General features: G+C 71.6%; 48 protein-coding genes (2 of these 48 running past the window's edge). 26 read left to right on the top strand and 22 right to left on the bottom strand.

What is annotated here, in order from left to right; translation table 11 throughout:
• A protein-coding gene (locus FH608_RS30700) for an SDR family oxidoreductase (RefSeq protein ID WP_139634121.1) crosses the window boundary here: on the top strand, positions 1–423 show its final stretch. The gene continues 441 nt to the left of window position 1, outside the view; only the last 423 of its 864 coding nucleotides appear in the window; the start codon falls outside the window, past its left edge; its stop codon occupies positions 421–423.
• A 24-nt stretch (positions 424–447) separates the two neighbouring features.
• Here FH608_RS30700 and FH608_RS30705 read toward each other — a convergent pair whose 3' ends face one another.
• The 5 genes from FH608_RS30705 to FH608_RS30725 form a co-directional block, all read right to left on the bottom strand.
• A complete protein-coding gene (locus FH608_RS30705; protein ID WP_139634122.1) occupies positions 448–861 on the bottom strand; it encodes an RNA-binding S4 domain-containing protein in 414 nt (137 codons plus the stop codon).
• Between the two features lie 69 nt (positions 862–930).
• A complete protein-coding gene (gene gdhA / locus FH608_RS30710; protein ID WP_193318711.1) occupies positions 931–2289 on the bottom strand; it encodes an NADP-specific glutamate dehydrogenase in 1359 nt (452 codons plus the stop codon).
• Positions 2290–2316: 27 nt separating this feature from the next.
• Positions 2317–3435, bottom strand: coding sequence for a LacI family DNA-binding transcriptional regulator (locus tag FH608_RS30715; RefSeq protein WP_139634123.1), 1119 nt, complete (start codon positions 3433–3435; stop codon positions 2317–2319).
• Positions 3436–3478: 43 nt separating this feature from the next.
• Entirely contained in the window at positions 3479–4351 is an 873-nt protein-coding gene (locus tag FH608_RS30720; protein WP_139634124.1) for a PfkB family carbohydrate kinase, read from the bottom strand.
• Between the two features lie 35 nt (positions 4352–4386).
• The gene (locus FH608_RS30725) at positions 4387–5388 is read right to left on the bottom strand and encodes an SIS domain-containing protein (protein WP_139634125.1); all 1002 of its coding nucleotides are present in this window, start codon (positions 5386–5388) and stop codon (positions 4387–4389) included.
• Positions 5389–5677: 289 nt separating this feature from the next.
• On the opposite strand from FH608_RS30725, the gene FH608_RS30730 reads away from it, so the two are divergent.
• The 9 genes from FH608_RS30730 (at position 5678) to FH608_RS30770 (ending at position 14437) form a co-directional block, all read left to right on the top strand.
• The gene (locus FH608_RS30730) at positions 5678–7003 is read left to right on the top strand and encodes an ABC transporter substrate-binding protein (RefSeq protein ID WP_139634126.1); all 1326 of its coding nucleotides are present in this window, start codon (positions 5678–5680) and stop codon (positions 7001–7003) included.
• A 17-nt stretch (positions 7004–7020) separates the two neighbouring features.
• Positions 7021–7908 carry a carbohydrate ABC transporter permease gene (locus FH608_RS30735; protein ID WP_139634127.1) on the top strand — a complete coding sequence of 296 codons (888 nt, stop codon included), beginning with the start codon at positions 7021–7023 and terminating at the stop codon, positions 7906–7908.
• Positions 7902–8738: a carbohydrate ABC transporter permease gene (locus tag FH608_RS30740; protein WP_139634128.1), complete on the top strand. Its 837-nt coding sequence runs from the start codon at positions 7902–7904 to the stop codon at positions 8736–8738. Before FH608_RS30735 ends, FH608_RS30740 begins: the two co-directional genes overlap by 7 nt.
• A gap of 16 nt (positions 8739–8754) precedes the next feature.
• Entirely contained in the window at positions 8755–9591 is an 837-nt protein-coding gene (locus FH608_RS30745; RefSeq protein WP_139634129.1) for a TIM barrel protein, read from the top strand.
• A 115-nt stretch (positions 9592–9706) separates the two neighbouring features.
• Positions 9707–10453, top strand: coding sequence for a S1C family serine protease (locus tag FH608_RS30750; protein ID WP_226900044.1), 747 nt, complete (start codon positions 9707–9709; stop codon positions 10451–10453).
• Positions 10454–10469: 16 nt separating this feature from the next.
• Positions 10470–11459: an AAA family ATPase gene (locus FH608_RS30755; protein ID WP_139634131.1), complete on the top strand. Its 990-nt coding sequence runs from the start codon at positions 10470–10472 to the stop codon at positions 11457–11459.
• A 6-nt stretch (positions 11460–11465) separates the two neighbouring features.
• Positions 11466–12350, top strand: a complete 885-nt coding sequence (locus tag FH608_RS30760; RefSeq protein WP_139634132.1) for a DUF58 domain-containing protein — start codon at positions 11466–11468, stop codon at positions 12348–12350.
• Between the two features lie 44 nt (positions 12351–12394).
• Positions 12395–13381 carry a VWA domain-containing protein gene (locus tag FH608_RS30765; protein ID WP_226900045.1) on the top strand — a complete coding sequence of 329 codons (987 nt, stop codon included), beginning with the start codon at positions 12395–12397 and terminating at the stop codon, positions 13379–13381.
• Entirely contained in the window at positions 13382–14437 is a 1056-nt protein-coding gene (locus tag FH608_RS30770; RefSeq protein ID WP_139634134.1) for a VWA domain-containing protein, read from the top strand. It begins immediately after the preceding gene.
• Positions 14438–14756: 319 nt separating this feature from the next.
• On the opposite strand, the gene FH608_RS30775 is transcribed toward FH608_RS30770, so the two are convergent.
• On the bottom strand, positions 14757–16235 hold the full coding sequence (locus FH608_RS30775; protein ID WP_139634135.1) for an aromatic amino acid ammonia-lyase: 1479 nt from the start codon (positions 16233–16235) through the stop codon (positions 14757–14759).
• Between the two features lie 62 nt (positions 16236–16297).
• Here FH608_RS30775 and FH608_RS30780 point away from each other — a divergent pair, with 62 nt between their 5' ends.
• Both FH608_RS30780 and FH608_RS30785 read left to right on the top strand, forming a co-directional pair.
• Entirely contained in the window at positions 16298–17851 is a 1554-nt protein-coding gene (locus FH608_RS30780) for an NAD(P)-binding domain-containing protein (RefSeq protein WP_139634136.1), read from the top strand.
• Positions 17841–19292: a class I adenylate-forming enzyme family protein gene (locus FH608_RS30785; RefSeq protein ID WP_139634137.1), complete on the top strand. Its 1452-nt coding sequence runs from the start codon at positions 17841–17843 to the stop codon at positions 19290–19292. The genes FH608_RS30780 and FH608_RS30785 overlap by 11 nt, the downstream gene beginning before the upstream one ends.
• 37 nt (positions 19293–19329) lie before the next feature.
• Here FH608_RS30785 and FH608_RS30790 read toward each other — a convergent pair whose 3' ends face one another.
• From FH608_RS30790 to FH608_RS30815, 6 genes are read right to left on the bottom strand one after another with little or no spacing between them, the layout of a single operon-like run.
• Positions 19330–20133 (bottom strand): HpcH/HpaI aldolase family protein, encoded by an 804-nt coding sequence (locus FH608_RS30790; protein ID WP_139634138.1) that lies wholly within the window; start codon positions 20131–20133, stop codon positions 19330–19332.
• Positions 20118–20903 (bottom strand): 2-oxo-hept-4-ene-1,7-dioate hydratase, encoded by a 786-nt coding sequence (gene hpaH / locus FH608_RS30795; RefSeq protein WP_139634139.1) that lies wholly within the window; start codon positions 20901–20903, stop codon positions 20118–20120. The genes FH608_RS30790 and hpaH overlap by 16 nt, the downstream gene beginning before the upstream one ends.
• Positions 20904–20918: 15 nt before the next feature.
• Entirely contained in the window at positions 20919–22079 is a 1161-nt protein-coding gene (gene hpaD / locus FH608_RS30800; protein WP_139634140.1) for a 3,4-dihydroxyphenylacetate 2,3-dioxygenase, read from the bottom strand.
• A 57-nt stretch (positions 22080–22136) separates the two neighbouring features.
• Positions 22137–23645 carry a 5-carboxymethyl-2-hydroxymuconate semialdehyde dehydrogenase gene (gene hpaE, locus FH608_RS30805; protein WP_139634141.1) on the bottom strand — a complete coding sequence of 503 codons (1509 nt, stop codon included), beginning with the start codon at positions 23643–23645 and terminating at the stop codon, positions 22137–22139.
• A gap of 55 nt (positions 23646–23700) precedes the next feature.
• Entirely contained in the window at positions 23701–25170 is a 1470-nt protein-coding gene (locus FH608_RS30810) for a fumarylacetoacetate hydrolase family protein (protein ID WP_139634142.1), read from the bottom strand.
• Positions 25167–26879, bottom strand: a complete 1713-nt coding sequence (locus FH608_RS30815) for an FAD-dependent monooxygenase (RefSeq protein WP_139634143.1) — start codon at positions 26877–26879, stop codon at positions 25167–25169. Before FH608_RS30815 ends, FH608_RS30810 begins: the two co-directional genes overlap by 4 nt.
• Positions 26880–27155: 276 nt before the next feature.
• Here FH608_RS30815 and FH608_RS30820 point away from each other — a divergent pair, with 276 nt between their 5' ends.
• From FH608_RS30820 to FH608_RS30845, 6 genes are all read left to right on the top strand, one after another.
• The gene (locus tag FH608_RS30820) at positions 27156–28112 is read left to right on the top strand and encodes a LysR family transcriptional regulator (RefSeq protein ID WP_139634144.1); all 957 of its coding nucleotides are present in this window, start codon (positions 27156–27158) and stop codon (positions 28110–28112) included.
• A 287-nt stretch (positions 28113–28399) separates the two neighbouring features.
• Positions 28400–29470: a histidinol-phosphate transaminase gene (hisC, locus tag FH608_RS30825; RefSeq protein WP_139634145.1), complete on the top strand. Its 1071-nt coding sequence runs from the start codon at positions 28400–28402 to the stop codon at positions 29468–29470.
• 101 nt (positions 29471–29571) lie between these two features.
• On the top strand, positions 29572–30828 hold the full coding sequence (locus FH608_RS30830) for an MFS transporter (RefSeq protein ID WP_193318712.1): 1257 nt from the start codon (positions 29572–29574) through the stop codon (positions 30826–30828).
• Between the two features lie 66 nt (positions 30829–30894).
• Complete coding sequence (locus FH608_RS30835) at positions 30895–32505, top strand: thiamine pyrophosphate-binding protein (RefSeq protein ID WP_139634147.1); 1611 nt, start codon at positions 30895–30897, stop codon at positions 32503–32505.
• Positions 32506–32563: 58 nt separating this feature from the next.
• Positions 32564–34006 carry an aldehyde dehydrogenase family protein gene (locus tag FH608_RS30840; RefSeq protein ID WP_193318713.1) on the top strand — a complete coding sequence of 481 codons (1443 nt, stop codon included), beginning with the start codon at positions 32564–32566 and terminating at the stop codon, positions 34004–34006.
• A gap of 111 nt (positions 34007–34117) precedes the next feature.
• Positions 34118–35542, top strand: coding sequence for a cytochrome b (locus FH608_RS30845; RefSeq protein WP_193318714.1), 1425 nt, complete (start codon positions 34118–34120; stop codon positions 35540–35542).
• Positions 35543–35672: 130 nt separating this feature from the next.
• Here FH608_RS30845 and FH608_RS30850 read toward each other — a convergent pair whose 3' ends face one another.
• Positions 35673–35891, bottom strand: a complete 219-nt coding sequence (locus FH608_RS30850) for a hypothetical protein (protein WP_139634150.1) — start codon at positions 35889–35891, stop codon at positions 35673–35675.
• A 389-nt stretch (positions 35892–36280) separates the two neighbouring features.
• Here FH608_RS30850 and FH608_RS30855 point away from each other — a divergent pair, with 389 nt between their 5' ends.
• From FH608_RS30855 to FH608_RS30875, 5 genes are all read left to right on the top strand, one after another.
• Positions 36281–37603 carry a cellulose binding domain-containing protein gene (locus FH608_RS30855; protein ID WP_139634151.1) on the top strand — a complete coding sequence of 441 codons (1323 nt, stop codon included), beginning with the start codon at positions 36281–36283 and terminating at the stop codon, positions 37601–37603.
• A gap of 555 nt (positions 37604–38158) precedes the next feature.
• Entirely contained in the window at positions 38159–39211 is a 1053-nt protein-coding gene (locus tag FH608_RS30860) for a ketoacyl-ACP synthase III family protein (protein ID WP_226900046.1), read from the top strand.
• A complete protein-coding gene (locus FH608_RS30865; RefSeq protein WP_139634152.1) occupies positions 39208–39486 on the top strand; it encodes a phosphopantetheine-binding protein in 279 nt (92 codons plus the stop codon). The genes FH608_RS30860 and FH608_RS30865 overlap by 4 nt, the downstream gene beginning before the upstream one ends.
• A 10-nt stretch (positions 39487–39496) precedes the next feature.
• Complete coding sequence (locus FH608_RS30870; protein ID WP_139634153.1) at positions 39497–40537, top strand: ketoacyl-ACP synthase III family protein; 1041 nt, start codon at positions 39497–39499, stop codon at positions 40535–40537.
• Positions 40538–40593: 56 nt separating this feature from the next.
• A complete protein-coding gene (locus FH608_RS30875; protein WP_226900047.1) occupies positions 40594–44490 on the top strand; it encodes a type I polyketide synthase in 3897 nt (1298 codons plus the stop codon).
• 52 nt (positions 44491–44542) lie between these two features.
• Here FH608_RS30875 and FH608_RS30880 read toward each other — a convergent pair whose 3' ends face one another.
• Positions 44543–45190: a hypothetical protein gene (locus tag FH608_RS30880; protein WP_139634155.1), complete on the bottom strand. Its 648-nt coding sequence runs from the start codon at positions 45188–45190 to the stop codon at positions 44543–44545.
• A 241-nt stretch (positions 45191–45431) separates the two neighbouring features.
• Here FH608_RS30880 and FH608_RS30885 point away from each other — a divergent pair, with 241 nt between their 5' ends.
• Together FH608_RS30885 and FH608_RS30890 are read left to right on the top strand one after the other, a co-directional pair.
• Positions 45432–46010 carry a hypothetical protein gene (locus tag FH608_RS30885; RefSeq protein ID WP_139634156.1) on the top strand — a complete coding sequence of 193 codons (579 nt, stop codon included), beginning with the start codon at positions 45432–45434 and terminating at the stop codon, positions 46008–46010.
• 93 nt (positions 46011–46103) lie between these two features.
• A complete protein-coding gene (locus tag FH608_RS30890; protein ID WP_139634157.1) occupies positions 46104–46553 on the top strand; it encodes a group II truncated hemoglobin in 450 nt (149 codons plus the stop codon).
• 91 nt (positions 46554–46644) lie between these two features.
• Here the strand turns inward: FH608_RS30890 and prfH are convergent, their stop codons facing one another.
• From prfH to FH608_RS30905, 3 genes are all read right to left on the bottom strand, one after another.
• Positions 46645–47307 carry a peptide chain release factor H gene (gene prfH, locus FH608_RS30895; protein WP_139634158.1) on the bottom strand — a complete coding sequence of 221 codons (663 nt, stop codon included), beginning with the start codon at positions 47305–47307 and terminating at the stop codon, positions 46645–46647.
• Complete coding sequence (locus FH608_RS30900; protein ID WP_139634159.1) at positions 47304–48464, bottom strand: RNA ligase RtcB family protein; 1161 nt, start codon at positions 48462–48464, stop codon at positions 47304–47306. The genes prfH and FH608_RS30900 overlap by 4 nt, the downstream gene beginning before the upstream one ends.
• A 186-nt stretch (positions 48465–48650) precedes the next feature.
• Positions 48651–49049: a MerR family transcriptional regulator gene (locus tag FH608_RS30905; RefSeq protein WP_139634160.1), complete on the bottom strand. Its 399-nt coding sequence runs from the start codon at positions 49047–49049 to the stop codon at positions 48651–48653.
• A 48-nt stretch (positions 49050–49097) separates the two neighbouring features.
• On the opposite strand from FH608_RS30905, the gene FH608_RS30910 reads away from it, so the two are divergent.
• A complete protein-coding gene (locus FH608_RS30910; protein WP_139634161.1) occupies positions 49098–50147 on the top strand; it encodes an aldo/keto reductase in 1050 nt (349 codons plus the stop codon).
• Between the two features lie 15 nt (positions 50148–50162).
• Here the strand turns inward: FH608_RS30910 and FH608_RS30915 are convergent, their stop codons facing one another.
• From FH608_RS30915 to FH608_RS30935, 5 genes are all read right to left on the bottom strand, one after another.
• Positions 50163–51860, bottom strand: coding sequence for a (2,3-dihydroxybenzoyl)adenylate synthase (locus tag FH608_RS30915; protein WP_139634162.1), 1698 nt, complete (start codon positions 51858–51860; stop codon positions 50163–50165).
• Complete coding sequence (locus FH608_RS30920) at positions 51841–53991, bottom strand: acetate--CoA ligase family protein (RefSeq protein ID WP_226900048.1); 2151 nt, start codon at positions 53989–53991, stop codon at positions 51841–51843. Before FH608_RS30920 ends, FH608_RS30915 begins: the two co-directional genes overlap by 20 nt.
• Positions 53988–55544, bottom strand: a complete 1557-nt coding sequence (locus FH608_RS53045) for an FAD-dependent monooxygenase (protein ID WP_139634164.1) — start codon at positions 55542–55544, stop codon at positions 53988–53990. The genes FH608_RS30920 and FH608_RS53045 overlap by 4 nt, the downstream gene beginning before the upstream one ends.
• A 126-nt stretch (positions 55545–55670) precedes the next feature.
• Positions 55671–57011, bottom strand: coding sequence for an MFS transporter (locus tag FH608_RS30930; RefSeq protein ID WP_139634165.1), 1341 nt, complete (start codon positions 57009–57011; stop codon positions 55671–55673).
• Between the two features lie 184 nt (positions 57012–57195).
• Positions 57196–57671, bottom strand: the 3' portion of a protein-coding gene (locus FH608_RS30935) for a PaaX family transcriptional regulator (RefSeq protein ID WP_264372927.1). The gene runs 331 nt beyond the window's last position; the window shows 476 of its 807 coding nt (coding positions 332–807); its start codon lies off the right edge, out of view; its stop codon occupies positions 57196–57198.

Consider the following 57671-nt stretch of genomic DNA (forward strand, 5'->3'; position numbering starts at 1 on the left):
ACCTTCGACGTCAACATCCACAGCTACTTCCGCATCACCAAGGCGGCGCTGCCGCACCTGGGCGACGGATCGGCGATCATCAACACCTCGTCCGTCAACGGGCTGCGCGGCAACAAGACGCTCATCGACTACGCCACCACCAAGGGCGCGATCAACGCCTTCACCTACTCGATGGCGCAGAGCCTCGTGGACCGGGGCATCAGGATCAACGCGGTGGCGCCGGGGCCCGTCTGGACCCCGCTCATCCCGGCGACCATGCCGGAGGAGAAGGTGGACCAGTTCGGCAAGCAGGCCCCGATGCAGCGGGCCGCCGACCCCGACGAGATCGCTCCGTCGTACGTGTTCTTCGCGGCCGGCCGGCTCTCGTCGTACTACACGGGGGAGGTCCTGGCCCCCATCGGCGGCGAGACCCTGCCCGGCTGAGCCCCCGTCGACCCGGTGCGGGGGTCAGCCGCGTGGCTCCCTGGGCTCGCGGGTGCGGCCCTCCGCGCGTCCGAGCAGCCGGTCGATGTCGCGCCGCTGGCGTTTGGTGGGACGGCCCGCGCCACGGGCGCGGACGGCCACCGTCACGGTCTCCTCCCGGGGAGGCGGCGGAGGGCTCTTGTCGACGTAGCACTCGGCCGCCACGGCGGCCCCGACGCGCTTGGTGATGATTCGGGAGGCGACCACGATGCGTTCGCGCCCCTCGTGCCGCAGCCGGATCTCGTCGCCCACCCGGACGGCGTGCGCGGGCTTGACGCGCACGCCGTTGACCCGGACGTGGCCGCCCCGGCAGGCGTCGGACGCGATCGAACGGGTCCTGGTCAGGCGCACCGACCAGATCCAGCTGTCCACCCGCGCACTGGTCTGCTCATCTGCCACCCCGACACTGTACTGAGCGTGGATCGCGCACGAGCGGGGCCGCCGTGGGGCCCATGATGTCGCGTGCCGCTAGATCAGGCCGAGCGCCAGCATGGCGTCGGCGACCCGGCGGAACCCGTCGATGTTGGCGCCGGCCACGTAGTTGCCCGGCATGCCGTACTCGTCCGCGGTCTGGAGGCAGCGGACGTGGATGTCCTGCATGATCTCCTGCAGCCGGCGCTCGGAGAACTCGAACGTCCACGAGTCGCGGCTGGCGTTCTGCTGCATCTCCAGCGCGCTGGTCGCCACGCCGCCCGCGTTGGCCGCCTTGCCGGGGCCGAACGCGACGCCCGCCTCCAGGAACACCTTGATGCCGTCGGGGGTGGTCGGCATGTTGGCGCCCTCGCCGACCGCGATGCAGCCGCTGTTCACCATGAAGGCGGCATCGCGGCCGGTGATCTCGTTCTGCGTGGCGGACGGCATGGCCACCTCGCAGGGCACCTCCCAGACGTTGCGGCCAGGCACGAAGGTGGCGTCCTGGCCGCGGCGCTCGGCGTAGGCGTCCAGCCTGCCGCGCTCGACCTGCTTGATCTGCTTGAGCAGCGCCAGGTCGATGCCCTTCTCGTCGAGCACGTAGCCGGATGAGTCGGAGCACGCCACGACGACGCCGCCGAGCTGCTCGATCTTCTCGATGGTGTAGATCGCCACGTTGCCCGAGCCGGAGACCACGACCCGCTTGCCGTCGAACGACGTGCCGCGCGCCTTCAGCATCTCCTCCACGAAGAAGCTGCAGCCGTAGCCGGTGGCCTCGGTGCGCACCTGGGCGCCGCCGTACACCAGCCCCTTGCCGGTGATCACGCCGGATTCGTAGCGGTTCGTGATGCGCTTGTACTGGCCGAACAGGTAGCCGACCTCCCGCCCGCCGACGCCGATGTCGCCGGCCGGCACGTCGGTGTACTCGCCGATGTGCCGGTAGAGCTCCGTCATGAAGCTCTGGCAGAAGCTCATGACCTCGCGGTCGGAGCGCCCCTTCGGGTCGAAGTCCGAGCCGCCCTTGCCGCCGCCGATCGGCAGGCCGGTCAGCCCGTTCTTGAAGATCTGCTCGAAGCCCAGGAACTTGACGATCCCCAGGTAGACCGACGGGTGGAAGCGCAGGCCGCCCTTGTACGGGCCCAGCGCGCTGTTGAACTCCACCCTGAAGCCGCGGTTGATCTGCACCTGCCCCTGGTCGTCCAGCCACGGCACCCGGAAGATGATCTGCCGCTCGGGCTCGCAGATGCGCTCTATGATCTTCGATTCGGCGTATTCGGGGTGCTTCGCGAGAACCGGGCCGATGCTGTCGAGCACCTCGCGCACCGCCTGGTGGAACTCGATCTCTCCGGGGTTGCGGCGGAGGACGTTGTCGTAGATCGACGACAGTTTCTCGTGCACCACGAACTCCAAGCTCATTGATTGGTTGGGGCGGACGTCCTCACTTTACGGTTTGCTCTGTTGTGAGTAGAACGTGCCCTTTCCTGGCGGCGCGACCGACGCGCGAGTGATGAGGCGGGAGCTCAAGGTGTGAACCTCGTGACGTGGCTCGCCCCCGTCGAGCACGTCGAGCAGGACCTCCGCGGCCTTCGCGCCGAGCTGCCGCACCGGCTGCTCGATCATCGTCAGCGGCGGCTCCATCACGGCGGCCCACGCGCTGTCGTCGAAGCCGATCAGCGAGATGTCGCGGGGACAGGACAGCCCGGCGGCCCGAACGGCCCGCAGGGCGCCGGTCACGGCGTCGGTCTCGGTGCAGAACAGAGCGGTGACCCGGTCGGGCAGCGCCAGCATGCGGGCCACCTCCTGGGTCGCCCACTCCTCGGTCTTGGGCCCGGTCATGACCAGCTCGGGGTCCAGCGGGATCCGGGCGTCGTCGAGCGCGTCGAGGTAGCCGCGCAGGCGCTCGCCGTCCGTCCACACGTTGCGCGCGGTCTCCAGCAGGGCGCGCCTGGTCACCGGCGTGGACACGGAGGACGGCCCCCACACGAACCCGATCCGCCGGTGCCCGGCCGAGATCATCACCTCGACCGCCTCGCGCGCCGCGCCGCGGTTGTCGATGACGACCGTGTCGAGGTCGAGCGGCGTGACCGCGCGGTCCACGAGCACGATCGGGATGCCCCGCCCCATCGCCGCCCTGATGTGCTTCACCTCGTCGCGGCCGACGGCCGCGGAGGCGATGATGACGCCGTCCACGCGCTTGTCGATGAGCACGTCGGTGGCCGCGACCTCCTCGTCGAGCCGCTCGTACGTGCTCAGCACGATCGTGTCGAACCCCCGGGCGCGGGAGGCGTCGGAGATGCCCCGCATGACCCCCGCGAAGAACGGGTTGCCGATGTCGGCGAGGATCACGCCGAGGGTGTGGCTGACGCCGGTGGACATGCTGCGGGCCAGGGCGTTGGTGCGGTAGCCGAGCTTCTCGGCCGCGGCCAGCACGCGTTCGCGCAGCTCGGGGCTGACGTAGCCGTATCCGCCGAGCGTGCGGGCGGCGGTGGCGCGGCCGACCCCCGCCTCGGCGGCCACCTCGGAGATCGTCGGCCGGCCTCCCTGGCTCCGGTCGGCTGGCATCGAACGGGTTCCTCGTTTCTGCGGGGACGCGGGCACGCCCATGCTAGCCGTGCACCGCGGGCCTGCCGTGGCCGAAGGCGCCCTCGACGAAGCACTGGTCGTACGCGGTCCTGGCCCCGGCCCGCAGCGCGCGCCCGATCAGGTCGCGGCCCGGCGCGGCCCCCTTGCTCCACCCGCCGCGCAGCAGCGAGACCGCGAACCCCGCCAGGAAGGCGTCGCCGCACCCCATCGTGTCGACGATCTTCTCCGGGTCCTCGACGAGCCTGGCCGGCACGGTGACGGTCTCGCGGCCGTCGAAGGCCATCGCGCCGTCCACGCCCCTGGTGGCGAGCGCGAGCCCGGCGCCGCGCCGTACGGCCTCGCCCAGCAGCTCCCGCGTGCCCGGCGCGTCCAGATGGGAGCAGGACAGCAGCACCAGGTCGGCGTGCGGGCAGACGCGGTCGAGGTAGGCGGGGTCGCGGTAGTCGTCCTCGCTGGACAGGTCGAAGCTGACCAGCGAGGCGAGCGGCGCGAGCCTGGGCAGCTCGTCCTCGCTGCCGGAGTAGACGCTGGAGTGCACCAGGTCGAACGACGAGACGTAGGCGAGCAGGCCGCCGTCCAGCGCGAGCGGCTCGCGTACGGTGACACCGCCGCCGTTCCAGCCCAGGAAGACCCGGTCGCCGTCGTCCACGCGCAGCCTGGAGACGCCGCTCTCGCCCGCGCGGACCACGCAGCGCTCGACGCCGACGCCCTGGGCGGCGATCGACGCGCGCAGGAAACCGCCGAGGTCGTCGTCGCCGAAGACCCCGAGGTAGGCGGATTCGGCGCCGAGCCGGCCGGCGAAGACGGCGACGTTGACGCTGTTGCCGCCCGGATAGTCGATGCCCCGATCGACGAACCGGTCGACGATGTTGTCGCCGAAGCCGAGGACCCTCATGTTTCTCCTGTGCCTGGTGGGCGGGCGGTTGCGGCCTAGTAGTCCATGACCCGGTAGTAGCGGCGCAGGTCGAGAGAGTGGTCGCGGACCCGCTCCAGGTGCTTGCTGACCCGGCCCAGCACGGTGTCGAGGACCAGCGGCGCGAGCAGCCCGCGGAACTCGGGGCTGACGCCGTCGAGCGCGTGGTCACGGGTGTCGAAGACGGTGACGTCCTTGGAGATGCGCCTGGCGAACGACTCGGCGCGGTCGGTGAGCGGGCGCGTCTCGTCCTCGCCCTGGAAGATGATCACGCTGGTGTCCTCGTCCAGCAGTTCCAGCGAGCCGTGGAAGAACTCGGCGCTGTGCACGCGCGTGGTGCGCAGCCACTGCATCTCCTCGAGGATGCACATCGAGTAGAGGTACGTGAATCCCCACAGGTTCCCGCCGCCGATGAGGAAGTGGTAGTCCGTGTCCTTGTGCGCGTCGGCGAAGGCGGCGGCCACCGGCTCCGCCTGCCTGGCCACCTCCAGCAGGACGCCGGGCAGCCCCGCGAGCTCGCCGGCGAGCCGCTCGTAGCCCTCGAACTCGCCGCGCCGCGCGAGCAGCCGCCCCACGAACAGCAGCATCTGCGGGTCGAACGGCCACGCCTTCGGCTCGGAGACGAGCGCGGCGTCCACGGCCTTGGCGATCGGCGAGTCGGGGTAGCCGGTGAAGCCGACGGTGAAGGCGCCCTTGCCCTTGACGTACTCGATCGCGCGCAGGCTGTCCTCGGTCGTGCCGGAGACCGAGGTGAAGACCGCCACCGCGCGCCCGCCGAGCCGCGCGTCGCCTGAGACGACCAGTTCGGCCGCGATGGCGGCGCGCACGTCGAGCGTCGAGGCGCGCCCGGCCCAGTGCTCGTAGGGCCACATCTGGGCGTACGTGCCGCCGGCGCCGACCAGCAGGAGGGTGTCGAACCCCTCTTCCACGAGCCGGTCGACGAGCTCTTCGATCTGGGGGCGCAGGGCGACCGTGCTGGCCAGCTGCGCGAGGAATTCCGGCTCGTTGAATCCGAGCATCTTCGCGTCCTTTCGGGGAATGCTTGCGCGCCGGCGCCGCTCAGCCTGGCGATGGGATGCTGATACCGGTATCACGCGGAGGTCACGCTGGCACAGAAGGCGCCCCTGCGTCAACACTCCCTCCCAGCATGCACAGTCCTTCGCTCAGGAGCGCCGGAAAGAAAATCTTGGTCGACGGTCTGGTACCGGTATCAGTTCATCTGTACAGTCAGCCAACACCCCCACCAGCGGATCCGAGGTGCGCTCCGAGCACCGGCAGGTCCCCTCTCCTCCGAGAGAAAGGAAGCCCATGCGCTCTCGCGCACTGACGTCGTTCGCGGCACTCCTCGGGACGCTCACCTTGGCAAGCTGTTCCGGCGGTGGCGGCGGACCGGCCGCCGACGCCCCCAAGGCCGACCTGACGGCCACCACGGAGTTCTCCGGCACGCTGAGCATCCTCACGAAGTTCGCGGGGGAGCCGCTGCAGCCGTACTTCGAGGACATCGCCGCCGCGTACCAGAAGCAGCACCCGGGCGTGCAGGTCGAGCTCATCCAGGAGACCGACCAGAGCATCAAGGACAAGACGAAGACGCTCACCGCCTCCAACGCGCTGCCCGACATCTTCTTCACCTGGAGCGGCAACTGGGCGGAGAACTTCGTGCGCGGCGGGCGCGCCGCCGACCTCAGCGCGGTGATCGGCCCCGACACCGAGTGGGGCAGGACGTTCAGCCCCGGCTCGCTGTCGGCCTTCTCGTACGACGGCAAGTACTACGGCATCCCGCTGTACGGCAACGGCAAGTTCATGGGCTACAACAAGGCCGCGTTCGCCAAGGCCGGGGTCAAGGTGCCCACGACGTTCGAGGAGATGCTGGGAAGCTGCGCCGCGCTGCGCGAGGCGGGCTACGAGCCCGTCGCCTTCGGCAACAAGGACGGCTGGCCCGCCCTGCACTACCTGCAGCAGCTCTTCGCCTACAACGTGCCGGCCGAGACGCTGCAGGCCGACTTCAGCCCGAGGACGGCCAAGCTCGACCACCCCGGCTACGTGGCCGCGCTGACCCAGTTCAAGAAGCTGGTCGACACCTGCACCGACACCGGCAAGGGCACCAACGGCGTGCTCTACAGCTCGGCGCAGCAGGCCCTGCACGACGGCAAGGCGGCGATGTACTACCAGGAGGTCCTGGAGTTCGACAACGCCACCGACGACGACGGCCTGAAGCCGGACGACTTCGGCATCTTCCCGCTGCCGGTCCCGCAGGGCGCCGCCGGTGACACCGAGACGATCGAGGGCGCGCCCGAGGGCTACCTGGTCAACGCCAGGTCACCGCGGGCCGCGCTCGCTGTGGACTTCATGAAGTTCGTCACCTCCATGGACAACGCCGAGACTTTGTCGGCGCCGCCGTACGGGCAGCCCAGCACGGTCGTCGGCGCCGTCACGGCCGAGACGTCGAGCAAGGCCGTCTACGAGGGCATGGAGCTGGTCAACAAGGCGCCGCGCCTGGCCGGCTGGCTCGACACCGTGACCGTGCCCGAGGTGGCCGACGCCTGGCTGGCCGGCGGCGAGGCGCTGATCAGCGGCGGCTCGACGCCCGAGCAGGTGCTGGCGAGCGTCCGCGAGGCGTCGGAGTCGGCCAAGTAGGCCGGGGAGCGACGTCAGTGCGTGCCATACGTCAGCGGGCGCTCGGCCTGGCGTGGGTGGCTCCCGCCCTCGCGCTGGTCGTGGTGTTCGTCTACCTGCCGCTCGTGCAGAACTTCGAGTTCAGCACGCTCGAGTGGGACATCTACAGCGGCAGCCAGGAGTACGTCGGGCTCGACAACTACCGCAAGCTGATCGACGACCCGGTCTTCTGGTCGTCGATGGGCAACAACGTCCTGTACGCGGTGGTCTCGATCGCCTTCCAGGTGTTCGGCGCGCTGCTGCTGGCCGCGCTGATCGAGGGCGTACGGAGCGAGCGGTGGCAGCGCGGCCTGCGGGCGATCTACTTCATCCCGTCGGCGATCTCGATGACCGTCGCCGGCCTGCTCTTCTACTTCATCTACGAGCCGAACCTGGGCCCGCTCAACCACCTGCTCAAGGCAGTCGGCCTGGACAGCCTGGCCCAGGCGTGGCTGGGCCAGGAGAGCACCGCCATGCCGGCGATCATCGCGATGAGCCAGTGGCAGGGCTTCGGCTACTCGACGCTGCTCTTCGCGGTCGCGATCCAGCGCATCCCCAAGGAGATCTACGGCGCCGCCGCCATCGACGGCACCGGCCCGGTCCGCCGCTTCGTCCACGTGACGGTGCCGCTGGTCCGCGAGATGACGGGGCTGATGATGATGGTCACCGTCTCGGGCGCGTTCCAGGTGTTCAACGAGGTCATGGTGATGACCAGCGGCGGCCCCGACAACTCGAGCCAGGTGCTGGGCACGTGGCTCTACCGCAACGGTTTCGTACGCAACGACTTCGGCTACGCGGCCGCCATCGCAACGGTGATCTTCGTGATCACGATGGGCATCGCCGTGGCGCAGCTGTGGGTCACCCGCAGGGGAAGGGTGGAATGGTGAGTCGCCCCGGCTTTCTCGGCGTGATCGCCCGCGTGTTCCTCTGGGCGTTCCTGCTCTGCCTCGCGGTGGTCGTGCTCTATCCCCTGCTGTGGATGGTGCTCAACGGGTTCAAGACCAACACCGAGCTGTTCGGCGACCCGTTCGCGATGCCGTCGAGCTGGAGCTTCGAGAGCTACCGGAAGGCGTGGAACCGGGGGGTGAGCGGCTACCTGACGACCAGCGTGCTCGTCACGCTGACCTCCACGCTCGCCACCGTGTTCGTCAGCGCCTGGGCGGCCTACGGGCTCACCCGCGTGAACATCCCGCTCAACAGGGTCGTCACCATGGGCATCCTGGGCGGGCTCATGCTGGCGCCCACCGTGGCGCTCGTGCCGCTGGTGAAGATGTTCCAGGCCATGGGGCTGTACAACAGCTTCTGGGCGCTGCTGATCCTCTACACCGCCTTCCGCGTCCCGTTCACGACGTTCCTCATCCGGGCGTACATGATCGACCTGCCCCGCGAGGTGGACGAGGCCGCCGAGATGGACGGGTGCGGCAGGTGGACCGCGTTCTGGCGGATCATCCTGCCCATGTGCAAGCCGATCATCACCTCGACCGTGCTGCTGCATATCCTGTTCGCCTGGAACGAGTACCTGTTCGCGATGGTGTTCACCAGCGGCGAGGGGGTGCAGACGCTGCCGGTCGGCCTGACGAGCCTGATGAGCAGGCACGGCACGGACTTCCCCGTCGTCTTCGCCGGGATGGTGATCGCGGCGCTGCCCGTGGTGCTGCTGTTCTTCCTCGGCCAGCGCTACATCGTCAGGGGTCTCGCGGACGGCGTGGGCAAATGAACGGAAGGACATCCCGATGGCGCTCTCCCTCCGGCAGGTCACCGGCTCGAACTTCTCCTACCAGCACCAGCCGTTCGAGCGTTTCCTCGACGACGCCGCCGACCTCGGGCGCGAGCACCTGGAGCTGTGGGGCATCGCGCCGCAGCTCCACATCCCCCACCTGAGCGACGCCGGGGCGCGGGCCGTCCGCCGGGCCGTGGAGTCGCGCGGGCTCACCGTCCGCTGCCTCACCCCCGAGCAGGTGGCCTACCCCGTCAACCTGGCCTCGCCGGACACCCGGCTGCGGGCGGAGAGCGTGGCGATGTTCCGCCGCGCCGCCGAACTGGCCGCCGAACTCGGCGCCGCGTTCCTGCTCCTCACCCCCGGGCGCGGCTTCGAGAGCGAGCCGGTGGCCGGTGCCTGGCGCCGGTCGGCCGACGCGATCGGCGAGATCTGCGCGTACGCCGGGACGCTCGGCGTGTCCTGCGTGCTCGAATCGCTGCAGCGGGTGGAGTCGAACCTGGTCAACGACGCGCGCACGCTTGCCCGGATGATCGACGAGGTGGGCGCGCCGAACCTGGGCGCCGTGCTCGACACGGTGGCCATGGCGGCGGCCGGCGAGAGCGTGGACGACTACTTCGACGCGCTCGGCGACAGGGTCCGGCACGTGCACCTCATCGACGGCTCGCCCACCGGGCACCTGGCGTGGGGCGACGGGGAGCTGCCGCTGGGGGAGTACCTGGCGGCGCTGGACCGCAGGGGGTACCGGGGCGCGATGACGTTCGAGCTGTTCGGCGCCGGGGACTACGCCTTCGCCCCGCGCCCGGTGGTGGAGCGCTGCCTGGCCGCCGTGCGCGCGGCCCTGCCCGCCTGACCGGTTCTCATGGATTTCTCAGGCGGGCTTTGTAGCGCTTTGGGCTCATTTTTATAAATATGGGGACATGGAGCGCGTGCCGCAGGAGGCCGATGCGGCCGAGGCTCGGGGAGCTGTGGCCGGAAGGACTCGGCGGTTCGTCGCCGGAGGCGGCGTGCTCGTCGTCGTGGCGCTGCTGGCGTACTGGCTGGGAAGCAGCGGCGGGAGCGGCGAGGAGGCCGCCCCCCGGCCGAGCGCGACACCGACTCCCAGCGCGACGCTCACGGCGGCCGAGGTCTTCGAGCGGGTCGGGCCGTCGGTGGCGGTCATCCAGGCCGGAAGGTCGCTCGGCACCGGCGTGATCGCGGCCGAGGACGGGACGATCCTGACGGCCCACCACGTCATCGAGGACGCCAAGGACGTCACCGTGACGTTCGCGGACGGCACCAGGACGAAGGCCGTGGTCGCGGCGTCGAATCCCAAGCGCGACGTCGCGGCCCTCAGGCCCGCGAAACTGCCGGAGATCGTCGTCCCGGCGACGATCGGCGGCGGCGTGGCCGTGGGGGCGCCCGTCGTGGCCATCGGCAACCCGCTCGGCCTGACGTACAGCGTCTCCACCGGCGTCGTGTCCGGCCTGAACCGGTCCGCCGACGAGGGCGATCGCGACCTGAGCGGGCTCATCCAGTTCGACGCCTCCGTCAACCCGGGCAGCTCCGGCGGTCCCCTCCTGGACGCCCGCGGCCTGGTCATCGGGATCGTCGTCTCGATCGCCGACCCGGGAGGCGACGAGGCGTTCGCCGGCATCGCTTTCGCGGTGCCGATCGGCGAGGCACTGGGCGGCGGCGACGGCGACGGCCCGCCGGGCGAAGGGCTCCGGATATGACGAGAGGGAACACCACATGACCTCGACCACGTCCCCCGAGCCGGCTCATCCGCTCGAACAGGTGCTGTTCGAGGTCAAACGCACGATCGTCGGGCAGGACGTCCTGCTGGAGCGCATGGCCGTCGCGCTGATCGCCGACGGGCACCTCCTGGTGGAGGGCGTGCCGGGCCTGGCCAAGACGCTCGCGGTGCGGTCGCTGGCCGCCGCGATCGCCGGGAGCTTCCAGCGCGTCCAGTTCACCCCCGACCTGGTGCCCGCCGACCTCGTGGGCACGCGGGTCTACCACCAGCACTCCGGGGAGTTCCGTACGGAGCTCGGCCCGGTGTTCGCGAACCTGCTCCTCGCCGACGAGATCAACCGCGCCCCCGCCAAGGTGCAGAGCGCGCTGCTGGAGGTGATGCAGGAGCACCAGGTGACGATCGGCCGCGAGACGTTCCGGGTGCCCGAGCCGTTCCTCGTCATGGCGACGGAGAACCCGATCGAGTCGGAGGGCACCTACCCGCTGCCCGAGGCGCAGGTCGACCGGTTCATGATGAAGGTGGTCGTCGACTACCCGACGCAGACCGAGGAACAGGCGATCGTCGAGCGGGCGCTGCGCCCGCCCGAGCCGCCGCAGCCCATGGTGACGTCCGAGGACCTGATGGCGATGCGGGGCCGCGCCCGGCAGGTGTACGTCGATCCGGCGGTCATCGACTACGCGGTACGGCTGGTCTCCGTGACGCGCTCCCCGGGGACGGCCGGGCTCGGCGAGCTGGAGCGGTACGTCACCTACGGGGCGAGCCCGCGGGCGTCCATCGCGCTCGTCACGGGCGCGCGGGCGCTGGCCTTCCTGCGCGGCCGCGACTACGTCCTGCCGCACGACCTGTCGGAGCTCGCGCTCGACGTGCTGCGCCACCGCCTGGTGCTGTCGTACGAGGCCCTCGCGGACGACGTCGACGCCGACACGATCATCACCAGGGTGCTGGGAGCGGTCCGGGCACCCGACGTCGTCCTCCAGAACCGCTGAGCCGCCATGGCCACCGCCCCTGACAGGCTCCTGCTCCGCCTGGAGTGGAAGGTCGTCCGCAGGCTGGACGGCCGGCTCCAGGGCGCCCACCGCACCGCGTACCGGGGCTCCGGGATCGACTTCACCGGGCTGCGCGCGTACGGGGACGGCGACGACGCCCGGCACATCGACTGGAACGTGACCGCGCGGCTGGACGAGCCGCACGTGCGCGTGTTCACCGAGGACCGCGAGCTGACGGTGTGGCTCGTGCTCGACCGGTCGGCGTCCATGGCGGCGGGCCGGCCGGGGCGCGGCAAGCACGACGTGCTCGCCGAGCTCGCGCTCGTCCTCGCCCGGCTGTTCGGGCGGGGCGGCAACCGCGTCGGCGCCCTGCTGTTCGACACCGGGATGCTGCGCGTCGTGCCGCCCGGCACGTCCCGGCGGCACGCGCTGCGGATCGGCGCCGAGCTGGAACGCACCTCCGGGTCGCGCGGCGGCGCCACCACCGACCTGGCGGAGATGCTGGACGCCGCCGGACGGCTCGCAAGCCGCCGCGCGCTCGTCGTCGTGCTGTCGGACTTCATCGGCGAGGGCGACTGGGAGCGCTCGCTCCAGCGCCTGGCCCGGCGGCACGAGGTGGTCGCCCTGCGGATCGTGGACACGGCCGACGACGTGCTGCCCGAGGCCGGGCTGATCGTGGTCGAGGACGCCGAGACCGGCGAGCAGCTCGTCGTCGACTCCGCCGATCCGCTGCTCCGGGTACGGTTCCGCGAGGCCGTCGACGACCGCGACGCCCGGCTCGCGGCGGGCATGCGCCGGGCCGGGGTGCCCGTCCACCGCATCGACACCGGCCGCGACCTGGCCGAGGCGCTCGTCGAGGTCGTCGCCCGGACCCGGGACCGGTCGCCATGACCGGGCCTGTCGGAAGCCTCATCGGGTCCGTCGGGAGTCTGCCCGTGTCCGCCGGGCGTCTCGCCGTGTCCGTCGGGAGCCTCACCGTGTCGTCCCCGCTGCTGCTGGCCGTCGGGGTGCTCGTCACGGCGGCGCTCGCCTGGGCGGCCGTCGTCTCGGCGCGCCGCCGGGCCGCCGCCCTCGCCGCGGCCGGGGTCGCCGTGCCGGGCGGGCGCCGGGCGTACCTCGGGGTCGGCCTGACGATCGCCGGCGTCGGAGTGCTCGCCGTCGCGACCGCGGGGCCGGCGGCCATGGTGCCGGTCCCGCGCACGTCGGGCACCGTCGTCCTCGCCATGGACGTCTCCAACAGCATGGGCGCCGACGACGTCGCCCCCAACCGGCTGGCCGCCGCGCAGCGGGCCGCCCGCGCGTTCGTGGAGGCGCAGCCCGACAGCGTCGACATCGGGGTCGTCGCGTTCGAGCGGGGCGCGCTCACCACCGCGAAGCCCGACGCCGACCACTCCCAGGCGCTCAAGGCGATCGACCGCCTGAGGGTCACCGGCGGCACCTCGCTCGCGACGGCCATCACCGGCTCGCTGACGGCGATCACCGGCAGGCAGGTGGCCGTCGCTCGCGACGGCACCGCGCCCGACATCGGCTACTGGCCGTCGGCCACGATCGTGATCTTCTCCGACGGCCAGAACCAGGGCAGGAACCTCGAACAGGCCGCAGAAGTGGCCCAGAAGGCGGGCGTCCACATCCACACCGTCGGCGTCGGCACCACAGCCGGGGCGACGGTCACGGTCGACGGCTACCACCTGCAGACCTCGCTGGAGGAGGACACCCTCACCTTGATCGCGCAGACCACCGGAGGCGGCTACCACCCCGCCGCCGACGCCGCGCGGCTCGACGGGATCGCCGACACGATCGACCTGCGGCTCACCGTCTCCGACGAGCCGCTGCCCCTCGCCGGTGCCCTGATCGGGCTCGCCCTCGCGCTGCTGGCCGGGGGAGCGGCGTTCACCGTGCTCCGGTCCGGACGGGTGATCTGAATGATGTTGTCATGGCCGTGGGCATTGCTGTCCGTCCTGATCATCCCGCTGATCCTCGCCGTCCGCTGGTGGGCGCTGCGCCGCCGCCGGCGCTCCGCCGTACGCGTCACCTCGATCGCGCTCGTCCGCACTGCCCTGCCGGGCCGTACGCGCTGGATCCGGAAGATCCCCCCGGCCCTGTTCGTCGCCGGGCTCGTGCTGCTGGCGGTCGGGGCCGCGCGGCCGCAGGCGTCGGTGCCCGTGCCGCAGACGTCGGCGACGATCCTGCTCGCGCTCGACACCTCCGGCTCCATGTGCTCCACCGACGTCGACCCCAACCGCATCACCGCCGCGAGGAAGGCCGCCGCCGACTTCATCGAGTCGATGCGCGGCGGGCCGCGCATCGGCCTGGTCACCTTCGCCGGATCCGCGGGCCTGCTCGTCCCGCCCACCGACGACACCGACTCCCTGATCGAGGCCCTCGACAACCTCACCGTGGCCCACGGCACCGCGATCGGCCAGGCCATGCTCACCTCGATCGACGCCATCGCGCAGGTCGACCCCTCGGTCGCCCCCACCGGCGCCGACCCTCCCGCCGGCGGGCAGGGCTACGCCGGCGCCGCGATCGTCGTGCTCACCGACGGCGCCAACACCCAGGGCGTCGACCCGCAGACCGCCGCCCAGGAGGCGGCCCTGCGCCGCGTCCGCGTCTTCACCATCGGCTTCGGCACCACCGAGCCGGTCCCCATGGTCTGCGACAACTCCGAATTCGACGGCCGCGGCTGGGGCAGCTGGGGCGGCTTCCGCGGGCGCGGCGGCTTCGACGGCGGCCGCAACATCCGCATGATCGACGAGCCCGCCCTCAAGCAGATCGCCCAGACCACCGGCGGCTCCTACCGCCGCGCCGAGAACGCCGACCAGCTGCAGAGCGCCCTCGACACCCTTCCCGGCACCTTCACCGTCGTCCGGGAGCAGGTCGACACGGCCGCAGTCTTCGCCGCCGGCGGCGCCGTCCTCGTCACCGCGGCCCTGTCCCTGTCCCTCTGGTGGAACCGCCCCCGCACTCCTGCCCGCTGACGCCCAGCCTCGGGTTCCGCTCCCGGCGGCCTCGGCCCTCCGCCGCCCGGCGGCCGAGCCGTCCGTCGATGCCGCGACGCCGACGCGCTTCGGTGATGATCCGGGAGGCGACCACGACGCGTTCGCGCCCCGTGCCGCAGCCGGATCTCGTCGCGCACCCGGACGGCAGGGCCCGAGCGCACCGGCATCGCCGGTGAGGTCACCGGCGCACCGTCCCGCCGCGCCCGGCGACGGGCGACCGGCGCCCGGAGACCGGCCCGAGCGCCGCGGCCTGATCGAGCGCCACGTCCAGGGCCGGCCGCGCCCTGGGACGGGATCGTCAGGCGAGTGTTGCGGTGACCAGGTCGGCGGCCTTGCGGACGTCGGCGTCCAGCGGGCGGTCGGGATCGACCGGAGGGATCGCCTCCGACAGGGCGTCGAGCAGTGTCCCGCAGCCGGGCGCCGTGGGGCGGCGGGCGCCGACGTGCGCCGCCTGCCGCAGGCCCACCGCCAGCGAGCCGCAGAGCAGGCGGAGCAGGGCGGCCATGTCGTGGGCGCGCAGGGCGGCCTGGGTACCGAAAGGCACCACGTCCTGGTTGTGCAGGTTGGTCGGCAGGCTCTGCATGCCGGCGGGTACGGCGGCGCGGCGGATCTCGGAGACGAACGCGGTCGTGGCGAGTTGCACGCCCTGCATGCCGTGCTGGCGGCCGGGCCCGGCGGCCAGCATCGGTGGCAGGCCGCCGTTGCGTGCCGGGTCCACGAGCAGGTCGAGCTGCCGTTCCGCGAGGTTGCCGAGCTGCGCGGTGACCATCGCGAGAACGTCGGAGGCGAACGCGGCCGGCTGCCCGAAGAAGTTGCCGCCGTGCACGACCAGGTCGTCGCCCGGGAAGAACAGCGGGTTGTCGCTCACGCTGGACAGGTCGGCGTCGACGACGCCGTCGACGTACCGGAGCGCGTCCTCGGCGGCGCCCAGCAACTGCGGCGAGCAGCGGATGCTGTACGGCTCCTGCAGCGCGCGCGTGCCCGACGGCCTCATCCCCGAGAGCGTCTTGCGCATGCCGTCGGCGACGTCGGCCGCGCCGCGATGGCCGTAGGCGGTGAGGAGCCGGGGATCGAGGAAGCCCGGGTCGCACCCGAGCAGGTCGGCCAGCAGGCAGGTGAGGGCCTGGATCGCGCGGTGGGAGGCCCGTACGCTGTCCAGCGCCAGCGCGGTCGCGGCGGTGGTCAGGGATGTGCCGTTGACCAGCGCGAGCGCGTCCCGCCCGTCGAGCGCCAGCGGGCTCAGCCCGGCCTGGCGCAGCGCGTCGGCTGCGGGCATCCGGCGGCCTTCGACGTACGCGTGGCCCCGGCCGCGCAGCGCCTGGGTGGCGTAGGCCAGCGGGATCAGGTCACCGCTGGCGCCGACCGAGCCGTAGCGCGGGACCGCGGGCACGAACGTCGTCGCGAACATCGCGGCGAGCCCGTCGATGACGTGCGCCGAGACGCCGGACAGCCCCTGCGCCAGCGACCACACGCGTACGAGCAGCGCGGCCCTGGTCACGTCATGGGGCAGGTCCGGACCCTGCCCGGCGCCGAGGTGGGCCAGGGTGTTGTCGCACTGGTCGGCCTCCTCCTCCCGGCCGGCGAATCCGACGAGCGCCCCGAAGCCGGTGGTCGCGCCGTACACGGGACGTTCCTTCTCGTCCAGCACGTCGCGGAGGAAACCACGGCCGCGTTCGACGCGGTCGCGCACGCTCGCGTCCACCCGTACGGACACGGGCGTGGCGGCGCTGTGGAGGTCGGCGGGACACAGGGGGGCAGCGAGATCGATGTCGGGCACGCCTGGACGATAAGGCGCCAATTCTCAGAAATCTCTGAGAATTCGCGCCTAGTTTGCGAACCATGGCGCATGACTACGTGATCATCGGAGCCGGACCTGCCGGGCTACAGCTCGCCGCACTGCTGGAACGTAACGGTCATGACTATGTCGTCCTGGAACGCGGCGCCGGGCCCGGTACGTTCTTCACCCGGTTCCCGCGACACCGTCAGCTGATCTCCATCAACAAGGTGCACACCGGGTACGACGACCCGGAACGGCGGCTGCGGATGGACTGGAACTCGCTGCTGAGCGACGACCCCGAGCTCCTCTTCACGCGGTACAGCGAGGAGTATTTCCCGCGGGCCGATGACTTCGTCCGCTATCTGGCCGACTTCGCGGCGGCGACCGGCGTCCGGGCGCGCTACGACACCGACATCGTACGGATCAGCCGGGGCGACGACGGGTTCAGCGTCACCGACCGTGACGGACGATCGTTCCAGGGACGGCGGCTGGTCATGGCCACCGGCGTCTCCCGGCCGTACGTCCCGCCGATCCCCGGCATCGAGACCGCGGAGCGTTACGACACCTTCGAGACCGACCCGGCGTCGTTCACCGGCCAGCGCGTCCTGGTGATCGGCAAGGGCAACTCCGCGTTCGAGACCGCCGACTCCCTCATGCACAAGGCCGCCGTCATCCACGTCGCCGGGCCGCACTCCGTCAGGATGGCCTGGCAGTCGCACTTCGTCGGGCACCTGCGCGCGGTGAACAACAACTTCCTCGACAGCTACCAGCTCAAGTCCCAGAACACCGTGCTCGACGGCACGGTGGAGAGCATCGAACGCCGCGACGACGGGCGCTACCGCGTCATCTTCCGCTACGCCCGCACGGTGGAGGCGCTGCGCGAGCTGTTCTACGACCGGGTCATCGCGTGCACCGGCTTCCGGTTCGACGCCTCGGTGTTCGACGACGACTGCAGGCCCGCGCTGGTCATCAACGACCGCTTCCCCGAGCAGACGCCGGCGTACGAGTCGACCACCGTCCCCGGCCTGTACTTCGCCGGCACGCTCACCCAGCAACGCGACTTCAAGCAGGGCACCAGCGGGTTCATCCACGGCTACCGGTACGGCGCGCGTGCGCTCTACCGGATCCTCGCCGCCCGCCACCACGGCGGTTCGTGGCCGGCGGACGAGGTCGAGCCGACTCCCGACGCCATCAGCGACGCGATCATCGACCGGGTCAACCGCTCGTCGGCGTTGTGGCAGCAGTTCGGCGTGCTCGGCGACGTGGTCACCGTGAACGGCGGCCCGGCGCTGTACCAGCGGGAGGTCCCCGTGGCGTACGCCGCCGACGGCGGGCTCGGCCCGGCCCGGCACAGGTTCGTCGTCACCCTGGAGTACGGCGCCGACCACGACTGCGCCGACCCGTTCGACATCTCGATCCCGCGCGTGGCGGAGAACGACGCCGAGCACGCGTACGACGCCAGCTACCTGCACCCGGTGGTGCGCTACTACCGCGACGGCGCCGAGGCGGGCGTGCACCACCTCGCGGAGAACCTCGAGAACGAGTGGGACATGCCGGCGATACACCAGCAGCCACTGGCCGTCTTCGCCAAGGAATGCCTCGCCGATGCCGGCTGACCCGTACCCGCGGGCCGTCCTGGACCTCCTGGCCGCCGCCGGTGACCGGCCCGTGATCGAGCACGGGACGCGTACGGTCACCGGCGCGCAGCTGCTCGGCCTCGTCCGGCGGCTCGCGGCCGGTCTGCGCGCGGCCGGCCTCGGGCCGGGGGACGGGATCGCGATGATGCTCGGCGTGACCCCGGAGGCGTTCGCCGCGATGATCGCCGGTTACGCCGTGGGCGCCCGGGTCGTCGGCGTGCGGCCCGGGCTTCCCGGCGCGCAGGCGCGGCACGTCCTGCGGCAGGACATCGCCGCGATCGTGACCGACGCGGACCCCGCCCAGGGAGCGCTGACCGTTGCCGAACTGCTGGAGACGCCTGACGACGGCGGCCCGCTACGCCTGTCCGGACGCCCGCACGACGTCGCCCGGCTCGTCCACACCAGCGGCAGCACCGGCACCCCCAAGGGCTGCGCGCAGACCTACGCCGCCATGGACGCGGCCTGGACGGCCCGCCCCGCGGCGTGGCCGCCGGCGATCAAAGAGCTGGCCTCCCGGCTCCAGCGCTACCTGGTGTTCGGCTCGCTGGCCAGCCAGGTCATGATGGAGTACGGCGTCCTCACGCTCGCTGCCGGCGGCACCATGGTCGTCGCCGACAAGCCGGCGTTCCCCGACGCGATCGTCGAGCACCGGGCGTCGGCCAGCGTCATCACCGTGCCGCGGCTGTACCGGCTGGTCGCGGCGCAACGCGCCGCGCCCGCCGACCTGAGCAGCCTGCGCGCGCTCATGGTGTCCGGGTCGCCGGTGGAGGCGTCCCGGCTCCGCGAGGCCCGCGACGTGCTCGGCCCCGTCGTCTTCCACGGCTACGGGCAGACCGAGACTGGCACGATCTCCATGGCCACGCCGTCGGATGTGCCCCCTTCGGTCGGCTTCCCGCCGGACGTCATCGACGTCGAGATCAGAGATCCGGACGGCGTGCCCGTTCCCGCCGGGACCGACGGCGAGCTGTACGTCCGCACACCGGCGCAGGCCATCGGCTACTGGGCCGACCCCGGGGAGACGGCGGAGGTGTTCGCCGGCGGGTGGGTGCGCACGCGCGACCTCGGCCACTTCGACGACGACGGGCGCCTCTACCTGGTGGGGCGCACGCGGGACGTCATCATCGTCAACGCGAACCTCCACTACGCCGGCCCGATCGAGCGCGCCCTGGCCGCCTCCCCCGACATCGCCGAGGCGTACGTGGTCGGCGCCCCGGACGAGGACACCGGCGAGGCGGTGCACGCGTTCGTCGTCCCGGCGGCGGGCCGCACGCCCGACGTCGGCTCGCTGCGCACCCTGGTCAGGGACCGGCTCGGCGACGGCTGCGTGCCGGCGACCATCACCGTCATCGACGAGGTGCCGTCGGGGCCGAGCGGAAAGCCGGACAAGCGCCTCCTGGAACCGCCCGACCGGACGGGCTAGAGCGCCGATCAGGTCGGAGAACCGCGTGCGGTGCGCGTCAGTAGGAGGCGCGTGCCGCGTCCTCCGTGTCGTGGATGAAGGTCGTGGCCAGGGCCTCGGAGGCGCGGGCGACGAGGGCGACGTCGGCGCCGACGAGCACGAAGCGGGCCCCGGCGTCCGCGTACGCGCGCGCCGCCCGCGGGTCGAAGGCGTTGACGCCGACCGGCTTGCCCGCCGCCGCGACGCCGGCGAAGGCGCGGTGGACGGCGGCGACGACGTCGGGGTGCGTCTGCTGCCCCAGGAGGCCCATGGAGGCGGCGAGGTCGCTCGGGCCGACGAAGACGCCGTCGATGCCGGGGGTGGCCGCGATCGCCTCCGCGCTGTCGGCGCCCTCGGCCGTCTCGATCTGCACGAACACGGAGACGTGGTCGGCGGCGTTCGGGAGGTAGCCGTCCACGCGGTTCCAGCGGGCGGAGCGGGCGAGGGCGCTCCCGACGCCGCGGCGGCCGGCGGGCGGGTACTGCGCGGCCTCCGCCACGGCCCGGGCCTCGTCGGGTGCCGAGATCATCGGTACGAGGATCGTCTGGGCGCCGAGGTCGAGGACCTGCTTGACCATCACGGGGTCGGCGGCGGGGACGCGCACGACGGGCGTGACGGGGTAGGCCGAGACGGCGTAGAGCTGCGCGAGCGTGGATTCGAGGCCGTTGGGGGCGTGCTCCATGTCGATGAGCACCCAGTCGAGCCCCGAGCCCGCCATGATCTCGGCCATGACGGGGGAGCCGGAGCACACCCATCCGCCGAACAGCGGGCGTTCGGCGGCGGCGAGCCGGTCGCGGAGGGTCGGGTTCAGACGAAGCGGCATGAGATGGTCCCCATCGGTCCGTAGTCGGCCAGCACGGTGTCGCCCTTCTCGATCCAGACGGGCCGGGTGAAGGAGCCGGCGAGGATGATCTCGCCGGCCTCCAGGCGGTCGCCGTGCCGGTGCGTCTTGTTGGCGAGCCAGGCGACCCCGGTCGCCGGGTGGTTCAGCACCGCGGCGGCGACGCCCGTCTCCTCGATCGTCTCGTTGCGGTAGAGGAGGGCCGACACCCACCGCAGGTCGATCGCGTCGGGGCTCGCCGGGTTGCCGCCGAGCACGAGCCCGCCGTAGGCGGCGTTGTCGGAGATGGTGTCGACGATCGTGCGGCCCTCGAGCTCGATGTGGGAGTTCAGCACTTCGAGGGCGGGCGTGACGTACTCGGTCGCGCGCATGACGTCGAACAGCGTGCAGCGCGGCCCCTCCAGCGGCTCCTTCAGGACGAAGGCGAGCTCGACCTCGATGCGGACGTTGGAGAACCGGTCGTGCGGGATGCGCGCGCCGTTCTCCCACACGGTGTCGTCGAACATGACGCCGTAGTCGGGCTCCGAGATGCCGGTCGCGGCCTGCATGGCACGCGAGGTCAGCCCGATCTTGCGGCCGACGAGGCGCCGCCCGGCGGCGAGGTTCCGCTCCTTCCAGACCGCCTGGACGGCGTAGGAGTCCTCGACCGTGGCCTCGGGGAACCGCGCGGTGATGCGGGGCATGAGCTCGCGCGTCCGTTCCGCCTCCGCGAGCTCCTCCGCGAGGGAGGCGATGGTGTCTTCGGTGAGCATGATGAGCCTTCCGCGCTAGAGCTGGTGGCCCAGCTTGTACTCGCCCTGCTTGTACTCGGGCATCTCGCCGGCGTCGTCCTTGCGGGTGTAGGAGAAGCCGTCGGCGCCGATCGTGACCGCCATCTCGCTCGCGTCGGTGCGGGCCACGACGGGCTGCGGGTTCCCGTCGAGGTCGAGCACGAGGGAGGCGTCGGTGTACCAGCTCGGCACGACGGGCGTGCCCCACCAGTCGCGGCGCTGGTTGTCGTGGACGTCCCAGGTGACGACGGGGTTGTCGGGGTCGCCCGTGTAGTAGTCCTGGGTGTAGATCTCGACGCGGTGCCCGTCGGGGTCGCGCAGGTAGAGGTAGAACGCGTTCGAGACGCCGTGGCGGCCGGGGCCGCGCTCGATGGCGTCGGAGCGGCGCAGCGCGCCCAGCTTGTCGCAGACGGCGAGGATGTTGTGCTTCTCGTGCGTGGCGAACGCGACGTGGTGCATGCGGGGGCCGTCGCCGCCCGTGGTCGCGGTGTCGTGGACCGTCGGCTTGCGGCGCATCCACGCGGCGTAGACGACGCCGTCCTCGTCCTGGATGTCCTCCGTGACGCGGAACCCGAGGTCCTGGTAGTGGCGCACGGCCTTGGGCACGTCGGGCGTGACCTGGTTGAAGTGGTCGAGCCGCACGAGGGCGCCGGGCGTGTAGAGGTCGTAGCGCCAGGCGAGGCGCTCGACGTGCTCGACGGCGTGGAAGAACTCGTACGGGAAGCCGAGCGGGTCCTCCACGCGCACGGAGTCACCGATGCCCTTGACGAAGCCGTCCGGCCGGCGCACGACGCGGCATCCCAGCTCCGTGTAGAAGGCGACGGCCCGGTCGAGGTCCTCGGGGGTGCGGACCCGGTACGCGAACGCCGCGACGGCGGCGACCGGCCCCTTGCGCAGCACCAGGTTGTGGTGGATGAACTCCTCGATCGAGCGGAGGTAGATCGCCTCGTCGTCCTCCTCCGTGACGGTCAGGCCCAGCACGTCGACGTAGAACTCGCGGGAGGCGGCGAGGTCGGTGACGACGAGCTCCATGTACGCGCAGCGCACGATGTCGGGCGGGGGCGAGGAGGGCGTGGGGACGGGGTTCTCCGCGTGGATGGGCGCCTCCTGGCTGACGTGGAAGCCGGAGGAGGTCGGGGTACGGTCGGTGACGGTCATGTCGGCGTCCTTGCTCTCTACTGGGCTCTCTACTGGGCTCTCTACTGGGCTTGCTCTCTACTTGCCGAACGTGGGGTTGTGGACCTCGCCGAGCGTGATGTGCACGGCCTGCTGGTCGGTGTAGAAGTCGATCGAGCGGTAGCCGCCCTCGTGCCCGAGGCCCGACGCCTTGACGCCGCCGAAGGGCGTGCGCAGGTCGCGGACGTTGTTGGAGTTGAGCCACACCATGCCCGCGTCGATCGCCTGCGCGAAGTTGTGGGCGCGCTTGAGGTCGTTCGTCCAGACGTAGGCGGCGAGGCCGTACTTCGTGTCGTTCGCGAGCGCCAGCGCCTCCTCGTCCGTGTCGAAGGGCGTGATCGCGACGACCGGGCCGAAGATCTCCTCCTGGAAGATGCGGGCGCCGGAGGGAACGTCGGCGAAGACGGTCGGGGCGACGAAGTTGCCGGTCGGGAAGCCCTCGGGGCGCCCGCCGCCCGCCACGAGCCGGCCCTCGCTCTTGCCGATCTCGACGTAGCTCATGACCTTCTCGAAGTGCTCGGGGTGCACCAGCGCGCCGACCTCGGTGGCGGGGTCGTGCGGGTGGCCGACCCTCACGCGCTTGGCCTGCTCCGCGTACCGCTCGACGAACTCGTCGTAGACCTCGCGCTGGACGAGGATGCGGCTGCCGGCCGTGCAGCGCTCGCCGTTGAGGGAGAAGACGCCGAAGATGGTCGCGTCGATCGCGGCGTCGAGGTCGGCGTCGGCGAAGACGACGGCGGGCGACTTGCCGCCGAGCTCCATCGACAGGCCCTTGAGGTAGGGGGCGGCGTTGCCGAAGATGATCTGCCCCGTGCGGCTCTCGCCCGTGAACGAGATGAGCGGCACGTCCGGGTGCCGTACGAGAGCGTCGCCGGCGTCCTCCCCATAGCCGTTGACGAGGTTGAAGACGCCTTGGGGGAGCTCCGCCTCCTCGAAGATGCCCGCCCACAGCGACGCCGACAGCGGCGTGAACTCGGCCGGCTTGAGCACGACGGTGTTGCCCGTCGCGAGGGCGGGGCCGAGCTTCCAGCTTTCGAGCATGAAGGGGGTGTTCCACGGCGTGATGAGCCCCGCCACGCCGATCGGCTTGCGGTTGACGTAGTTGATCTGGCGGCCGGGGACCTTGAAGGTGTCGTCGGCCTGCGCGACGACCAGGTCGGCGAAGAACCGGAAGTTCTCGGCCGCCCGGCGCGCCTGGCCGAGCGCCTGCTTGATCGGCAGGCCCGAGTCGAACGACTCCAGCTCGGCGAGGCGGGCGTCGCGGGACTCGACGATGTCGGCGATGCGGTGCAGCACGCGCGAGCGCTCGCGCGGCAGCATGCGCGGCCACGGGCCCTGCGTGAACGCGCGGCGGGCCGCGGCGACGGCGCGGTCGACGTCGGCCTTCTTGCCGGCCGCGGCCCGCGCGTACACCTCGTTGGAGACGGGGTCGAGCACGTCGAACGTGTCGCCGTCGAGCGAGTCGGCGGTCTCGCCGTCGATGTAGTGCCGGATGCGCTCGGGCAGTCCGGCGGGGACGTGCCGGGCGGAGGTCGCGGTGTCGGTCATCTGATCTTCCAGTTCAGAGGTGATGGGGAATCGAAGGTCGTCGGGGCGCGGGTCGTCAGGGCCCGGCCTCGGTGGCCGCCTCGTACCTCGCGCGCCATTCCGCGTTCATGGGGAACAGGCCGTGGACGGGGTGGCCGGCGGCGACCTGCTGGGCGATCCACGCGTCCTCGCTCTCCTGGGCGAGCGCGGCGTCGGCCACCTCCTCGGCGATCGCCGGGGGGATCACGACGACACCGTCGTCGTCGCCCACGATGACGTCGCCGGGCTGGACCGTGGCGCCGCCGCAGGCGATCGTGAGGTCGCCGTCCCACGGCACGTGCTTGCGGCCGAGCACGGCGGGGTGCGGTCCCTGGCTGAAGACGGGCAGGTCGATGCCGGCGACCGTCGCGTAGTCGCGCACGCCGCCGTCGGTGACGACGCCCGCCGCGCCGCGCGCGAGGGCGCGGAGGGCGAGCACGTCGCCGAGGGTGCCGCAGTCGCGCTCGCCGCGCGCCTCGATGACGATGACCTCACCCTCTCGCACGGCGTCGAACGCGCGCTTCTGCGCGTTGTAGCCGCCGCCGTGGCTCCGGAAGAGGTCCTCGCGGTTCGGGACGAAGCGCAGCGTCCGCGCGACTCCGACGAGCTTGGTGCCCGGCCGCGTCGCGTGCACGCCGTCGATCGAGACGTTGTCGAGTCCGCGCCTGCGCAGCTGCTGCGACAGCCCGGCGACCGGCGCCTTGAGCAGCTTGTCCCGCAGCTCGGGGTTGATGGCGGAGGCGGGAAGGCCCGCCGCCTCGCGCGAGCCCCACGCCTCCTCGCGCTGGAGGTCGTCGACCGAGGGGAGCGAGCCGACGGCGGGGTCGAAGCCGCCGGGACCGGCGATCACGCGGCTCGTCAGCCTGCCCGAGCTCGGCGCGCCGGCCAGGTGCGGGGCGTCCACCTCGACCTCGACGACGTCTCCCGGGACGGCCACCGACGCGCCGGCCGGGGTGCCGGTGAGGATGACGTCGCCGGTCTCCAGGGTGAGGTGCTGGGAGAGGTCGGCGATGATCTGCGCGAACGGGAAGATGAGGCCGACGGTCTCGCCCTCCTGGACGAGCTCGCCGTTGAGCCACGTCCGCACGCGCAGCGCGGCGGGGTCCACCGTCCGCGCGTCGATGAGCCGCGGGCCTAGGGGGGTGTATCCGTCGCGGCCCTTGTTGCGCACGTTCGACCCCCTGTCGTTGGCGCGCAGGTCGTACAGCCCCCAGTCGTTCGACGCCGTCACCCACGCCACGTGGTTCCAGGCCTCGGCAGGGGAGACGCCGCGCGTGGGGGAGCCGATGACGAGGGCGATCTCGCCCTCGAAGCCGAGGAGCTCCGTGCCCTCGGGGCGCTCCACCGTGCCGCCCGAGGCTCCGAGGGAGCTCGACGGTTTGAGGAAGTACGACGGAGCGGCGGGGCGCCGGCCGCGCTGCGCCGCGCGCGACTCGTAGGCGAGGTGGACGGCGATGATCTTCCCGGGCGTGCCGGGAAGGGGACCGGGTACGGGTGTGCTGCTCATAGGGTGGCCTCCGCGCGTTCGCCTGCGGAATCAACGGACGTTCGATCGCTCGTGCGCCGGGAGGGAACTGCGGCGCCGAGCCGGGCGGCGAAGGCGGCGACGTCCGAGGGGAGCGCCGTTCCTCGCCAGGCCACGTGCTGGTCGCGACGGGCGATCACGAAGGGCGTCGTGTACGCCGGGTCCTCGACGGCCTCGGGCAGCCTGACCACGACGACGGGCAGACCGGCGGCGCGCGCCCGCTCCGCCCAGGCCTCCGCCGCGTCGACGTGGTCGAGCGCCACGAGCGTGTACCACGGACCGAGGTGGTCGTACAGCGAAGAGCCGTCCGGCAGCCAGTGGTGGGGGAGGCGGCAACCCGGCACCGTGGACGGCGTGTACGCGCCCATCGTGTACTCCGGCGCCGGGCCGTCCGGGACGATGATGGGGCTGTCCGCGTAGGTGTATCCGAAGTTGAGGCCCGCGGCGGCGAACTGCTGGACGTTCAGGTCGTACGCGAGCTTCCCGAAGGCCGCGCGGGCCGCGTCCCCTTCGGGGCCGTCCGTTTCGAGGTCGTCGGGCACGTCGGTGTCGGAGATCTTCCGCAGATGGGACATCGCGAAGCGGGACACCTGGTCCGTGATCGGCAGGCGCTCGGCCTCGTACGCGTCCAGGATCGACTCGTCCGCCCAGCCGGCGATCACGGCGCTCAGCAGCCACGACAGGTTGAGCCCATCCGCGATGCCGGCGTTCATGCCGTACCCGCCGTAGGGCACCCAGAGGTGGGCGGCGTCGCCGGCGATGAAGACGCGTCCCTCGCGGAACTTGTCGGCCACGAGCCGGCGGGCGATCCAGTCCTCACGGGAGACGAACTCGTACGACTGGTCGTCGGAGATCCCCAGGATGTCGCGGATCGCGCGGTCGCGGTCGACCTCCTCGCGCTCGGCCTGCTCGGGGCTCAGGTACGTGTGGATGAGGAAGGTCTCGACGCCGTCGATGGAGTAGACGTGGCCGTTGCGGCGGCCGTTGTAGACGTAGTAGCCCCATGCCTTGCCGGCCGTCATGTGCTCGTACAGGTCCGGCATCCTGATGCACGTCGACTGCACGTGCTGCAGGACGGGGTCGCCGTGGAAGGCGGACCCGATGGCCTTGCGCACGAGCGAGCGGCCGCCGTCGGCGCCGATGAGGTAGCGGCCGCGCAGGGTGGTCCGCTCCTCCGAGCCCACCGGGACGGTCTCCACCGTCACGCCGTCCGCGTCCTGGGCGACCGATACGGCCCTGACCTCGTTGCGGAGGCTCACGTGCCGGAGCGAGGCCGCGTGCTCCTCCAGGACGGGCTCGAGGAACCGCTGGTTCACGCGATGCGCCGGCTCGGCGACCGCCCAGGTGGTGTCGGGGCCCTGCCCGGTTCCGTCGCGGCGCGCGGCGGTGGAGGGGATCGGGATGCGGCCGAACTCCACGCCCGTCACCGAGGTGCGGAAGGCGACGTCCTGGGGGTGGTCGGGGGGCAGGCCGGCCGAGCGGACCCTGTCGGCCAGCCCGAGACGCCGAAACGCCTCCATCGTGCGGGCGGAGACGTGGTTGCACTTGACGTTCGGGGGGTCGAGGTAGGGGTTCTCCTCGATGACGATCGTCGAGACTCCGCGCGAGTCCAGATCCATCGCGGCCACCAGGCCGACGGGTCCTCCGCCGACGATGATGACATCGGCGTCGAAGGTGGCGGAGTGGGTCACTTTACGAGGCTCCTCTGGGTCAGCGGGTGGCAGTGAGATCGCGCTGCCGAGGGAGCTCGACGGGAGAATCCGGCACACCCGGGGTGTGCGTAGAGTCTCTTCTGGGACCGCCCGGCGTGCGGCGCGGTCGTGGGTTTGGCGATCATCGTCGAATTCCTGTTACGGGATCTGGACGCTCTGGGACGAACCCTCAGCTGGTGGAACACAACGAGTTTGCGTGGACTCGCTACATCAAGCAATGACAACTATCGTGATTGATAGTTCAAGGAGACTGAAGTGAATGGAGCGTCGGCGCTCTCGCTGAGGCAGCTGCAGTACTTCTGCGCCGTCGTCGAGAGCGGGTCCGTGACCGAGGCGGCACGCAGGCTGCACGTGTCCGCCGGTGGGGTCTCGCTCGCCATCACCCAGCTGGAGGAGCTCCTCGACGTCCAGCTCACGCTGCGCACGCGCGGCAAGGGAGTCGAGATCACCGACGCCGGGCGGAGCGTCTACGAGACCGCGCGGGTGATCTCCCGCTGCCTGGAGGACATCCAGGAGCTGGCCGGGACGATCCGCGGGGAGCTGAGCGGCCCGCTGCGGGTCGGGATCTTCACGACCCTGTCGCCGTGGCTGTTCCCGCAGATGGCCGAGTACTTCGCGCAGTACCACCCCGCGATCGACCTCCAGCTGGAGGAGGGGGCGTCGGCGGCGCTCCAGACGCTCCTGGCCGAGGGGCGGCTGGACGCGGCCCTGCTGTACGAGAACCACATCGTCTCCGAGGTCGACGTCCAGCGGCTCGTCCCCGTCCGGCTGCAGCTCGCCGTCTCGCCGGACCATCCGCTGGCCAGCCAGGAGAAGGTCTCCCTCAGCGCCCTGGCCGACGAGTACGCCGTCCTCCTCGCCATGCGCCCGGCCACCGACCACGTCGAGGAGATCCTGCGCAACGCCGGCATCACGCCTCGCGTGCGCTGGCGGAGCGCGAACGTCGAGACGATCCGCTCGCTCGTCGCGCGCGGCCTCGGCTACACGATCATCATGGGCCGTCCCCACGGCGACCTCACGTACGACGGGAAGCCGATCGTGTACCGCCCCATCGCCGACGAGATCCCCGCGAACCACGTCGTGCTCGCCACGGCCCCCGGCGCGCGGCGCACCGCCCGGGTGGAGGCGCTGCGGGCGTACTGCCGCGAGGCGGTCGCGGGGCATTTCGCCTCGCGCGACGGAACGCCCGTGAGCCAGACCGGCATGCTCTGACGCCAGACCGGCTTGCTCTGACGCCCGGTCGGCCTGCTCTGACGGTCGGCCGGCTTGCTCTGGCGGTCGGTCGGCTTGCTCTGGCGGCCGGCCGGGGCGACCCCCTGGACCGTGACGGTGGCGGGGCGACGTACCCTCTGCGGTGACGCGGGCGGCGAAAGTTTAGGTTTCATGAACTGTTTAGCCGAATATTTGTGATTGCCCTAAGCCCACTGGTGGGCGCAATGTGGTGCAACCGGCCGCGCGGCTCTCTATCACGCGCTCGGCGAAGTTCATGAAGGAGAAACGTGGGATCACTGAGGATCGCCCACCGGCTCGAGGGGTTGCCTCCGTACGTGCCGGGCCGACGTCCCGAGCGCGGAGAGACGCGCAGGCAGGCCCGCCTCGCCTCGAACGAGGTTCCGTGGCCGCCGCAGGCGGCGATCGTGGACGCGATGAAGGCCGCCCTCGACGGCGCGCACCGCTACCCCGACATGCAGTACACCGAGCTCCGCGACGCCATCGCGGCGCACGTGGGCCGGCCGGCCGGCGGCGTCGCCGTCGCCAACGGATCGACCGCGCTGCTGCGTGACATCGTCGGGGCCCTCGCCGACCCCGGATCCGAAGTGGTCTTCGCCGAGCCCAGCTTCCCCTACTACCGGACCGCCGCCGCCGCCAACTCGGCGGTGCCGGTCGCCGTTCCGCTGCGCGACCACGCCCACGACCTCGACGCCATGCGCGGTGCCGTCACGCCCCGCACGAGGGTCGTCGTCATCTGCAACCCGAACAACCCGACGGGCACGGCGTACACGAACGCGGAACTGGAGGAGTTCCTGGCGCGAATGCCGGAGGACGTCGCCGTCGTCCTCGACGAGGCGTACGTCGAGTTCGCCGAGGACGTCAACGGCCTGGACCTCATGGACGAGCACCCGAACGTGATCGTCGTCCGCACGCTCAGCAAGGCGCACGGCCTCGCGGGCCTGCGCGTCGGCTACGCGGTCGGTGACGGCGACGTGATGAGCCACGTGTCGCGCCTGGGCGTGCCGTTCCGGATCGACGGCGTCGCCGTCGCGGGCGCGCTGGCCGCGCTCCGGCCGGAGCAGGTGGCCGAGTCCGCGCGCCGCGTCGCGTCGATCGTGGCGGAGCGCGCCGTCCTCACCGAGGCCCTTCGCTCCCGCGGATGGGACGTCGTCGAGTCCGCGGCCAACTTCGTCTTCCTCCCGCTGGGCGAGTCGGCCGCGAGCGTGGCCGCGGCCTGCGCGGCCGGCGGCGTGCTCGTACGCCCCATCGGCGGCGGCATCCGCGTGACCGTCGGCTCCCCGGAGGACACCGAGCACCTCCTCAACGCTCTCCCCGCCCTGGCCCACCACCCCCGCTGACCGCACCCGCGCGGCCGTACCCCGAAAGACCTCGCATGAAATCCCCCGTGAACACCGCAGTCACGCAACAGGACCGATCCGACTCACTGTGGCATGGCCCCATGCGACGCGTTCTGCTGTCCAGCTTCAGCGGAAGCGTGATCGAATTCTACGACTTCGTCCTGTACGTCATAGCCGCCGCGGTCGTCTTCCCGCACGTCTTCTTCAACAACCTCTCCCCGACGACGGCCACGATCGCGTCGTTCGTCACGCTCGCCGTCGGGTACGTCGGACGGCCGCTCGGCGGCGTGATCTTCGGCCACTTCGGCGACAAGCTGGGCCGCAAGGGCGTGCTGGTCACCACCATGCTCCTCATGGGCATCTCGACCATGGCGATCGGCCTCCTGCCCTCCTCCGAGCTCGTCGGTGCCACGGCGCCGATCCTCCTCGTCATCTGCCGGGTCCTGCAGGGCGTGGCCGTGGGCGGCGAGTGGGGCGGCGCGATGCTCATCGCCCTCGAGAACTCGCCCGGGGCGAAGCGCGGCTTCGCGGCCTCGTTCGCGAGCCTCGGCGCGCCCGCCGGCGCGATGCTCGCCACCGGATCCGTCTCGCTCGCCTCCACGCTCCCGCAGGACCAGTTCCTCTCGTGGGGTTGGCGCGTCCCCTTCCTGGTGAGCTTCCTGCTCGTCCTGGTCGGCATGGTCATCCGCCTGAAGGTCAGCGAGAGCCCGCTGTTCCAGTCGCTGGACCAGGAGGCGGAGAAGCGGAAGGTGCCGATCCTCGAAGTCCTGCGCCGCTACCCGCTGCAGGCCGGGCTCGGCATCATCGTCGCGATCAGCCAGCTGACGATCGACGGCATCGCCACCTCGTGGGCGGTCAACCACGCCGTCGAGCTCGGCGCCGACCGCACGACCATCCTGAACCTGAAGATCCTCGGCTCGATCGCGCTCCTCATCGCGGCGATCATCAGCGCCCGGTTGAGCGACCGCTGGGGACGGCGCCCGCCCCTCATCATCGGGATCGTCGCGGCGCTGGCCTTCGTCTTCCCGATGCTCAACCTGATCCAGACGGGCACCGCGGGCGGCTTCGCCGTCGCCGTCATCGTCGGCCAGTTCATCCAGGGCTTCATCCTCGGCCCGCTCGCCGCGTTCCTGGCGGAGCTGTTCCCGACGCGCCTCCGCTTCACCGGCGCGTCGCTGTGCTTCCAGACCGCTTCGGCGCTCGGCTCCGGCTTCACCCCCCTCATCGCGACCTCCCTGGTCGCCGTCGGCGGCGGGATCGCGGTGCTGGGCTGGGTGTGGCTCGGGGTGCTCGCCATCTGCCTCGTGGCGATCCTGGTCGCGTCGGAGAGCAGAACCCGAGACCTCAGCGCCATCTAGTGCCACGAGGCACCCGGCAAGAGTGAGAACCGCCCCTGCGGCAGGGGCGGAGGAAAGGTAAGCGAAATGACGAAGACCGGCGGAGAGCTCCTCGCCGAGCAGCTGATCGCGGAGGGCGTCCAGACCGTTTTCGGCGTCCCCGGGATCCAGCTGGACTACGCGATGGACGGTCTCGCGCAGAACCGCGCGTCGATCGAGTTCATCTCGGCGCGGCACGAGCAGGGCGCCGCGTACATGGCGGACGGCTACGCGCGGGTCGCCGGCCGGCCGGGCGTCTGCATGGTCGTCCCCGGCCCCGGCCTTCTGAACGCCGGCGCGGCGCTGTCCACCGCCTACGCGACGAACAGCCCCGTCGTCTGCATCGCCGGTCAGATCCCGTCGCCCGCCATCGGCCGCGGTCTCGGCCTGCTCCACGAGATCCAGGGGCAGAGCGAGCTGCTCCGCTCGCTCACCAAGTGGAACGGGATCGCGAGGTCGCCCGAGGAGATCCCCGGTCTCGTGCGCGAGGCGTTCGCCCAGGTCTCCAGCGGGCGGCCGCGGCCTGTCGGCATCGAGATCCCCCCGGACGTGCTCCAGGCGGCGACGGCCGCCGGGGTGGAGAAGCCCGCCGGTGACCGTACCGTCGAGATCGACGAGGACTCGGTGGCCCGCGCCGCCGAGATCCTCGCCGCCGCCGAGCGGCCCGCGATCGTCGTCGGCGGCGGCGTGCGCGACGCCGCGGCGAGCGCCGCGCTCCAGGCGCTGGCCGAGCGCCTCGCCGCACCCGTCATCACCAGCCGCAACGGCAAGGGCGCCATCAGCGACCGGCACCCGCTCGCCCTGTCGCGCCTGGCCGGCGCGGAGGTCCTCGCGAACGCGGACGTCGTGCTCGCCGTCGGCACCCGCTTCATCACCATGGCCGGGCAGCCGGTCATCCGGCCCGGACGCCACCGCCTCATCGCGATCAACGCCGACCCCGCCGACGTGGGCGCGCCGCGCGCGTTCGACGTGGCCGTCATCGCCGACGCCACGGTCGCGCTGGAGGCGATCGCCGGCGCCCTGCCCGACGTCGAGCGCGCGGCGCCGGCGCTCGACGGCTACCGCGAGCGCGAACGCGAGGCGCTGAGCGCGATCGCGCCCCAGGTGGGGTGGCTTCAGGCGATCCGCCGGGCCTTGCCGGACGACGGCATCTTCGTCGAGGAGCTCACGCAGGTCGGCTACGCGGCCCGCCTGGCGTTCCCCGTCTACCAGGCGGGAACCTACGTGACGCCCGGATACCAGGGCACGCTCGGCTACGGCTTCCCGGTCGGTCTCGGCGCCGCCGTCGGCGCCCGGGGCAGGCAGGTCGTCTCGATCAACGGTGACGGCGGCTTCGGGTGGGCGCTGCAGGAGCTGTCCACCGCCGCCAAGTACGGCATCGGGCTCGTGACCGTGGTCTTCCGCAACGACGCGTTCGGCAACGTGCAGCGCATCCAGTCCGAGACGTTCGGCCGCACCATCGGCGTCGAGCTCAACAACCCGGACTTCGTGGCCCTGGCCAGGGAGTTCGGCGTCGCGGGAGAGCGGGTCAGCACGCCCGACGGGCTCGGGGCCGCGATCCGCAACGCCCGCGGGACGGACGCGCCGGTGCTCATCGAGGTCCCGTTCGGCGACGTCCCCTCGCCGTGGAAGCTCCTGGCGGAGCCGTCCATCGGCTGAGCGGCCACGCGAGATCCGCGGGCCTCCATCAACTCACGATCCAGGAAGGATGAGGATCATGGCATCACCCAGGGGCGTCGTCGACGACTCGCTGTGGCTGGACAACGCGCGGGCCGTCCCGTCGGGCACGTCGTACGCACCGGTGGACGACTCCGCGACCGGCGAGGAGATCGCCAGGCTGCGGTCCGCCACCGCCGAGGACGTCGACCGCGCGTTCGACTCCGCCGCACGCGCGCAGAAGCAGTGGGCCAGCGTCCCGCCCGCCGACCGCGTCGCCGTGGTCGAGAAGGCCGCCGACATCCTGGAGGGCATGGCGGACGACCTCGCCGCCACGATGCGGGCGGAGGTCGGCACCGTGGCGAGCCAGGTCCGCGGCACGCAGGTCGCCCTGGGCCTCGCGGCCATCCGCCTCACGGCGGCCTCGGCGCTCGACGCGATCACCGAGCGCCAGAAGATCGGCACCTCGGAGGTCGTCCGCGAGCCCGCGGGCGTCGTCGGGGCGATCACCCCGTGGAACTACCCGCTCATGCAGGCGGCCCTGAAGGTGGCGCCGGCGATCGCCGCCGGGTGCGGCATCGTCGTCAAGCCGGCGACCGTCGCCCCGCTCACGACGTTCCTCCTGGCGGAGGCGTTCGCCGAGGCGGGGCTGCCCGCCGGCGTGCTGAACGTCGTCTGCGGCAGCGGCGGCAGCGTGGGCAGCGCGATCGCCGGCCATGCCCGCGCCGACTTCGTCTCCTTCACCGGCTCCGTCGAGGCCGGGCGCCAGGTCGCCCTGTCCGCCGCGCGGTGGGGGACGCGCACCTCGCTCGAACTGGGCGGCAAGAGCGCCGCGATCGTCCTCGACGACGACAAGGTGCGTGCCGCCGTACGGCACACGATCGGGAGCTGCTTCGCCAACGCGGGCCAGACGTGCGCGGCGCTGTCCCGGCTGATCGTCCCGCGCCACCTCCTCGAAGAGGCCGAGGACGAGGTCCGCCAGGTGATGGCGCAGGTCGTCGTGGGGGACCCCTCCGACGCGGCCACCACCGTCGGGCCGCTGGCCAACCAGGGGCAGCGGGACGCGGTGGCCGAGCACCTCCGGGTGGCCGGCGAGAGCGCGGGCGTGCGCACGGTCGCGTCGAAGGACATCTCCCACCTCACCCGCGGCTGGTACGCCGCCCCTGCCGTGGTCGTGGCCGACGACCCCGGCGCGCCGATCGTGCAGGAGGAGGTGTTCGGGCCCGTGCTCGCGATCCAGCCCGCCGACAGCGAGGAGCACGCCGTCGAACTCGCCGAGGGAACGCGGTTCGGCCTCATCGCCCGGGTGTGGACCGATGACGACGCCCGCTTCGAGAGCGTCGCCCGGCGGCTCCGCGTCGGCGGCGTCATCCAGAGCGACGCGCCGACCGCCTGGGACGCGCCGTTCGGAGGCGTCAAGCACTCCGGGTACGGGCGCGAGCGCGGAGTCTACGGTGTCGAGGAGTACCTCGTGCCGAAGTCCCTGCAGCGTGGAGCCTCGTAGGAGGGCCTTCGGGAGGCGGTGACGCGAATCACCGTCTCCGGCGCCTTGCCGACGTCACATAGCCCGGCCCGAAGCCGTCGTATGGGTAGGCAAGGCAAAAGGGGGCCTCCCATGCGCACGTTGTCGGCCAAGCGCCGCTCGTTTCAGTTCTCCCACTGGTCGTTCATGTTCGCCGAGATCGCCGTCTGGTCGTTCGTCGTCCTGATGGTGACCGGGGCGCTGTTGATGGTGTTCTACGACCCCGGCATGTCCCAGGTGACGTACGACGGTTCGTACGGCCCGCTGCGCGGACTCCTCGTCAGCAGGGCCTTCGACTCGACCATGCACCTCAGCCTGGAGGTGCGCGGCGGCCTGCTCATCCGCCAGATGCACCACTGGGCGGCGCTCGTGTTCGTGGCGGCGGTCGCGACGCAGCTGCTGCGCATGTTCCTCACCGGCGCGTTCCGCCGCCCGCGCACCGGGCAGTGGCTGATCTGGGTGACGCTGCTGGCGCTCGGCATGGCGGCGGGCGAGACCGGCAACGCCCTGCCCGACGACATGCTGTCGGGCGGGAGCCTGTGGCTGATCATGTCGGTGGTGCAGTCCATCCCCGTGGTGGGCACCTGGGCGCTGTCACTGCTGTTCGGCCCGGGCTTCCCCGGCGACCAGGTCATCCCGGTCATGTACGGCGGGCACCTGGTGCTCTCCCTCGTCGTGGCCGCGCTGCTGATCGCCCGCGAGCTGCTGGTGCGGCGGCACGGCCACTCCCGGTTCGTCGCCTCGCTGCCGGGGCGCCGGAGCGCGCGCCCGATGATGGCGCTCGCCACGGTCGGCATGCTGATCATTCTCGGGTACGGGTTCCAGATCGCGCCCATCTGGCTGTACGGCCCGGCCAAGCCGACGCACGTCTCGGCGGGCTCGGTCCCCGACTGGTACATGGGCTTCCTCGACGGCGCGCTCCGGATCATGCCCGGATGGGAGCTCACCATCGGCGACTACACGCTCAGCCTCGCGGTCCTCGTGCCCACGCTGGTGATCCCCGGGATCTTCTTCACCGCCCTGGCCGCGTACCCGGCGGCGGAGCGCTTCCTCCTCTCGCGGCGCACCCGCCGCGACGCGCTCGGTCGGCCCGAGCGCCGTGTGACCCCGGCGGCGCGGGCCGCGCTCGGCCGTCCCGGGCGCCGTGCGGCCTCCGCGGGGCGTGACGTGCTCGAACGGCCCCGTGACACGCCGGTGAAGACGGCCATCGCGGTCGCGGGCGTCACGTTCTACGGCCTGCTGTGGGCGGCCGCGGCCAACGACCAGATCGCCCACCAGTTCCACCTCACCGTCGACGCGGTGACGATCGGCTTCCGGTACGCCGTGCTCATCGGCCCGGTCATCGCCTTCGCCGTCACCCGGTGGATCTGCCTCGCGCTCCAGCAGGCGGATCACGAGGTGGCCGAGCACGGAGTGGAGACCGGGATCATCACGCGGTCGCCGGACGGCGGCTTCCACGAGCGGCTGGCCCCCGCGCCGAGCGAGCGCCGGGAGCAGGCGATCACGTCGGGACGCTGACCTCCGCGCCGACGCGCGGATCTCGCGCCGTGACCTCGTCGGCCCTCCGGGCGCCGCCGCGCTCAGGCCGCCTCAAGCAGCGCCCCTGGCTCGCCACACCTGAGCCGGGGGCGCCGTCCGTCTCACGGGGTCAGGCGTAGAGGAAGTAGTAGTAGTACTGGCTCTTCCACTCGCATCTCCAGCCGTCCCACCAGCCCTGGTCGTCGCCGTAGCTGCCGACCCGCTGGCATTCCGAGTATTCCCTGTAGATGCCGTTCAGCGACTCGGCGTGCGCCGGGGCGGCGCCGATCGATAACGACATTCCGCCGGCCAGGACGGCCGAGGCGAGAACCGCGCGAACCTTGCGCATCAATCCTCCTGCGACTGGGCGGATCTTGGCGGTCAACATTAGCACTGACCGGATGCCAGAAAAGGTGTCACCCAGCCGCGCTCCGGACATTCCAACGTTGAATTCCGGCGGACGCGGCACCGCCCGGTTTATGGTCCGCCTGATTTCCGGAACTCCGGCCGACCCATTTAACGGTCCGCAGTGGACCCATCGCATTCGAATACTTTGACCAACATCACTTATCTGTCATATCGTCACCTCGCTCATATCGTGCGAGGCCAGGACTCGAACGGGACGTGCGTTCTCACGGGCGCTACGGCTGCGTGCCCATCGCAGCCGCCCCGGCACCGGAAGAGATCGGGACGGCCACCTGGGAAGCGGCGATCATCCGAAAACACCGGAGGCGCACCATGCATGCTCGTCAACGCACGGCCTCGATCCTCGGCATGGTGATGACCATGCTGGCCACCCTCGGTGTGTCGCTCGCACTGGCGCCACCGGCCCACGCCGACCAGGTGATCACCGACATCGCGTACGCGCCCGCGCAGCCCGCCGGCTCCAGGGGGCACCTGCTTGACCTCTACCTGCCGTCCGGCGGCATCACCCCCCGGCCGCTGGTGATCTGGCACAGCGGGTCGGCGTGGTCGAGCGACGACGGCAAGGCTGGCGCGGCCGACATCGCCGCGTTCCTCACCTCCAGGGGCTTCGCGGTGGCCGGCGTCAGCGTCCGGTCCAGCGCCCAGGCGGTCTTCCCCGCCCAGGTGCACGACGTCAAGGCGGCCATCCGCTGGCTGCGCGCCCACGCCGCCGACTACCAGCTCGACCCCAACCGCTTCGCCATGATGGGCACCTCCTCGGGCGGCTGGCTGACGGAGATGGCCACCCTCACCGGCGGCGTGGCGTCGCTGGAAGGCACGGTCGGCACGACCGGCGTCTCCAGCGCCCTGCAGACGGGGCTGGCCTTCTTCAGCCCGACCGACTTCCTCCAGATGAACGCCCAGAACCTGCCGACCGGCGGGCTGGACCACGACTCTCCCGCCTCGCCCGAATCCATGCTGATCGGCTGCGCCATCCAGACCTGCCCCGACAAGGTGGCCCTGGCCAACCCGGTCAACTACGTCGACAGCAACGACCCGCCCATCATGTTCCTGCACGGCCAGGCCGATTTCCTGGTGCCGCACGGGCAGAGCGTGCTGCTCTACAACAAGATCAAGACCAGCTGCGGCAACGCCCAGTTCATCTCGGTCCCCGGCGCCGACCACGGGCTGAGCTTCGTCATGGACCCCGCCCACTTCGGCTCCCAGACCAGCTACACCACCACCAACTGCTACGGGACCACCCAGGGCGGCTCGCCCAACCCCACCTGGGACACCTTCGCGAACTTCCTGCGCGGCGGGCTCAAGATGGGCACCTCCTGCCAGGTCTCGTACGCCACCACCACCTGGAGCGACGGCTTCACCGCCAGCGTGACCATCAGGAACACCGGCACGACCCCCATCGACCGCTGGGCCCTGACGTGGAGCTGGCCGGGCAACCAGCAGGTCACGGGCGCCTGGAACGCCACGGTGACCCAGTCGGGCACGCAGGTGACCGCGCGCAACGACAGCAACAACGCCGTCATCGGCGCCAGCTCCAGCACGAACTTCGGCTTCCAGGCGACCTACAGCGGGACGAACGCCATGCCGTCCGAGTTCAGGCTCAACGGCATCGTCTGTACCGCGGTGTCCGGCTGACAGGCGCGGCGTAATTTCGGAAACCCGGCCTGGAACCGTCCAGGCCGGGAAACCGCAGCTCGGAGCAGAAAAGTGCATTTCAAAACCCAACACGTTCCGCCGATCTTCGATCACGGAATGCGGTCGTCCAGATTTCGGGACGTTATATTGCTTTACCCGAGGGCCGGCCCTATCCTTTCGGGTGTGTGACGGCCGATGAGAGAGAGGAACTCGTGCCGGTTCTTCGCCGACCAGCGAAAATCACAGAACCCACCAGCTGAACATCGCCTGACCGCGGACCTTCTGTTCACGATAATTTTCGGCGGTCGGCCGCGTGCCATTGGCCGTGTTTCTCGAAACAAATCGCCGGCCTCGCCGACGGTGCGGTTACGGGCGCGCGTCGCCCATTCCGCCTTTTCGCCTGACCCGCTGCCGGAAGTCCCGTTTCCCGTGGCCTTTCCGCAGAACCCGCCGGCGTCCCGCTGACGCCGTTCTCCATGGTGCTCCGCCTGTTCGGGCGGCGCCCTGCCTCGCCGTGCCCGCAGGCACGGCGATCGTCGACGAGTTAGGGGACGTGTGCGTACATCGAACATGTTCGTCAGGAGCCTCGGCGTCTTCGTGCCGGACATCGTGAGCGTCGAACAGGCGGTTCGGGAGGGCCGGTACCCGGCCGACGAGGTCGAGCGGTTCCAGCAGATCGGCGCGGCGGTCGCGGGCGACATGCCCGCGCCGGAGATGGCGCGGCGCGCGGTCCTGGACGCCTACGACCGCTGCGGCGAATCATCCGCGCGCGACCTCGATCTCCTGCTCTACCCGTCGGTCTGGCACCAGGGCCCGAACGGCTGGCAGCCCCAGCACTACCTGCAGATGCACCTCCTCGGCGGGCACGTGCCGGCGTACGAGATCAGGAGCGGCTGCGTCGGGATGATCAGCTCGCTGGAGCTGGCGGCGAGCTACCTGCAGGCCGACCCCGGACGGGACACGGCGATGGTGGTCTCCGCCGACAACCACGGCACCCCGCTCGTGGACCGCTGGCGCATGACGCCCGGCGCGCTGATAGGCGACGCCGCGTGCGCGCTGGTCCTCGGCAAGGAGTACGGCATGGCCGAGCTCCTCTCGGTGAACGCGACGACGATCCCCGAGGCGGACGCGGTCAACGACGGCGCCTACCCCCTGTTCCCCCCGGACGCCACCGTCGGGAGAGGGCTCAGCTTCGGCGACCGGCACGAGGAGTTCCGGCAGCGGCTGCTCAAGGACCGCGGCACCGGGATCCACCTGACGATCCAGAAGACGATGATGCAGCAGGTGGAGCGGACCCTGGAGGAGGCCGGGATCGAGCTGTCCGACATCACCAGGGTCGCCTTCCCGCACGGCCGCCGCGAGGACCTGGACGGGCAGATGACCTGGCTCGGCATCGAGCTCGACCAGACGACCTGGGACTACGGCCGGCGCGTCGGCCACTGCGGCGCGGTCGACCAGTTCATCGCCTTCGAGCACCTGGTCGCCACCGGCGGGCTCGTGCCCGGCGACCACCTGCTAATGGTCGGCTTCGGCTCGGGGACGTCCGTCGCCGCCGCCGCGTTCAGGATCCTCTCGACCTCTCCCGTGACGAAGGAGGCACGCGCATGACGGGCGGACGCACCACCGACGAGATCGCGTACGCGCTGGTCGCCTTCATCCAGGAGAACCTGGTCCCGGACGACGTCGACCTGGAGGTCGACCGCACGACCCCGCTCCTGCTGTCGGGGCTCCTCGACTCCTTGCGGACGGCGCGCCTGCTCAACTTCATCCGGAGGGAGCTCGGCGTGCCGGTCCCCGCCGCGAAACTCGACCCGGAGAACTTCAAGGACGTCACGACCGTCGTCGCGATGCTCGAAGAGCTCGAATCAGCGCGATCCGTTTGAGGGCAGGGCCATGAACTGGGCGGACACCTACATCAGCGGAGTGGGGGCCTTCCTCCCCCGCACGGTCAGCGTCGAGAAGGCCGTCGCCAAGGGTTGGTACCCGGCCGAGGAGGCCGAACTGCACAACCTGGCCGGGGCGGCGGTGGCCGGTGACGTGCCGGCTCCCGAGATGGCCCTGCACGCGGCGCAGAGCGCGCTGAAGCGCAGCGGCCGCGCGCCGGCCGACCTCGACCTCCTGCTGTACGCCTCGACCTGGCACCAGGGACCGGACGGCTGGCCCCCGCACTCCTACCTGCAGCGCCACCTGGTCGGTGGGGACGTCCTGGCCACCGAGATCCGGCAGGGCTGCAACGGGATGTTCATCGCCCTGGAACTCGCGGCGAGCTACCTCGACGCCACCCCCGGCCGGCAGGCCGCCCTGCTCGTCGCCGCCGACAACTACGGCACCCCCCTGATGGACCGGTGGCGGATGGGCCCCGGCTACATCGGCGGGGACGCCGCCAGCGCGCTCGTCCTCACCAAGGAGGCCGGCTTCGCGCGCCTGACCTCGGTCTGCACGGTCACGGTGGCCGAGGCCGAGGAACTGCACCGGGGCACCGAACCCCTGTTCCCTCCCGGCGTCACCGTCGGGCGCCGGATGAGCTTCGGCGCCAGGAACGATCAGTTCCGGCAGCAGGTCATGCCCCGGACCGAGGGCACGGCCGCACTGTTCAAGATCCAGCGGGCGCTGATGGAGGTCGTCGAGCGGGCGCTGGACGAGAGCGGGATCGAGGCCAGTGACCTCGCCCGGGTGGCCTTCATGAACTACTCGGAAGAGATCGTCGAGCAGCGCTGCATGGCCGTACTTGACCTGCCCATGTCCCGATCGACCTGGGAACACGGCCGCACCATCGGCCACTGCGGGGCCAGCGACCAGGTCCTCGCCCTCGACCGGCTGCTCGCGACCGGGCAACTGGGCCCCGGCGACCACCTGCTGATGCTCGGCACCGGCCCCGGAGTCACCGTCTCCAGCGCCGTCATCAAGATCCTCGACACGCCCCCATGGTTGTGAAACGTCGTCATCGAAGGGATACGAACGCGATGGTCGGTAGTCCGAGCGGAGTACGGGTGGAACCGGTCGCGGTGGTCGGGATCGGATGCCGCTTTCCCGGCGACGCCGGATCGCCGGACGAGTTCTGGGACCTGCTGCGCGCCGGCCGGAACACGACCCGGCCGCTGCCCGCCGGACGCTGGCGCCCGTACGAGAACCGGAGCCCCGAGTACGCCGCCGCGCTGCGCGACGCCGTACGCCACGGCAGCTTCCTGAGCGACATCGAGGGCTTCGACGCGGAGTTCTTCGGCCTGTCGCCCCGCGAGGCCGAGCTGATGGACCCGCAGCAGCGGATCCTCATGGAGACCGCGTGGGAGGCGCTGGAGCACGCCGGCCTGCCGCCGCACGACCTGGCCGGCACCGACACCGGGGTGTTCGTCGGGGTCTGCACGGCCGACTACGGCAGCCGCCTGCTGGAGGACCTGCCCCAGATCGAGGCGTGGACCGGGATCGGCGCCGCGACCTGCGCCGTCGCCAACCGCATCTCCTACTCCCTGGACCTGCGCGGGCCCAGCATGGCGATCGACACCGCCTGCTCGGCGTCGCTCGTCGCGCTCCACCTGGCCGCGCAGAGCCTGCGGCTCGGCGAGAGCGACGTCGCCCTCGCCGGCGGCGTGAACCTGCTGGCCACCCCGGGGCAGACCGTCACCCTCGGCGCCGCCGGAGCCCTGGCCCCCGACGGGCGGTCGAAGTCGTTCGACGCCACGGCCGACGGCTACGGGCGCGGCGAGGGCTGCGGCGTGATCGTGCTCAAACGGCTGTCGGACGCCCGCCGCGACGGTGACCGGATCCTCGCGCTCGTCATCGGCAGCGCCGTGAACCAGGACGGCCACACCAACGGCATCATGGCGCCGTGCGGAGCGGCCCAGGAACACGTCATGGCCAGGGCGTGCAAGCAGGCGGGCGTCTCGCCGGCCACGCTCGACTACATCGAGGCACACGGGACCGGCACCCGGCTGGGCGACCCGCTGGAGGCGCAGGCGCTGGCCTCCGTGTACGGCGCCGGCCGGCCGGACGGCGACCCGTGCCTCATCGGCTCCGTCAAGTCCAACATCGGCCACCTCGAAGGCGCCGCCGGCATCGCCGGCGTGATCAAGGCGGTGCTCGCCCTGCACCGGGGCGAGATCCCGCCGAGCGTGCTCGCCACCCCGAACCCGGCCGTCTCGTGGGAGACCTCGGGGCTTCGCGTCGTGACCGAACGATCGCCCTGGCCGGAACGCGACCACCCCAGCCGGGCGGGCGTCTCCAGCTTCGGGTACGGCGGCACCGTGGCGCACATCGTCCTCGAACAGGCACCTCCCTCTCCTCCGCCGACCTTGCGGGGGGAGGGCGAGAGTTCGTCCCTGAGCCTGTTCCCGCTGTCGGCGGCCGCGCAGCCGGCCCTTCGCCAGTACGCCGGCACGCTGGCCGACCACCTGGACCAGGGGCTTGATCCGGCATCGGCGGGACACACGCTGGCACTCCGGCGCTCCCACCTGCCCCGCCGAGCCGTCGTTCTCGGGACGGACCGGCACGAACTGGCGGCCAACCTGCGCAGGCTCGCAGAAGACCTGCCGTCCGAGGACGTGATCACCGGAGACGTGCTGCCCGAGCCCGGCCCCGGAACGGTCTGGGTCTTCTCCGGCCAGGGCTGCCAGTGGCGCGGGATGGGGCGCGAGCTGCTCGCCACGGAGCCGGAGTTCGCGTCCCTGGTCGACGAGGTCGAGCCGATCTTCGCCGAGGAGATCGGCTTCTCGCCCCGGCAGGTCCTGACCGACGGCGACGTGGACGGCATCGACCGCGTACAGACCATGATCTTCGTGATGCAGCTGGGCCTCGCCCGGCTCTGGAACGCGTACGGCGTGGCTCCGGCGGCCGTCATCGGCCACTCCGTCGGCGAGATCGCGGCGGCGGTGACGGCCGGCGCGATGACCGTCGCCGACGGCGCGCGCCTGATCTGCCGCCGGTCCCGACTGCTGCGCCAGGCCGAGGGCAAGGGGGCCATGGCGATGGTCGGCCTGTCGTTCGAGGAGGCGGCCGAGCGGCTGGCCGGCCGTACCGACCTGGTGGCCGCGATCTCGTCGGCGCCCGGCTCCACCGTGCTGTCCGGCGACGTCGCCGCGGTCGAGGAGGTGGTGAGCGATTGGCCGGCCGAGGGCATCGTGGTCCGCCGGGTGGCGTCGGACGTCGCCTTCCACAGCCCCCACATGGAGCCCCTGGCCGTCGAGCTGGCGGCGGCCACCGCCGACCTCTCGTTCGGCGCACCCCGCATCCCCATGTACACGACCGTGCTGGCGGACCCCCGGTCGACGCCCGTCCTGGACAGCGGCTACTGGGCGGCGAACCTCCGCGACCCGGTCCGCCTGTGCGCCGCGACGACCGCCGCCGCGCAGGACGGCTACCGGGCGTTCCTGGAGATCTCCCCGCACCCCGTGGTCACGCACTCCATCACCGAGACGCTCGCGGAGACCGGGTACGAGGACGTGTTCGCCGGCACGTCCCTGCGCCGGAACCAGCCGGAGCGATCGACCTTCCTCATCGCGCTCGGCACGGCACACTGCCACGGCATCGACGTGGACTGGAACCGCCTCCAGCCGTACGGCGACCTGGCCACCCTGCCGCCGTACGCCTGGCAGCACCGCCGCCACTGGCGCGACGCCGCGGGCGGCGAGGACGAGAACCGCGGGCACGACGTCCGCTCCCACACCCTCCTCGGAGCCGGGACCGGCCTCGCGGGCAGCCGGACACGGGTGTGGCGGACCAGCCTGGAGGACGCCAACCGCCCCTACCCCGGCAGCCACGCGGTCGGCGGCGTCGAGATCGTGCCCGCCGCGGTGCTGGTCAACACGTTCCTGCGCGCGGCCGCCGCCGAGGACCGTCCCGTGCCCGTCCTCACCGACGTGGAGATGACGCACCCGCTGATGACCGCGGAACGCCGCCAGATCCAGGTCGTCCACGAGCCCCCCGCGATACGGCTCGCGGCCCGCACGCCGGCGGGCCCCGGCGAGCCGGAACCCGCCTGGCTGGTGCACGTCACGGCATGCGTGGCGGCTCCCGGCGACGGCGCGGCTCCTCCAGCGCTGCCCGACGCCCTCCCGAACGCCGACGCCACCGGCCTCACCCCGATCGACCCCGGCTTCGTCCAGCAGCGCCTCGCCGCGGTGGGCGTCCCCACGACGGGCTTCGACTGGACGATCGAGACGCTGCTGCGCGGAGACGGAGTGCTCCGAGCCACCGTCCGAACCCAGCCCCCGCCTTCACCGCCGTCCGATGAGCCACGGGACGCGAACGAGCCATGGGACGCCGATCAGCCGTGCGCAGTCTCGCCGACCTGGGCACCGGCCCTGGACGCGGTGATGTCCGTGGCCCCCTGCGTGTTCCCCGGCGACCCGGTGTTACGCATGGTCGTCCACATCGACGAGGTAGCGCTTACCGGCACGCCTCCAGAAACGGTCATCATCGAGGCGGCCGTCCACCCGGCGGAGGACGACTCGGTGCTGGCCCTCCTGGCCGACGCCGACGGCCGCGTCCTGGGCCACCTGTCCGGACTCCGCTACCCGGTGATCGACGCCCCCGCGTTGGCCGAGGAGGACCTCCGGGAGCCTGCGGAGTCGTTCGCCGACCTGCCACCGGAGCACCTGCGCGAACGCGTCCTGACCGAGGCCCGCGCGGAGATCGCCGCCGTCATGAGGCTGTCCCCGGAGGACCTGGCGATCCGGCGGCCCCTCGTCGAACAGGGACTGGATTCGGTGATGACGGTCATGGTCAGGCGACACCTGGAGAAACGCTTCGGCTGCCGCCTCCCTGCCACCCTGCTGTGGCAGCAGCCCACCATTTCCGCGATCGCGGACCACGTGGTGGACCTTCTCGCGACGCGCAGACCGGACCCGGCGACGGAACCCGTACTCGAGATCGTGCCCGCGATAGGGGGATGAGGTCGCGGTCCGCGGCGGCGGCCATGGTGGACGGCTTGTCGCCGCAGGCGGCCTAATCGAGGACGTCGTCGTTTCCGCGACTCCATCCGTCGGTGCCCGGGGTCAGCTGGTGCTGATCGATGAACCGGTAGATCTGGGTGGGCGTGCGGATCTCGACGGCGTGAGGGGAGATCCCGGCTTCCACGTACGCGTGCGCCGAGGACGGCCAGTAGGAGCGGCGCGCACGCGGGCGCGTCTCGGCGGTTTCCACGTGCCACACGCTCGCGCGCAGGGACAGCGAATCCACCAGCCACAGCTGGTAGTCGTCACGGTGTTCGGCCAGGTGGCTGACGTAGCCGGTGAGTACGGTGCGCGCGACGGTCTCGGCCGTATCCGCCAGGGTGACGCCATGGGAGTGCTCGCTGGGAGCCGGCTGCCAGCCCTTGGCGTGCTGGTCGGTGTATTCGACGAGGTAGGCGAACTGGTCGGTGATCTCGGACGGCTCCAGCTCGTCGAGCTGTCCGGCCGCCTGCGCCGAAAGCCGAGCCCATTCGGCGATGTCGGCGTACAACACCGCCTGCTGCTTGCTCTGCAGAGCATCATCGTCGTCGTCCGGGATGGCGGTCTCGTCCAGGTGCGGCATGTTGAGCAGGGCCGCCACTTCATGGAGCCGGCTCGGCGGGATCAGACGGTCCCGCGCCTCGGTGAGATCGTTCGTCACGGCCTTCAGTGTGGGGGAATGTCAAAAGTGCGGTCAGGAGAAGGCCAAAAGATCTTCCTAGCGCCTCCCCGGTATGTCCGGCAAATGTCTGCCTCGTGACCTGGTCCTGTCCCTGCCTGATCGTGGAGCGTAGGCGGGTGCGCGCCGGAGCGGTGACGTCGTACGCGACCTCGACGGACTCCCGCGAACACCGCTCCCTCTTCCAACCGATGCGCGCCGCCTTCGAAAGGACGAGCAACGAATGACGACGACCTCCTTCGCCCGACCGCGGCGTAAGGCCGTTCTCGGGCTGGCTGTGGCGATGACAGCAGCACTCTCGGCCGGCGTGTCCGCCACCCAGGCGTCCGCCTCGACGACGGATGCGGATACCGCGTCGGCGGCTGTCCATCGTGTCAAGGTCTACGAGTTCGTCACCAAGGACGGCGGCTACTTCTACACGGCGAACGAAGCCGAGAAGCGGACCGCCCTCAGTTACGGCTGGCGCATCACGCAAACCCCGATGTACTACATCGCCAATGCGCCGTTCCCCGGAGGCAAGCCGCTGTATCGGCTGCGGTGGCTGAAGAAGGCGTCCTACATCATCTCGACCACCGAAGCCGAGCGCGACCGCCTGGTGGCCTCCGGGCAGTACCGCTATGAAGGCCGGCTCGGCTACGCGCCCGCCACCAGAGCGGCCGGGGGTGACGTGCAGGTCTGGCGCCTGTCGCACCTGAACAAGTGGCGGCTGGCCATCGAGGCGCACAAGGACAAGATCCTTGTCAACGAGCCGGCCTGGCACCTCGACGGCCGGGTCTTCTACCAGTTCGCCGGCCCTCGATGAGGAGCCGACCTGGACAGGGCCCCTGACGGGGGCGGGGCCTCTGACGGGGGCGGGGCCTCTGGAACTGTCGGTGGGTCCTGGCATTCTCGCTCCATGGAGACCGTTTATGCGGCCGCGGGCGGGAGCAGGGGCCTGCTCCGCCTCGCTGAGGCGTGGCATGCTCGCGTGATGGTGGACGAGGTGGTCGGCCATGCCTTCAGCCATGGCTTCCACCCTCAGCACAGCGAGCGGCTGGCGGCGTACTGGGCCGAGGCGCTCGGAGGGCCGACCGTCTACTCCGACGAGTACGGCGACGAGACGTCCGTCGTGCGCATGCACAGCGGCAACGGCCCGCACGACGAGATGGATCGCCGCGCGATCGCCTGCTTCGACCAGGCGCTCGAGGATGTGGGGATGACCGCGGGGGAGCCGCTCCGGCAGGTGTTGCACGACTATTTCGCCTGGGCCACCACCACGGCCATGGCCCGCTACCCGGAGTCCGCGGACGACGTACCGGAGGGTTTGAGCATCCCCCGGTGGTCATGGGAGGGCCTGCAAGGCTGAGCCGCCTGCTCTTCCCGGTCGCAACGCGTTCCGCCGGCCGGGAGGGGAGACGGGCCGGCGCGGCGTTTCCTCATGGGCGCGCGCCCGCGACTCACCGCCGTCGCCGGCGCGCCGGCACCTGCGGAGTCTGGTCCTGCTCCGGCGCCTCGGGGCGTTCGGTGCGGGTGGGGTTGCCGCGGACGAGCTCGTCGTGGATGCGCCGGCGGGCGGCGGTGGCGGCGCGCTTCGCGGCCTCGTCGCCCTGCTCGACGCGCTCGCGCAGCAGCCGGATGGCGATGCTGCGGTTGAGGCTGAACTGCCGCTCGGTGTCGACCACGACGACGTTTCCGGAGGGCCGGTGGGTCGCGCGCACGGCCGTGCTGGCCTTGTTGCGATGCTGGCCGCCGGGGCCGCCGGTGCGGCAGGCGACGATGTCGACGTCCGCTTCCGCGAACGTGGTGCGCGGGGTGTCGACCTGGCACGGCTGGGCGATGACGTACCAGTTCTTGCGGCCGGCACTGGCCCGGTACGGGCTGGGAGCCTGCCAGCACAGGGTTCCGGTCCACGAGGCGGCGAACGCCCCGGCGCCGTCACCGGTGATGCGGACGAGGACCGACCGGTAGGTGCCCGGCCGGTCGCCGGGAACGGTGTCGGCCCGGTGGGTCTCCAGGTCCTGCCGGGCGGCGTCGGCTTCCAGGCGGTGCAGCAGCCGGGCCAGGGCCCAGGCGCACTCCTGCGGGCCGCGCCCGGCGGACAGGAGCAGGTGGACGATCATGGACGCCCCCTCCTGCGCCGGCCCTTGGACGTGGGCCCGAGATCGGCCGTCTTGTAGGTGACCAGCGGGATCGTGGTGGCCACGGGTGTGGCCAGGTCATGGTGGACGAGGTCGTCGATCACCTGCTCGATCCGCTTGTACGCCGTCGGCGCCTCCTCGAAGAGCAGCTGCCGGTCTCCGCACACCACGAACGACCCCACCGGGGTGCGGCGCAGCTCTTCGACCGTGTGCTTGGCCTTCCCCCGGCGCAGCGCGTCCGCACGGGACATCTTGCGGCCCGCCCCGTGCGCCACGGAATGGCCGGCGTCGGGTCCGGCATGGCCCGTCACGAGGTACGACGGGGTGCCGCGCGTCCCGGCGATGAGCACGTCGCGGCCGTCACCCGGCGCCGCCCCCTTGCGGTGCAGGTAGACCCCGTCACGGACCTCCACCAGGTTGTGGCACTGGTCGACGATCGGCTCGGTGGCCTCGGCTCCGAGGGCGTGGGCGACCCGCGCGGCCAGCAGCCGCCGGTTGAGCGACCCCCACCGTACGGCCTCGTCATGCATCGCCAAATAGGCACCGGGATCGGGGGCGGGGCCCGCGCCGTGGACCTCGGTGTGCGCCCGCAGGATTCGCTCGCCCAGTCCTCGGGAACCGCTGTGGACGACGAGGACCAGATCACCGGCGTCGAGCCCGAGGCGGCTCGCGTGCTCCGGCTCGAAGACGGTCCCGATGCGCGCCAGCTCCACGAAATGGTTGCCGCGCCCGACCGTCCCGAGGCCCTCGACGTGGCCTGCGGGGATGTCCCCCTTCACCACGGCCCAGGCGGGATCGTCGGCATCCCGCTCGGGGTCGAGCGGGTGGTCGAGATCGGGGAAGCGGGCGGCGAGCTTCTCGGGTACGGCGCGCTTGAGCCTGATGGGGAAGACGGCGATGCCGCATCCGATGTCGGAGCCGACCAGGAACGGATACAGGATGGTCGACGTCATGGCGGCGCCGATGGGGGCGCCCTTGCCGGGGTGCAGGTCGGGCATGGCGGCGACGTGCGTCATGCCGTCGAGGGCGGCCACCTGGTGGCACTGCGCGACGGCATCGGACTCGATCCAGCTCGTGGGGGAGGCGAACACGGTGACCGTGGCCGTGGTGGAAGGCGGCGGGGAGTTTCGCTGAGACAAGGACGCTCTCTTCGCTGAACAGGGTGGGGGCATGCGGCATCACGGCGGCGAGTGAGCGCCGTGGCATCTCGACATGGGGGTGCTGTCCGTCAAAGCCTCATGGACACCACGGTCCCCGAACCCGGCCACGCGAGGCAAACGATTTTCGGCCGGACCCGATCGCGTGCATGGGTCGTAGCCGAAGGCTCAGGGCAGCGCGCAGTCTGTGACGTTGTCCCGCAGACCCAGACGGCCCTCGTAGACGGCCACCTTGTGGGTGATCAGCTGGAGGCACTCGTCGAGTTCGTGCATCTGCGCGAGCACGCGTTCCCGATGCTCGCGCAACACCTCCAGTCGCTCCACCTCGTTGCCCTGGCCCGCCCTGACAAGGTCGGTGTAGCGCCGGATGTCGGTCAGGGGCATGCCGGAGGCCCGCAGCCGGATGCACACGCCGAGCCAGTCGACGTCGTCCTCGCTGTAGACCCGGTGCCCCGCGCTTCCCCGCCGTACCGGCTGGGTCAGCAGCCCCTGCCGCTCGTAGAACCGGAGCGTGTGCACGCTGAGCCCGGTGCGATCGGCGACCTGGCCGATGCTCAAACCCGACATGCCGTCAGTTTGACCTAGAGTCGGCTCTAGATTCTACGGTTCCGAAGTATGAGATATCGCATCCTCGGCGGCACCGGTATCGAGGTCAGCGCGTACTGCCTCGGCACCATGATGTTCGGCGCGGCCGGCAACCCCGACCACGACGACAGCATCCGTATCATCCACACCGCCCTCGACCACGGGATCAACTTCGTCGACACCGCTGACATGTACTCGGCGGGCGAATCCGAGGAGATCGTGGGCAAGGCGCTGCAGGGCCGGCGGGACGAGGTGGTGCTGGCGACCAAGGTGCACTTCTCCATGGGGGAGGGGCCCAACCGGAGCGGCAACTCGCGGCGCTGGATCGTGCGCGAGGTCGAGGCGAGCCTCAGGCGGCTGCGTACCGACTGGATCGACCTCTACCAGATCCACCGCCCCGACCACCGGACCGACATCGAGGAGACCCTCTCCGCACTGACCGACCTGGTACGGCAGGGCAAGATCCGGGCTTTCGGCAGCTCGGCCTTCCCAGCCCACGAGACGGTCGAGGCCTACCACGTGGCCCGGCAGCGCGGTCTGTACCGGTTCCGCACCGAGCAGCCGCCGTACAACATCCTGGCCCGCGGCATCGAGGGCGACGTCCTTCCCACGGCGCAGCGGCTCGGCATGGGCGTGCTCACCTACAGCCCGCTGGGCTGGGGCTTCCTGACCGGCCGTTACCGCAAGGGGCGGCAGATCGACATGTCACGCGGCCGCGCCGCACGCGCGCCGGAGCGGTTCGACCCGTCCATCCCGGTCAACGCGGCCAAGCTGGACGTCGTCGAGGAGCTGGTGAAACTGGCGGACGAGCTCGGCCGCACCCTGCCGGAGCTGGCCGTCGCCTTCGCCGCGTCCCACCCGGCGGTCACCTCGGTCATCCTCGGGCCGCGCACGATGGAGCAGCTGGAAGGCCTGCTGAAGGGCGCCTCGCTGGTGCTCGACGACACCGTGCTCGACCGGATCGACGAGCTCGTGCCGCCCGGCACCAACGTCTACCACCCTGTCGGCCTCTGGAGCCCCGCGCCCCTGACCGACCCCGCACTGCGCCGCCGCCCGCTCGCCGGCCGGGCCGCGAGCTGACCCGGCCCCGGAGCCTTAGTGGTCCAGCCGGGGAGGCGGCGTGATCAGGCGGCGCGCGATGTCGGCGCGCAGGGTCTTCTTGTCGATCTTGCCTACCTTGGTGGTGACGAGCTCGTCGACGATCACCAGACGCTCGGGGATCTTGAAGCGGGCGACACCGCTGTCCTCCATCGACGTGCGGATCTCGTCCAGGGTGACGCTCCGGCCGGGCCGGGGCACGACGTAGACACAGACGCGCTCGCCGAGCACGGGGTCGGGCATGGCCACGGCGGCGACCTGACTGACCGAGGGAAGCTGGTAGACGAGGTTCTCGACCTCCTCGGCGGAGATCTTCTCGCCACCCCGGTTGATCATGTCCTTGTCGCGGCCTTCGACGATGAGGTTGCCGTCGGGGGTGCGGCGGCAGATGTCGCCGGAGCGGTACCAGCCTTCGGCGGTGAAGGCGCGGGCGTTCTGCTCGGCGGCCTTGTAGTAGCCGCGCGGAGTGTAGGGGCCGCGGGTGAGCAGGAGGCCGGGCTCTCCCTCGGGGACGTCGTTGTCGAGCTCGTCGACCAGGCGGACCTCGTCGGCGGGTGACAGCGGCCGGCCCTGCGTGGCGCAGATGACGTCGTCGGGGTCGTCGAGGCGGGTGTAGTTCAGCAGGCCCTCGGCCATGCCGAACACCTGCTGCAAGGTCGCCCCGAGCGTCGGCTTGACCTTGCGGGCGAGCTCGTCGGCGATGCGCGCGCCGCCCACCTGCAGCACCCGCAGCGTACGCAGGTCGTCCGCGCCGTGCTCGGCCGCGTGCTCCATCCAGCGGACCGCGATGGCGGGGACGGCGGCGGTGTGCGTGACACCCTCGGCGGCGATCGTGGCGAAGGCACGCGAGGGCTCCGGGGACGGCAGGGTGACGACCCGGCCGCCCTTGAGGAGCGCGCCGAGCAGGCCGGGGCAGGCGAGCGGGAAGTTGTGCCCGGCGGGCAGCGCCACCAGGTAGACGGTGTCCTCGCCCATCGCCGCGACGTCGGCGCTGGCCAGGGCGTTGTAGACGTAGTCGTCGTGGGTGCGGGCGATGAGCTTCGGCAGCCCGGTGGTGCCGCCGGACAGGAGGAAGACGGCCACGTCGCGGCTGCCCGGGCCGCTCGCGTCGAGACGGGCCCGGTCGGCCTTCGGGTCGGTGGCCGGTCCGCACAGGGCCCGCAGGTCGACGCTGCCGGGGGAGAGGTGGTCCCCGGCGACGAGGACGTGCCAGTTCGCGCCGGTGGCCGTCCGCACCTCGTCGGCCAGCTCGTGTGCCAGGGCCTGGTGGTCGAAGCCGCGCATGCGGTCGGGGACGGCGATCGCGACGGCCTCGGCGTGGATGGCGAGGTAGCCCAGCTCGGTGCGCCGATGTCCCGGCAGGGCCATGACGGGTACGATCCCCGCGCGCAGGCAGGCGAGGGTGAGGACGACGAACTCCCATCCGTTGCCGAGCTGCACCACGACGCGGTCGCCGCGGCCGATGCCCAGCTCCGCCAGCCGAACGGCGGCGGCGTCGGCGCGTTCGGCCAGCTCGGCGTGGGTGAGGCGAAGCCCTGCCACGGGGTCGATCAGGGCGGGAGCGTCCGGGACGCGGTCGGCGACCTCCCGCAGCAGCCGCCCCAGCGGGATCCCGGCCCAGTAGCCCTCGGCGGCGTAGCGCTGTGCCGCCGCGTCCGGCCAGGGCACGGTGTGGTCAGAGATGGGGCTGGGCATCGTCGGCCTCCCTGGGGATGATCACAGCGTCGAGTGCCACGAGACCGTCGGCGGTGAGTCGCAGCGGGTTGATCTCGATCTCGTCGAGGAGGGGGTTGGCGTCGAGCAGGTCACCGAGGGCGACCACGACCTGGCTCAGCTCGTCCACGTCCAGCACCGGCCCGCCGCGCCATCCGGCGAGCAGGGCGTGCCCCGCCAGTTCCGAAGGCATGGAGGCCGCCTGGACGGGACTGAGCGGGGCCAGGCGGACGGCGACGTCCGACAGCGCCTCGGCGACCGTCCCGCCCAGGCCGACGAGGACGACGGGGCCGAAGACGGGGTCGCGGCGCGCGCCGACGATGAGGTCGACACCGGGGGGCGCCATCCTCTCGACCAGGTAGTGGCGGGCCCCTGCGGCGTCGAGCCGGTCGAGTGCCGCCTCCAGGCCGTCCTGGCCGGTGATGCCCAGGTGCACGCCGCCGACGTCGGTCTTGTGCAGCACCCCGGCGTCGAGCAGTTTGACCGCGACCGGCCCTCCGAGCTCGGCGAACGCGGCGCGGGCGCCGGCCCGGTCACGGCAGGCGCGGCGCGGCATGGTCGCCACCCCGAGGCGGCTGAGGAGCTCCTTGGCCTGGTGCTCGTCGTGCCGGCCGGTGACGCCTTCGGGCACCCGGCCGGTGACGTCTTCGGGCACCTGGCCTGTGACGCCTCCGCGTACCCGGCCTGTGACGTCTTCGGGTACCCGGCCGTCGCGAGGACGGGAGCCGGCGGCCACGGCACGGGCGCGGGCGTCGGCCAGGAGGGCGGCGGCCGCCGCGGCGACGCCGCGCGGCTCGGCCGAGACCGCGACACCGGCCTCCAGCAGGGCCTTCCGCCGGCGGGCGACCTCTTCGCCGGTGCCGCCGAGCCCCACCACCATGGGCACCTCAGGGGTACGGCCCTGCCGTACGGCATCCACGATGTCGACGGCGTCGGGCTCGTGCAACGTGTACGCGGCGATCACGTCCACGCCGGGATCGGCGGCGACCGTGGCGAGGACGCGCCCCAGGCCGGGCCCGGGACGGCCGGTGTCGACCGGGTTGCGCTGGTAGGTCAGCGGCGGCAGCAGCTCGGCCAGTCTGTCCCGGGTGGCGACGGTCAGCTCCGGGACGGCGGACCGGCGTCCGCGCAGGTCGTCCAGGAGCAGCAGGCCGGGGCCCGCCTGCGCGGTCACCACGCCGACGCCCGCACTCGCGCGAGGGGACAGGCGGGTGACGGCGAGAGCGCCGACGGCGTCCACCAGTTCGCGCTCGTCGTCCACCAGGACGGCGCCGGCTTGGGCGAGGGCGGCACGGGTGACGCGCCACGACGTCGCGAGCGCGCCGGTGTGCGAGGCGGCGAAGGCGCCGACGTCGTTGCGGCCGACCACGAGGGCGACGACCGGCCGGTGCGCGGCCACCCTCCTCACGGCGGCGACCAGCCGGGGGCCGTCGGCGACCGACTCGACGTGCAACGCCACCGCCGCGGTGGCGGGGTCTCCGGCGAGATGGTCCAGGATGTCGGGGGCGCCGACGTCGACGGCGTTGCCCATCCCCACGGCCAGGCTGACGCCGTGACCTGCCTCGGCCAGCAGGAACGCCAGAGCGTGGTTCACGCCGCCGCTGGCCGCGACGACGGCCACCGTGCCGGGCCGCACCTGGGCGGCGCCGGGCACGAACGTGGCGGTGAGGCCGGCGTGGGGAGCCAGGAAACCGCTCGTGTTCGGGCCCAGCACCCGGATCCCCGTCCGGGTGACGACCTCGGCGAGGCGGCGCTGGTGAGCGGCCCCTTCCTCGCCGGTCTCGGCGAACCCTCCGGCGTAGATCACGGCGGCGCGCGCGCCGGCGGCCGCGGCCTCGGCCAGGGCGTCCGCGCAGGCCGCGGCGGGCACGCAGATCATGGCGAGGTCGACGGGGCCGTCGGCGGCGGCCTGCGCGACCGTGCCGTACATGGTGTCGTCGCGGCCGTTCACCAGGGCGAGCCGGCCGCCGGCGGCCTCGAAGCCGGACAGCGAGCGCGCGAGCGTGGCGCCCAGCTTGTGCGGATGACGCGAGGCTCCGACGACGGCGATGCCGCGCGGCGCGAACAAGGCACGCAGGTCCCCCGAGATCGCCGTGGTGGCGGTGGTGCTCACGCGGCGATCCCCACGAGGTCGGCGCGGCCGGACAGCACGAGGGTACGGGCGCGGTCGCGATCCGGGGCCGGTTCGACCGCAAGGGTGGGCAGGCCGTGGTGCATGCGGGCTTGCTCGCAGAGCAGGACGCGCGTCAGCGGCGTGCCGCCGGCCACCGCGACCAGCGCGGGGCCGCCCGGCCCTGCGAGGTCGGCGAGCCGGGCGAAGACCTCGGGCAGCCCCGCCTCGGTGTCCGGCGCGATCAGTACCGCGCCCCACGGTCCCGGCCTCGGCGTGGCCGACAGCGGGAGGTCGTGAGCCGCCGTGGGCGTGCCGTCCGCGTCCGCGCTGATCGCGACCAGGCGACCTCCGATCCGCCATCCGCCGCTCTCGAACGGCGTGTCCAGCGGCTCGGCACCGTGCTTCTCGACCCACCTGCGGTGACTGGCCTCGACGAACGCGGGGGCGCGGCGGGCCAGACGGGCGTCGGTGATGCTGCGCGACAGGAAGTGGTAGGCGAACTGCCAGGGCTCGAAGGCGTCGTGGTACCGGCCGAAGTGCTCCCACCAGGACAGGCTCGGCCGGGCGGCGTCCTGCACCTGCTGGACGGACGGCTGGGCGGCCTCCTCGTAGGCCGCGAGCGCGGCGGGCAGGTCGCCGCCGTGCGCGGCCAGCGCGCGGGCCAGCGCCATCGCGTCCTCCATCGCCATTTTCGTGCCGGAACCGACCGAGAAGTGCGCCGTGTGCGCGGCGTCGCCCAGCAGCACGACCGGCTGCGGCGTCATGGTATGCCACCGTTTGGTGCGCCGTGTCCGGAAATTTCCCCATCGGGAGTTGTTGGTGAGCAGCCGCCTCCCGTCGATCTGGCCCGCGAACAGCTCCTCCAGGTACGCCTTGGAGGCCAGGTCGCTGGGACCCGGCGGCTGGGTGACATCGAAGGCGTCCAGCCCCGCCCGCCGCCAGGACGCCTCGTCGGTCTCCACGATGAACGTGGACATCTCCGCCGAGATCGGGTAGCCGTGCACGGCGAAGACGCCGTCCGGCCCGCGCTCGTGCACGAACGTCAGCCCGTCGAAGAGGTAGTCCGTGCCGAACCAGATGAACTTGGCGGCGGCCGTCTCCACCTCGCCGCCGAAGTCGAGCTGGTCACGAATCCGTGAGCCGGTCCCGTCGGCGGCGACGACGAGGTCGTAGCCGGCCAGGTCGGGCAGCCGCACCTCGGTGGAGAACCGCAGCCCGGCGCCGGCGTCGCGGGCGCGGTCCTGCAGCAGGGAGAGCAGGGTGCGCCGGACGATGGCGCTCATGCCGTTCCCGCCGCAGCGCACGCGCTCGCCCTTGAGGCGGATCTCGATGTCGTCCCAGTGCCGCCCGTGCTCGTCGAGCGCCCGCCGCAGCAGGGGATCGGCGTCGTGGATGCCGGCGAGGGTGCGGTCGGAGAAGACGACGCCGAAGCCGAAGGTGTCGTCGGCCCGGTTGCGTTCGAACACGGTGACCTCGACCGACGGGTCGAGCCTCCTGATCATGGCGGCGAAGAACAGCCCGCCGGGGCCGCCGCCCGCGACTGCGATGCGCATTCAGTCCTCCTCGACCACGACGTCCTCAAATTACAACAAATTTAGGACGGTCGTCCATAGAGTGAATCATATTGTCGGTACGAGCCCGCCGGCCGCGGCATGGCCGTACCTTGTGGAGAGCGTGAGTCACGCCGCCTCCTGCCGAGCCGCGGCGGCCCTCGCCCGGCGGGCGCGCGCTCTCGGCACCGCGGCGATGAGGACCGCGCCCAGCAGGGCGGGCAGCGCGAAGGCGTAGAAGTTCCACTCCACGCCGGTGCCGGATCCCAGGATCCAGCCGCCGAGGAGCGGGCCGAGGATGGCGCCCAGCCTGCCGACCCCCAGCGACCAGCCCAGCGCCGTCGCCCGCGCGGACGCCGGATAGTGCGTGGCGACGTAGCCGTTGACGAGGATCTGGGTGCCGACGGTGCCGAGCCCCGCCACGGCGACGCACGCCATGAGCACCGCCGTGTCGAGACGGAGGCTCAGGAGGTACAGGCACACGGTGGCGGCGAGGAAGGCGCCGGCGGTCACGATCTTCGGGCCGAAGCGGTCGGCCAGGAAGGACACCGCGATCGTGCCGACGATGGCGCCCAGGTTCAGCGCCAGCAGGAACTGCAACGAGGAGCCGAGCGGGTAGCCCGCCTCGCGCATGATCTGCGGCAGCCAGGTGTTGAGGCCGTAGACCAGCAGCAGGCCGCAGAAGCTGGCCGCCCCGAACAGCGCCGTGGCCGCCAGGTTGTCGCGCCGGAAGAGCACGGCGATCGAGCGGGTACGCGACGATGGCTCCCGGTCGGAGCTCGCGTCGCCCTTGGTGATCTCGTCCAGGACGAGCCCGTAACGGGCGGCCAGCGCCTCGGCCTCGGCGCGCCGGCCCTTGGAGAGCAGGAAGCTCGCCGACTCCGGGAGGTACCGGACGGCCAGCGGCAGCACCAGGACGAGCGGAGCCGCGCCGATCCAGAACATCAGCCGCCACCCGTGCTCGGCCAGGAAGATCAGCGCCAGCACCGCCGCCAGGATGCCGCCGACGGAGTAGCCCGAGTACATCAGGGCGTTGTAGAGGTTGCGCCGGTTTCTCGGGGCGTACTCGACGGTGAGCGCGATGGCGGTGGGAACGATCCCGCCCAGTCCGAGCCCGGCGACGAACCGGAACACGCCCAGCAGCTCGGGAGACGGAGCGAGGGCGCAGAGGACCATGGCGAGCGAGAACCAGGCGGCGCTGGCGATGACGATCTTCCGGCGGCCGACGAGGTCGGTGACCACCCCCGCGACCAGGGCACCGATGAGCATGCCCATGAGCGCGTAGCTGCCGATCGCGCCGACCTGCGCGGGGGTGAGGCTCCAGGACGCGTCGCCGAGCAGGCTCGGTACGACCGACCCGTAGACGATGAGGTCGTAGCCGTCGAAGACGATCGAGGCGAAACAGATGGCGACCACGGGCAGGCTGCTGCCCTTGCGAGAGGTTGACGGGGAGGGCGCGATGGCGTCCATGATCACTCCAGGGAGCGAGATCCAGCGAGTCCTGTCACATGGCAGGACGGATGTCGCAGACGTTACACATCCATGGAACGACCGTCAATGAAATGTAACTGAAGCAAGTTTGCCCGGTCCTGAGCTGGGTCTCAGGGCATGCCGATTCGAGGCCGGGCAGCACTGGCTTGTTACGTCCGGAACCTCACGCGTGCGCGGGCGGGCCGTCCATGGGGCCGATGCCCGCGGAGGCGCAGAAAGCCCTGGCCTCTGGCGCGAGCCGCTCGTGCAGGTCCAGGAAGAGGTCATGCACCTCCCGCCCGACCCAGCCGGCGGGCACCAGCTCCAGCGGCAGGTCGGGGTCGTCGAAGGGCAGCATGCGATAGTCGTGGACGAGGCGGATGCGCTCGACCAGCGCTTCGCGCCCGCGCGGGGGCACCGAGGCGAAGCGGGCGGAAAGGGCCCGATAGGCGTCGCGCTTGGCGAGCAGGGCGAGATGCAACTCCTTCAGGTCCCAGCACCGGTTGGCCATGTCGATGTCGGACGCGACCCCCATGGACCTGCTGACGAGCAGGTCGAGCCGGGCCGAGGGCTCCTGGGTGAGCTCCTCGGCGACCTCCTGCAGGCGGTCGTGCGGAGAGATCCACGTGGACGGCGCCAGCGGGCCGAAGCCCAGCCATC

The organism is Nonomuraea phyllanthi (assembly GCF_006334985.2).
Taxonomy (GTDB): domain Bacteria; phylum Actinomycetota; class Actinomycetes; order Streptosporangiales; family Streptosporangiaceae; genus Nonomuraea; species Nonomuraea phyllanthi.

Bases quoted from the DNA above. Each gene is read 5' to 3' on its own strand.
- hpaE (WP_139634141.1), bottom strand. From the start codon at position 23,645: ATGACCGACACCGCGACCTCCGCCCGGCACGTCCCCGCCGGACTGCCC.
- FH608_RS30810 (WP_139634142.1), bottom strand. From the start codon at position 25,170: ATGAGCAGCACACCCGTACCCGGTCCCCTTCCCGGCACGCCCGGGAAG.
- FH608_RS30915 (WP_139634162.1), bottom strand. From the start codon at position 51,860: ATGCCCAGCCCCATCTCTGACCACACCGTGCCCTGGCCGGACGCGGCG.
- FH608_RS30715 (WP_139634123.1), bottom strand. From the start codon at position 3,435: ATGCCAGCCGACCGGAGCCAGGGAGGCCGGCCGACGATCTCCGAGGTG.
- FH608_RS30745 (WP_139634129.1), top strand. From the start codon at position 8,755: ATGGCGCTCTCCCTCCGGCAGGTCACCGGCTCGAACTTCTCCTACCAG.
- FH608_RS30850 (WP_139634150.1), bottom strand. From the start codon at position 35,891: ATGCGCAAGGTTCGCGCGGTTCTCGCCTCGGCCGTCCTGGCCGGCGGA.
- FH608_RS30870 (WP_139634153.1), top strand. From the start codon at position 39,497: ATGAACTGGGCGGACACCTACATCAGCGGAGTGGGGGCCTTCCTCCCC.
- FH608_RS30830 (WP_193318712.1), top strand. From the start codon at position 29,572: ATGCGACGCGTTCTGCTGTCCAGCTTCAGCGGAAGCGTGATCGAATTC.
- FH608_RS30770 (WP_139634134.1), top strand. From the start codon at position 13,382: ATGATGTTGTCATGGCCGTGGGCATTGCTGTCCGTCCTGATCATCCCG.
- FH608_RS30760 (WP_139634132.1), top strand. From the start codon at position 11,466: ATGGCCACCGCCCCTGACAGGCTCCTGCTCCGCCTGGAGTGGAAGGTC.
- FH608_RS30730 (WP_139634126.1), top strand. From the start codon at position 5,678: ATGCGCTCTCGCGCACTGACGTCGTTCGCGGCACTCCTCGGGACGCTC.
- FH608_RS30865 (WP_139634152.1), top strand. From the start codon at position 39,208: ATGACGGGCGGACGCACCACCGACGAGATCGCGTACGCGCTGGTCGCC.
- FH608_RS30785 (WP_139634137.1), top strand. From the start codon at position 17,841: ATGCCGGCTGACCCGTACCCGCGGGCCGTCCTGGACCTCCTGGCCGCC.
- FH608_RS30740 (WP_139634128.1), top strand. From the start codon at position 7,902: ATGGTGAGTCGCCCCGGCTTTCTCGGCGTGATCGCCCGCGTGTTCCTC.
- FH608_RS30930 (WP_139634165.1), bottom strand. From the start codon at position 57,011: ATGGACGCCATCGCGCCCTCCCCGTCAACCTCTCGCAAGGGCAGCAGC.
- FH608_RS30840 (WP_193318713.1), top strand. From the start codon at position 32,564: ATGGCATCACCCAGGGGCGTCGTCGACGACTCGCTGTGGCTGGACAAC.
- FH608_RS30755 (WP_139634131.1), top strand. From the start codon at position 10,470: ATGACCTCGACCACGTCCCCCGAGCCGGCTCATCCGCTCGAACAGGTG.
- hpaH (WP_139634139.1), bottom strand. From the start codon at position 20,903: ATGCTCACCGAAGACACCATCGCCTCCCTCGCGGAGGAGCTCGCGGAG.
- FH608_RS30725 (WP_139634125.1), bottom strand. From the start codon at position 5,388: ATGCTCGGATTCAACGAGCCGGAATTCCTCGCGCAGCTGGCCAGCACG.
- FH608_RS30780 (WP_139634136.1), top strand. From the start codon at position 16,298: ATGGCGCATGACTACGTGATCATCGGAGCCGGACCTGCCGGGCTACAG.
- hpaD (WP_139634140.1), bottom strand. From the start codon at position 22,079: ATGACCGTCACCGACCGTACCCCGACCTCCTCCGGCTTCCACGTCAGC.
- FH608_RS30835 (WP_139634147.1), top strand. From the start codon at position 30,895: ATGACGAAGACCGGCGGAGAGCTCCTCGCCGAGCAGCTGATCGCGGAG.
- FH608_RS30910 (WP_139634161.1), top strand. From the start codon at position 49,098: ATGAGATATCGCATCCTCGGCGGCACCGGTATCGAGGTCAGCGCGTAC.
- FH608_RS30905 (WP_139634160.1), bottom strand. From the start codon at position 49,049: ATGTCGGGTTTGAGCATCGGCCAGGTCGCCGATCGCACCGGGCTCAGC.
- FH608_RS30790 (WP_139634138.1), bottom strand. From the start codon at position 20,133: ATGCCGCTTCGTCTGAACCCGACCCTCCGCGACCGGCTCGCCGCCGCC.
- gdhA (WP_193318711.1), bottom strand. From the start codon at position 2,289: ATGAGCTTGGAGTTCGTGGTGCACGAGAAACTGTCGTCGATCTACGAC.
- FH608_RS30890 (WP_139634157.1), top strand. From the start codon at position 46,104: ATGGAGACCGTTTATGCGGCCGCGGGCGGGAGCAGGGGCCTGCTCCGC.
- FH608_RS30720 (WP_139634124.1), bottom strand. From the start codon at position 4,351: ATGAGGGTCCTCGGCTTCGGCGACAACATCGTCGACCGGTTCGTCGAT.
- FH608_RS53045 (WP_139634164.1), bottom strand. From the start codon at position 55,544: ATGCGCATCGCAGTCGCGGGCGGCGGCCCCGGCGGGCTGTTCTTCGCC.
- FH608_RS30885 (WP_139634156.1), top strand. From the start codon at position 45,432: ATGACGACGACCTCCTTCGCCCGACCGCGGCGTAAGGCCGTTCTCGGG.
- FH608_RS30855 (WP_139634151.1), top strand. From the start codon at position 36,281: ATGCATGCTCGTCAACGCACGGCCTCGATCCTCGGCATGGTGATGACC.
- prfH (WP_139634158.1), bottom strand. From the start codon at position 47,307: ATGATCGTCCACCTGCTCCTGTCCGCCGGGCGCGGCCCGCAGGAGTGC.
- FH608_RS30845 (WP_193318714.1), top strand. From the start codon at position 34,118: ATGCGCACGTTGTCGGCCAAGCGCCGCTCGTTTCAGTTCTCCCACTGG.